A 57,671-nucleotide genomic window follows, 5' to 3' on the forward strand; every position below is an offset into this window, starting at 1 on the left:
TCCCGTCAAACTTTTTTGAACGGTGAACAGTAGTGATGTCTGTCTGTTTAGGCGTTAGCTGTTGCTGCAAGGGATCTCCCTCCTCTAAAAAATCCGGTATTTGGCGAAACGGTAGGCCAGGAAATACGAGCTGGAAATTAAGGTAAGCGATATGATCGATTTAAAGAAGCCGACGGCAGTCGCTACGCCGTATTGTGCGTCGAGCAGACCGATCCGGTAGACGAAGGTATCCAGGATATCCCCGCTCTCATAGACCTGTGGACTGTACAGATTGAAGACCTGATCAAAGCCCGCGTTCAGCAGTTGACCCAGACTGAGTACCGACAGCAGGACGATGACCATGCGTATGCCCGGAATGGTAATATGCCAGGTCTTGTGCCAGCGGTTCGCACCGTCAATGGTAGCTGCTTCATATAACCCGGGATCAATGCCCGTAATAGCCGCCAGATATACAATCGTGCCGTAACCGAAGTTCTTCCACACATCCGAAGCAATCAGCGTGAAGGGGAACCAGTCATTGTCGCCGAGGAAGAATATCTTGGAGACACCGAACCATCCGAGGAATTCATTCACAATCCCGCCCGATGGAGACAGAATATCAATCAAGATGCCGCCAAGCACGACCCAGGACAAGAAATACGGCAGATAGATCGCTGTCTGTACGGAACGCTTGATTACATTACTGGCCAGCTCGTTCAGCAGAATCGAGAATACCAGCGGAATAATCAGGCCCAGAATCAGCTTGAGACTCGAAATAAACAGCGTATTCCACAGCACCTGTGTGAAGCTTGGCAGGTTCATCACATATTCGAAGTTATCGAGGCCCACCCATTTTTGATCCCCGAACAAGCCCTTGGCAGGGATGAATTTCTGGAATGCAATCATGACACCGGCCATGGGGACGTAGGAGAACAGAATGATCATCACCAGTCCCGGCAAAAGCATCAAATGAAGCGGCAGTTCTTTTCGCAGTTTTGTTCTCATCGTTATCCTCCACATCTGCAGGCAAGAATGGAATGGAGGAAGAAAAGGTCGTTTTCTTCCTCCAGGGGCGCTTTATTTCTTAGTCGCTGCGTACCATTCGTTGACCTCTTGCGTAATTTGATCCCCGCCCAGCTTCTTCCAGTCCTTCACGAACTGGTCGAACTTATCGATAGGGTCACCCAGAATGATTTTGACAAACATTTCATTCTGCTGCTTCTCAAGCGTTGTCTTGCGCTCGACCATAGTCGGAGTCGGAGCGCCGACGAATTTCTCCTGCAGGAACTGGTCATTCTTGATATACTGGTCAGCTATGCCCATGGAGCCCTGCTCTCCATAGATCCGCTCCCAGCCCCACAGGGAGAAGCCCTCCGTTGAACCTGAAGCATAGGACTCCAGCTTCTCCTGGATCGTCTTGGCTTCACCCTTCAGTGTAGAGAAGTCACCAGCCTTGCGGGCAGCATCAATCTCACGGAACGCATCTACATTCTTCGTGACCGGATACGGCGTAACCGGAGACAGCTGCCAGACACTTTCCGCTTCCGGCGGTGCATAGTACTTATCGAATTCGGCCGTCTCGCCCCAGTTCTTCTCGACATGCAGGTTGAACAATTTGATCACCGCTTCCGGATGGGCAGCGCCCTTCTTGACTGCGAAGAAGCGGGTTGTGCTGAACTTCAGCGGCACCTTCGGCGTGTCGCCCGATTCCGAGACAATCGGGAAGGCCTGCCACTGCGCCTTGGGATCATTGTCACGGTTGAGCTGCAGCGGCCAGATGGAATTCCACTGCTCGCCGTATTCCATCCCGATCTTGCCGGCCGAGATCAGCTCGGAGACCTTGCCTCCATCCTTGACACCGAACTCCTGGTCAAGCTGGCCCTTCTTGGCCATATCCTGCAGCACCTGGAGCGCTTTCTTCACTTCCGGCTGAATGCTGCCGTAGACCAGCTTGCCGGTTCCATCATCCAGCCAGATGTTCGGATAGGCATTATACCCGGCCATGAAGCCTTCCAGTCCCATGGCCCCGCCCCACAGATCCTTGGTGATGCCAAGGCCATAGGTGTCCTTCTTGCCGTTACCGTCAGGGTCCTTATCAGCGAACGCTTCAGAGATCGCCAGGACATCCGCCATCGTCTTCGGCGGCTGCATACCGAGTTTCTCCAGCCAGTCTGTCCGAATCCAGATATACATCGAGCGTTCAATGGAGGATTCCAGGCTCGGGATAGCCATCAGCTTGCCGTCGAAGGTCGCAGCATCGAATACACTTGTGCCTTCTCCCGACAGCACCTTCTTGGTGAACGGGGAAGCATACTTTCCATATAACGCCGTCATATCCTCAAGCTGGTCCGAATCGGCCAACTGCTTGAGCTGGGTGGCGTTGACCGGCGTTACATCCGGCAGATCCCCGGAGGCCAGGGTGACATTGATTTTCTGCAAATATTGATCCGAGGTCTGGCTGCCCTTCACAATCCAGTTATATTTGATCTTGATGCCGAGCTGATCCTCATACAGCTTGGTCCAGCGGTTGTTATCAATCGTCTCATCCTTCAATACGCCAAGCACGTTATTCTCTACCACATCGCTCAGATCTCTGACGAACGATAGCTCAATCGGAGGATCGTATTTGCCGAGCGGACTCTCATCAACAGCTGCGCTTGGCTTCGGATCATTACCGGCTGCCGCTTCCTTGCCTCCGTTACCGGATTCCAGCTTGCCCGAGCAAGCGGACAACAGCAGTGCAGACAACAACAGGATGGAAGTACTCTTCAGTAGGCTCTGACCTTTTCTTGTACCTGTGTTCATAGTCAACCCCCAGTTCAATTATTGTGGTCTTTATTTGGTTACGCTTTCATTATGGGGGAGGCACCTATTTATTGACAACGCTCACATTTTTACTTCACTTATCCGGCATTGACAAAAACACAAAAAAACCATGCTATAATTAAGCATGTTTGCCGGGAGGAGGATGGAAATGGCCCTTATTCACTATGTCGAGTGCAATACAACACACGCTTCGAATTTCGTTGTAGATGTTCCAGCCGGTGCGCATTGGCTCCTGGTCATTACCAAGACTCCGGCGCTATTCTGGGTGCATGGCGGACTCAAGCAATACCCTGCGCACAGCGTAGTTCTCTACCAGCCGCAGCAGAAGGTCTATTATCAGGCCTGCACCGGCCAGTTCATCAATGACTGGATTCGTTTTGAATCAAGTGAGCCTTATGTTACGGAATCACCGCTTCCCTTGGGCATTCCCTTTGCGCTTAGCGACCCTGACTATTGCCAAAAGCTGCTTGAGTTGCTGGCCAGCGAGCATCATATGGGCGGGGACTGTAAAGCCTCTTCCATCGATCTGCTCCTGCGCGCACTGTTCAACAAGCTGTGGGAATCCTATTTCCAGGACAATATTACTCCGCAATATTACAAGCTGCTGAAGCTGCGCACGTCCATTCAGACCAATCCCGGGGAGTACTGGACCGTAGCCAGAATGGCCGGTGTGCTGGAGATCAGTTCAGGCTATCTTCAGAATATCTACAAAAAAACCTTCGGACTCTCCTGTATGGAGGATGTCATTAACAGCCGCATCCGCATGGCCAAGGAATACCTCATCCACAGTACAGAGAGCATCGCTGATATCGCAGCACGGTGCGGCTATCCGAATGTGGAGCATTTCTGCCGGCAATTCAAGCAAGTGACCGGGTATACACCGCGAAATTACCAGCGGCAGGCCAAGGCCGGGGCTTCGCCGCCGTAACTCCAGAGCCTATCGGGACTTCCAGCCGTTGCCCCCGGTTTGATAACCAGTAAGGGCAACGTTCAGAATTTCAGTTCTGCCGGTCCTCCATGGGAATTACGCCGAAGAATGATTTATAGGCTTGCGTGAAATGCGAAAAATTGGCATAGCCTACTTTGGCCGCAACCATGCTGATGGGCAGGGCTGTGTTCCGTAGCAGCGTTCGCGCCGTGTTCATTTTCTCGGTGATGATGAAGCTCTTCAGGGAGACATTCATTACACTCTTAAACAGCCGCGAGACGTAATTGGGTGTCAGATGGACAGCATCGGCAATATCCGTCCTCCGGATATCAATCTCTATGTTGCTGCGGATATACTGGATGATCGTATCTACCAGCCGCTGCGCATCCTGCTTGGATACGGCCACACTCTGGAAATATTCCATCACATATTGAATCAGCTTCTCCATGTCCGCTACACTGGAATAGGAATGAAGCGACTTGTCCAGCCATTCGCTGCCTTCAAAGATATCATTGACGGAGATGTCCATATACCCTGTCATATGGGAGAGCAGCTGCATGAAGTTCTGGTAGAAGCGCTTCAGGCGTTCCGCATTCAGAGCCCCTTCCTCCGACCTTTGTCTAAGAAAGGACAGCACGTGACTCAGGATCTGCTCAGGCGATCCCTTGCCGAGGAATTGATTCCACAGATGTATATCCTCAGCATGGCTTGCATTCTGCGGTAGCATCTGATCCTGATTCCATATGAATACGTCATCCAGGAACGTAACATTGTCTTCCTTCATTTTGTGGAGCTCTGTGAACCGCTTGCCCAGCATATCGATAGACAGGGAGGAGCCGGAATAACAGGCAATCCTGCATTTGAAATACTTTTGCATGAACTCTCTCAAGCTGTCCAGCTGCTGCTTAAGAATCCAGGTACTGACCAGTTCGTTCTCGCGGGAGAAAATGATACATAAGAAGCATTGCCCCTCCACGGGAATCAGCAGAATCTGCTGCCTGTAAGCGTCAAAGTGCTCCGTAATAATATTCGACAAGGCATAGGATAAGGTAGGGGTATCCCATACACTATAGGAATCACGGTCGCTGATCATATCGATTAACGTCAAGTACACCTTACTGCTCTCGTTAATCGGAATATTGAAGCTTCTCATATCTGCCAGGAAATGCTCCACATGGGTAGAATTCTCTGTGAACCATTCTTTCAGCAGAACCTGCAGAATACGCTCACTGTTATTGAACAGCAGCTTCCCGTAGGAGGAGTATTTCTCGGTCTCGCGTTTGCCCTTAATTTTGCGGACCGCCTGGATGATGGACTGCTCAATATCCTCATATTTGGCCGGCTGAAGAATGTAGTCATGCCCGCCCAGCTGAACCGCTTCCTTCGCATACTCGAAATCCGCATGAGAGGTCAGGAACAGGCAGATGAGCTCATATTGCTTCTCCTGCACCCATCTTAGGAGGTCAAGACCGCTTTCCCCGGGCATCTCAATATCGCTGAGCAGAATATCGACAATCTGGCTTTTAAGAATCTCCTTCGCTTCCAGGGCATTGAATGCCTTCAGCACCTGTTCCACCCCGATGGATTTCCAGTTAATCCCTGAATAGATACCCTCCACAATATTGATCTGATCATCCACAATCAGCACAATCATCTAGACCACCCCATTGTTCGTCTCAGGCTCCGCCTGGGATTCGGGCTCGGAATACGGAATGAATATATCCACACATGCGCCGTTGGAGTTGGAGAAAGACAGAATCGCCTTGCCCTTATATTGAATATAAAAGCGGCGCTTCACATTGCTGATTCCCACATGCTGCGAGTCTTCCCCGGTCTGCTCCGAATTCAGGCGGTTCAGCTCCTCCTCCGGGAAGCCCTTCCCGTTGTCCAGAATGGTGATGTTGACATAGTTCATTGCGTCATTCTTCAGCAGCCTGACCTTCACATGGATAATCAAGGACTTGTTCTGGTACATCCCGAATTTCATGGAATTCTCAACAAACGTCAGGATCGTGATCGGGGGGATGGGGAAATCCCGGAGCTCGTCCACCACATCCGCCGAGAAATAAATCGGTATGGACTGCGTCATCCGTTGCAGCTCCACATACGTCTCTGTATTACGCATTTCATCCGCCAGGGAGACAAAATAGGGAGATTCCTGAAACATATGCCGCAGATACCCTGACAGCAGAAGGATCATCTCCTGGATCTGCTTATAGTCTCCGTTCTGGGCCAGGGCATACAGGTTGTTCAGGCAATTCAGATAAAAATGCGGGCGGATCTGGATTCTCAGATACTGCATGGTGGCAAGCTGGGCTTCCAGCATCTGTTCATAGGTCTTGATGTTCAGCGACTTGATCTCCTGGAGCATCTCATTAAAGGTCTCGCTCATCTGCTCAAATTCCAGAATCGGCGACTGATTGCTCATGGTTACGTCAAAATTACCGTCTTTGATACTGTTCATCGTATGGACCATGCCCTTAAACGGAGAGAAAAAGGAACGGTTGAGCAGATAATAACCTAGAGGTACAAGGAGCAGACACAGGATCGAGGAGAACAGCAGCGATAACTGCTTGGAGTCCATATTGGCCCAGATGCTCCGCAGCGCCACCAGATACACCATCTTCACCCCGCTCACCCCGAAGTCGCTCTGAATGAACAGGTACTTCTTCTCTCCTACCTTCGTTGTATCATAAGGCTTGCCGCTGCTATTCGTTGTCAATACGTGCGCTGAAGGATCTAAATCGGGATCGGCCGTCAACAAACGCATGTCCCCGGAAGCAAACAGCAACGCATTGGCATTCGCCGAACCGTCGACATTCAGTAACTGGGCGGCTCTGTTCAAGTGGATGATGGACACGAAGTAAGCCTGCTTGTATTCAAATACCCGGACCAGATAGGATTCAGCATTCAGCTCGCGCACAAACCACCCGGCAGGCGTGAAATCCCCTTGCTGCATCATCCCCTGCACTTCTTCTGTCAGCTTTGGGCGGTTCATCGTTTCGGTTTTAAGTTGAAATTCGTTCCACATCAGTCCGTTAGGGGCAGAATATAGAAAAAAACCGGTAACGATATCATACATGGACATGACATTTTTGCTTTTCTCCAGGATCTCATTGGCGGACAGGAAGGCGTCTAATTTCCCCACTTTATAGCCCAGGACCTTGAAATTCGTATCGTTCGCTACCGTTGTTGACATGAAGGCATGGATATTGGACAGATTCTTCTCGAAGGACGAGGAGTAGACACGGAGCTTGCTCTTGTTCTCCTGCAATATATTGGCGTTCACCACCGTATTTGCCGTATACAGATTGTATAAAAGCAGGCAAATCAGAAAGGGAACGATCAGTAGCAGCAGGATCAGCAGGGTCTGTTTTTTATATGAAATTCGTGCTCTCGCTCTCATAAGCATCCGGCTCTCCTCGGGGGATATCTATACCAACTTGAACACTCTGTACAGGAGCGGCTGCACCTCAACCTCAAATACGGATTCATTCGGTCTCCCGTAAAAGACCGGCAGTACGTCTCCGGTTCTTACATCCACCAATTTGCGTCCATTCCCGGATACGTGCACCTTAACCTTCTCCTCGCCGTCCGCAAAAGACTCCAAAATAAACGTATCATTATCATACAGGAAGACGGAAATCTTCCCTCCGCACTCTAGATAAATCTTCAAATCGCCCATCAAATGCTGGCGCATGATCGTCAGTACTTCTGCCGGATACTGATACAGCTCGACATAGTCATCCGGTACGGTCAGAACATAGACGGTTCCGTTGCCGTATTTATTTCTTAACAGCACAGGAGCCCAGTGGTTTTCTTTCTTAAGCGCGACCAGACAATCCCCGGCGTTGCTCATATACTCAATGACCGGCAACAGCACGCTGCTTCCGCTCCAGTAAGAGCCGCTGAAGGCTGAGCCTTCGGAGACAAATTCATTGGAGCAGGCTTTTCTGCCGGTATATCTTGCCGAGGTAAGCTCTTCGATACCCTTGCCCTGCATCTCCCGCAGGAACCCCGAGGTGATACAGACATCCGATCCGTTCAGCAGGTGATTACTCAGCTTATTCATGATGTCAGGATCTTGGGCGCCGCTTGCCGAGATGAAGACGAGGCCGGGGCTGTCCGGGAATTGGGGTGCAGGCTCCAGAGCGAATCCGGCCATGCCCAGATGATCGTACAGGTGATCCTCGCCCCGGGCATGAAACGGCTCATACGCCGATAAGCCCACAGGATTGCCGGCTGCACCAAGCACCTGATCCAGGCGGCCCAGCTCATGACCGAGTGCAGGAATCTGAACGGTGTCGATCAGCCAGCTGTAGCAGAACAAGGTCAGCTCTCTCCCCTTGGCGAACAGCGTGAGATAGGCTTGTTCGAGGAAATAGGAAATATGCGGCGTGCTTCCCAGCGAATCGATCCACCCTCCTGCATTATGCCCGGGCTTCAGCTTCTCCAGCCAGCGCATGAGCGAATAGCTGCCATATCGCGGAAGGCTCTGCGCGGAATGGTTGGAATCCCTCGTCTCCGTGCCGGTATAGATCTCATCGAATATCCCGGCCTGCGTCTCAGGGTTATACCCCGTCTCCTGATAGGCTTCATACCAGTCCGGGAATTTGATGATCATGTTCACCTTAGGATTGACCGCTTTGGCGGCGCGCATAACTACATTCTCCGATACATCCGTCATCAATTGCAAGCGGAAATCCGCCCAGCTCCGGTCCCCCTTGGCCTTAATGCAGGACGGGCAGGTACAGTTCGTGAAGAAGAAATCATCAATAATTACCTCATCGAACACGCTCGCCGAGAATCTGACCATGTCCTCCAGCTTAAGCAGCTCTTCCTCATTGGTGTAGCACAGCGTTGTGCAAGACCGCTTATAGCCTTCTTCAACCGGCTCGGCCTGGCTTCCAAAAATCGTGCCCCCGCTGCCGAAAACCCCGGTTTCATTCCGTAGCGGCTTGCTCAGTGTCGTCTTCATCAGCGTGGTTGTAATCGCGCCGGAGACCGCAATTCCTTTGCCAAGGAAGAACTGCTTCATGGCTTCAAGCTGCTCTCTGGACATGTCCATATCGTCCCTGTGGGTCTCCAGATAGACCTTGGAGCAGTTCAAATGCTTCTCAAAAAAATCAAAACCGCGTCTAAGGCTCTCTACAGAATCAAAATTGGAAATACATCTCGTCGTAAAATATAAGGCTACCTTAAAATTTGAATAGTCCGGCATTGAAATTCTTCCCCCTTATCCTTTAACTGCACCGACAACGATCCCTTTGACAAAATACCTCTGGAAAAACGGATAGACCACCAGTACAGGAAGCAGGCCTATTACCGCAATGGCCATTTTGATTGCAGTTGTCGGAAAGTTCATCGCCATGTTAACCTGCAGCTTATTGCCCAGTCCGCTCATCATGAAGAGTGTGTCGAGCAGCATTTTGTTGAGCAGCACCTGTAAGCTGTACAAGCTTGTGTCGCTGATATAATAAAGTCCGTTCAGCCAGTCATTCCAGTACCCGAGTCCGATAAACAGGACCAGTGTTGTAATAATCGGCAGGGACATGGGCAGTACAATTCTCCACAGAATCCGGATCTCACCGGCTCCGTCAATCTTGGCCGCTTCCGTCACGGCATCCGGAATGTTCGTCGTGAAATAGCTGCGCATCATAATGACGTTGAACGCGTTCATCAGCAAATTGGGAAAGATCAGCGCATACATCGTATTTTTGACATGGAAGACCTGTGTCCACATAATGTAGCTCGGAATTAATCCGCCGGAGAACAGCAGGGTGAAGAAAATGAAAAAGGAAAATAGATTCTTCCCCGGAAGATCCCTGCGCGACAGCGGATAAGCGAACATGGTGGTAATGAGCAGGCTGAGCGCTGTCCCGGCTACCGTGACGATAATGGAGATCAGATAGGCCCGAGCCACATCGCTGGAATTGGTGAATATATACTGATAAGCGGTGAAATCAAGATGGCTGGTGAAGAATGAATACCCGTCCTGAATCAGGCTGGTCTCATTGGTAATGGACGATACGATCAGCAGCAGGAAGGGAATGATACATAATATGGATATTGCAGCCAGGCATAAGTGTACAAACACCCGGAAGCCCTTGTTGGTTTGAACCATCTGCATTCCCTGCTTTCTATGAATGTTCTAGAATAATGCACTGTCGGGATCTCTTTTCTTGACAATATAATTAGCCAGCAGAATCAGGACAAATCCGACCATAGACTGGTACGCACCGGCAGCCGAGGACATTCCGATATTCTGGGTCTGCATAAGTCCGCGGTAGACATAGGTATCAATGGTATTGGTTACATTCATCAGCGCCCCGCTGTTCATGGGCACCTGATAGAAGAGCCCGAAGTCCGAGTAAAAGATTCGTCCAATCGCCATCAGCGTGAGAATGATAATTGTCGGTTTCAGCGTGGGCAGGGTGATATGGCGGATGCTCTTCCACTTGCCTGCACCATCGATTGCCGCTGACTCATAGAAGCCGCTGTCGATCCCGACCAAGGTGGCATAATAGATAATCGTATTGAAGCCGAAATACTTCCAGACATTCACTATTACCAGAATAGTTGGCCAATACTCGGGTCTGGTATACCATGAGACAGCATCTATCCCAAGCGGCTTCAGGAGTGAATTGTTGATAAATCCGGTTTCGGCACTTAAGAAGCCATAGACCAGATAACCCACAATAACGATCGAGATCAGATAAGGCAGCAAAATGGTGGTCTGGTATATATTTTTGGCGACCTTTGACGTCACCTCATTCAACAGAATCGCTACCCCTACGGACATCAGAGTTCCAATGACAATGAATAACAGATTATAACCGAGCGTATTGCGTGTAATCAGCCAGGCATCCTGGGTCTTGAATAAGAACTCGAAATTCTTAAGCCCGATGAAATCGCTGCCCCAGATCCCCTTCTGGTAATTGAACTGCTTGAAGGCAACAATGATTCCGCTCATGGGAATATAATTGTTGATGATGATATAAATCGTGCCGGGAAGCAGCAGCAGATACAGGGGCAGATACTGTTTAAATTTCCAGCGGCTCATTTTTTTCACGCGACTCATTGGCTTCCTCCCCTCTCCCTGCCCCGGCGGCCGGAACCCGCTCTTGCTGTCCTGACCGCCGGACCGGGGGAGCGTTCTTATGGCTAACTAGCTGTTATTTCTTCTGGGCGAGCCAGGCATCAAGCTGGGCCTGCTTCTCCGCGATAATCGTGTCGATGCCGGCGCTCTTCAGCTCCTTCTCGAAACGGGGGAGCACTTCGTCAGGGTTCAAATCTCCGCAATCCAGTGCATTAACAAACTTCGAGAGCACATTATTCACTGCAGCAATCTCCGGCAGTACCTTCGTGTTGTTCCAGACAAACCCTTTGGCCACGGACTTGATGGCTTCTTCGTTGAACTTCAGTGTATCCTCCCACACGGTAGGGGAATCGGATGCCCACACATGAGAGATCAGCTCATTCGGCCAAGCCCACGGATCAACGTTGTAGGTCTTGTTACCGGCATCCATGCCCTCTGGGTAATCGATAAGCCCTTTGGATTCGTCTTTTACTACATAATTCTTGCCTTCCACGCCATAGATCAGGATATTTGCCAATTCAGGGTTAGTGTACATTTCATTCAACACCTGCACCGCTCTTTCCGGCTTCTCGCTGTTATGGGGAACGTACCACAGGTTGTTAATATTATTGGTTGTAGAGTACGGGGAGACCAGTTCAATGACCGTCATTGGCTTGCCCGTACTTCTCTCAATCTCAGCCTCGACGCCGGGCTTGGTGTTGGTGATGGACGAGAAGGCCTTCCCGGCCTTAATCAGACTAACCGCGCTCTCCGAGTTGGTTGAACCGTTGGGAAGCAGCAGCCCTTCCTGCTGCCATTGATAACGGCGCGCTACAATCTCCTTGTAGGTATCCGAGGTATACCAGTTCACCACTGTCGTGCTGTCTTTGGTGGAATCCTCCAGTACCCCGGGGTCTCCTCCCAAATCATCCTTGTAGGATATATAGTATCCCATCGTTCCGGCATCCGAGACGAGCGGGTACATGTTTGGGTATTTCTGCTTGGCCGCCTTGAGGAGCTCCTCATAATCCTCTTCAGTCTTGATCGAAGCAGGATCGGTGCCCAGCGCCTCCAGATACTCTGTCGGGATGGCATAGCCATAACCGGAGGCCAGCTCCTTATTATTGCGGACCGCATAGATCTGCCCGTCCACGGAAGTCGAATCCCAATCGGACTGCGGTATTTGCTCCAGCATATCCTTGCCGTATTCCTTGAGCAGATCATTCAGCGCCACCACCTGACCGCTGTTGGAGGCGTTCGGAACGGTCAGCCCCAGGCTTGGCATCAGGTCAAATTTCTCCCCGGAGGACAGCATCAGATTTCTTTGTTGATTAAAGGAACTGAAGCCGTACCGGACCAGCTCAATGGTGGTGTTAAACTTCGCTTCTGTAATTTTGCTTGCTTCTGCAGCAACCGCCTTCACCGCTTCATCATCCGCATCGTCCACCATAATTATTTTGACTACATAAGGCTCCTGGGAGGATTCCGATGCCGCAGGGGCAGCAGGTGATGCTTCCGGGCTTGCCGCTTCTTTACTGCAGCCGCTCATTAGGGCAGACAGTACAACTACCGAGCTTGCCAGTAACATTGTCTTTTTTTTGATCTTCATGGTTCTTGCCCCCTCTTGATTATTACTACAAATTTATTGTATCCGCTTTCATTGCGGTAAGATATCAGTTTTGATGCTTCTCATTATCAATTTTGTTTCATGATTTTATACCAAATACAAAGCAGCGATTCTCCAATAACGGGAGAACCGCTGCTCTTTTTGTCTTTTATGTTGTTGGAAGAATAGCTACTGATTAGAAGCCGAGGCTTCATCACTCTTCACACAATCGATCGCCACCACAATCGCGATGATGATCGCCTCCAGCTCCTCCTTCCATACTTGCACACTATAGCTGTCGCCCCAGGTGAACCACTTCTTGCTCACTTCCCCGACGACCGCCCCGCGCTGCAAGACCTGGAAATCCATATCCCACCAGTTCCCGTGCACCTCAATATCCGCCGAATCTATCGAATAACGCGCCTTGAAGAACGACAGCTCCTTCTTAATGGTGAGCACCTCACGGCCATCCGCTTCCACGAAGAACTTGGGCAGGAAGCTGAACACCTTCTTCGTAATCTGTGCAACTTCCCTTCCGCCTGCATTCATAATCGAGAACGTCTTCGGAATCCGCATGAAGCTGCCCTCTACGTAATACACATCCTGCTCCCGCTCATCCTTCACCGTGAACTTCTCGCCTATGCTGAATACCTTTTGCTTGATGTAGAGTTGTTTCATGGTGTGTCCTCCGCTATCGTAGTTTGGTAAACATGTTCCACATTCCCCAGACCGATACTCTATTCATTTTGGAGATCGCCTCCACAATCGGAATGTCCATGGGGCAAACTTCCTGGCAGGCAAGAGATTTGGAACAGCCATCATATACTCTTTGGGTATATTGTTTTTTATAGGCTTTGTCCTCACTTAATAAGGTCAGATTAGTCATCGACATCGCGGAGGACATTCCAGTAAATAACTCACCCAGGCTGTAATTGGGGCAGACCTCCAGACAACTGCCGCACATCAGGCATTGGGACACTTCATATTGCAGCGTTAAATTGGCGGTTCTAACCTTTGCCGGTTCTTCCAGCCATAGCTTCATGTCCTTCATCACTTCGAACATTTGACTCCGGTCCACTGCCAAATCGCTTATGACCGGGAATTTACTTAGGGGATGAATCGTAATTTCATTGTTCTCTTGTACCAGATCATCGCAAAATAATTGGCAGGACAGTACCGGCTTCTCGTTCACCACCATTGCACACGCTCCGCACAGCCCCTGTTCACAGCTGCAGTCAAAGCGGATCGGCCGTTCTCCCTCGTCCTTTTCCAGCATTTCACTATTCAAATTATTAATTAGAGTCCCTATGGATACATGTAATTCACCCGAGTATTCAAAGCTCTGCCAGTAGGCTTCCTTCGCCCCATTTTCCTGCCGCTTGATATTAATCCTGATACTCATAGTACTGCCTCTTTTCTTAATTAAACTCAATGCAGATACTATTATTCAGAAATACTGCATTCGTAGATTTCTTGAATTGTGTATCATTCTTTTCACTATAATCGATTCTCTGATGTGCTCCCCGGCTCTCTTTTCTGGCCAATGCCGACTCGACCATTCCCCTTGCCAATAAAATATTGGCTGATAATGTTTTGTATTCATAAAAATGATGATGATACCAGGACTCTGCGGTGTCGTTGTTCATTGCCTCCAGCCTTTTTTTGGCTTCCAGCAGCTGTCTCTCTTTTCTATATATACCCATGGCGCCATACATAAGCTCTGATAATTCTTGTTTGATCTGAACATAGCCTTTTATAGAAGTATTCGCCCTCTTCTCCCAACGCTGCAGCTCCTGATTTGCTGTCTCCAGCTGCTGTTCACCTATTTTTTCTGCGGCAGCTTTATCCATTGGGCTGACCATTAGAGAGCTTTCAGCTGCAACCCATCCTCCACAAATCGCGCCTAATAACGAATTTCCGCCCAGTCTGTTGGCCCCGTGATATTGAGCGGAGCATTCTCCTGCGGCAAAAAGTCTCGCTAGATTCGTGGTGTGATCCTTATCCGTCTTGATTCCCCCCATAAAGTAATGAATCCCTGGAGCCACTGGAATGGGTTCCTTATATGGGTTAACGTTTAAGAATTTCGAACAGATGCTGACAACTTCGTCTAACTGTACATCAATTATTTCCGGGGACAGATGAGAGACATCCAAATAAACCTCCTGGCTCCCGTTAATGCCCAGCTTCATCTCATTGCACACTTTATAGATACTCTGGCTCACCACATCACGCGGCATTAAAGCCCCATATCCCGGAAACCATTCCTCCATGAAGTACCAGGGCTGCCCCTCTTTGATGACGTACAATCTTCCTCCGACGCCACGTGCAGCCTCCGTAATCAGCATACGTTTGGAAGGGGTATGTACTGTCGTAGGATGATATTGAATCATCTCCAGATTCGAAAATTCGACTCCTTGTTCAAGCAGCATTCCCGCAGCATAGCCATCATTTAATCTGGAGCCGGTAGTTTTTCCGAAAACGCCATTCGGCCCTCCGACGGCCATAATCACAGCATCGGCAACCAGGATTTGCAATTCGTTCGTGTTTTCGTGCAACAGAACAGCACCCGCACATTCCTTACCCTCTATTAATAGGGAGTGGAATCTCCAACCCGTCAGCCGCTTGATTTGGCCAGCAGCTTCATATTTCCGGCATTTAGCTATGATAGCTGTGGCAATTTGTTTACCGGTACGCGCACCGGCGTAGGCAGTACGTTTCTTTTTTTGTCCGCCGAAATTCCGTAGATCCACTCTGCCCTTCTCATCCCGGGTGAAATTCACACCGATTTCTTCAAGCCAGCGGATGATCTCCGGAGCCCTCTGTACCAGATTAGCCACGGCTTCAGGGTCATTAAGATCACTGCCTCCCCGCATAGTATCCGCAAAATGCTCATCTACCGAATCATCTTCATGCTTGGTATTCAAGGCAGCATTAATTCCGCCCATGGCCATTACAGACTGTGCTCTCTCTGAATACGCCGGTGACACCAAGGTAACAGCTGCTCCTTCTTCCACAAGCTTCAGCGCTGCCGTCATTCCGGCCAGGCCACTGCCCATTACTAGTATATTCTTCATCCGAATGCTGACACTCCTCTCTCTCCCTCAGACAACAAGGTTCACCCGGCTGTCTATGCTGCCCAGAACATAATTTGGGAACCCATATACATCACCAGCACCAAGGCTAAGAAGACATAGGTCCCTCTGATGAAGAGCGGGTAATTCTCCCGTTTTTTAATGACTCCCATGGATATAAAGAGCTTGGGCACGCTGATGGCCATATGCAGACCTACAGTTAAGAGAAACAAAAACTCTGCTGAAACATAAATAATATTAAACACAGTCCCGTCTATCCTTTTACTTAATTCAATCACCAGGATATGCACCAATAAAAATATCCCTGTGAAAATACCTGTTGCGGACTGGATTACAGTGCCCATATTGAGCTGCGGATATTGCTTGGCTTGTTTATCCCTTTGGCGATTTTTCACCATCAGGAAGATAGCGGAAAGCATATGGACGGACATGACAATGGACAGAATGCCGCCAATGGTCATATGAATATATCCATACGGCATGATTCCTGCGTAATAGATACAGGCCACTATAAGATGTATCAAAAAAAACAAAGTGCTTAATGCTCCGGAAATCGCAACTATTTTCTTCATGCCAGGAACTCCTTACCAGATTTTATCCATTAACTTTCACTCTTAATGTAGGCTACAAGGTCATGAAGTGATATTTTTTCCATATGGATATGATCAGGTGTGCTTATGCAAACGGCAAGCCTGTAATTATCCTGTAGCAAGTAACGGTGAAAATAAACTGTATGGTCTTCTTGGGAGCAGAGCTGTACGGATTCTCCATTAATCATGAAATAAAATGAGTTCAGCGGCTTACTCAGCCCGACTCCCAAAAACTTAATATAACTTTCTTTTAACGTCCAAAAATCATACAGCGAATGAGCCTGCTCTCTTATTTCCCGAGAAATGATATCCTCATATTCTTTGACATGGAAGAAGCGTGTAGCAATATCCAGGTCAATGTCCCGAATTTCTTCAATATCTATTCCAATATCCTCAGTATCCAATCCGCAGACTACATACTTTCCAGAATGAGATATATTGTAAAATATCTCATTCTGATCCTTTACATAAGGTTTTCCGTATGAATTTTTGTCAAATTCAATGTCTGGCATCGCAGCTCCAGTTTTCTTTGTGATCATGAATCTGGCCAGCACTTCCCCGTACAAGGTTCTTTTTCGATCTGCCTCAAATCTGAATTTGTGTATGGCTTCCCTTTTGTCTGAGGCACATATGCCCAGTAACGTCTGATAATCTTCAGCACGTATGGGGTCTTCGATATTCATATAATAGAGTTCTGCCATAGTTATATTCCTATCCTTGTCTAGTTGAATTAGTTGCCACTTAGGAAAGACTTCTGAATTTCTTTTCCCGCTTGCTGGTTATGATTACCGACACGGCTAGAATCACCGCTGCCATTCCGCCAAGTAAAAACGCGTTTCCAGCTATATCTCCCAAGGTTAATCCTTGCTGTAAATCCAGAATACTTCCCATAGCCCATCTTGCCGGTGAAATATAGGAAATGGCATTGATTAATTTAGGAAACAGCTCCACCTGAATAAAGCAGCCGCCCAGGATAACAATCAGCAGGTTCGCAAAATTGGAAATCATTGAAGCCGCATCCGCCTCTTCCGTAATGGAAACATAGAATGTCCCCAAGGAGACCGCCACCAACGCCGTCAGGAAGAGAATCAGAAACAGCACACCAGGCTCCACGCCAATGGAGGTATTCGTGAAATATTCCATGCTCAGGACTGCGGCCAGGATTTGAAAGGCGACGATGACCAGATTGCAGAGTACATTAGACAGATAATACATCCATACTTTGGCCGGAGAGAGGAAGATCCTGGCGTAAATATTGCGCTCCCTATCCGTATTGATTACATTCGCTATAGCTGATGAATTGAAGAAAATGAACAGGATCAAAAATCCGACAAAGATATTGGAATTGTTGTATTCCGTATACAAATCGTTAAGAGAGGTTTTCTCCACAAACTCAGAGCTGGCGATATAATTGCCTACCGCATTCTCGAATACAGCAGCATCCCCCCCAGAAATCTTGCCCAAGTTACGTAAATTCAACAAATGATTCTTGAGGATGGCCTGTAGCAGGGTATAGACGTTCTGCTCTTCATTTCCTTTCACTACTAGCTTCTCGATCGAATTATTTAACAATCCATTCTGGAATCCGCTGCGGATGACCAAAGCCGCATTGATTTTATTACTTTGAAAATTAGCCTCCACTTCATTCTCATCCATATAGAAGACCTTAATGCCCTCAAGACCGCCGACAATTTGGGTTACGGCTTCTGAGGCCCGGCTATGATCCCCATCCGCAATGCCTACGTTAACAAAGGTTGTGGAATAGCTGACCAGCTTACTGGCAATAATCAGGACGATGATCGGAGTAATGGTCATTAACAGAAAAGAAATCGGTTTATGCATTATCGAAATTCTTAAGTTATTTTTTATTAATGCATAAAATGTTCTCATGCTCTTAATTCCTCCTTCTTTTCTTTAGCAACCACAATAAAGAGACAGATGAATATTAAAAGGATAAATATGGAAGAGCTTACCCAGATAACTTGACTATCCTGCGCGTAGACACTTTTGAAAATGCCGACATTCACCCATCTTAACGGGGAGACCAGCAGGATCTTGCCGAAAACACCGCCCATATCATAAGGGAAGGGGGTATACGATCCCCCAAGAAAGGAGAAAATCGGCAGGATAATCACAGACAGAATCACATCCACTTTGCCGCGGGCTTTTAATAACTGGGCCAATAACATGCCTAGCGCCACATTGAATATGGCAAATAAAACGATATACAAGTACATGAGCACAGAATAATTGCCCCAGTTTACTCCCAAGTATGTGATAGAAAAGATAAAGGCTGGAATGAACACCGCTAAGGCAAAAATGGAATACGCAGCCAACGAAGCGAAATAATACTTTACCCTGCTAAGTCCTGTAAGTAAAATTCTCTCTTTGATTTTGGTTCTTTTATCCGTAAACAGATCCCCAATGGGAATCAGCATCATATACATCACCATAAGCGTTAATTCCACCACTCCATAATAATCATAGGAGCTCATGGCACTTTTGGAGGGAATCAGCTCTACAGGCACTTCATACGTGGCATTATCCGCGCCAATCAGTTCAATCGCTTTTTCCCCGTCTATTTTATAGGCTTCCTTAACCGTCTGAATGCTGCTGGCCACACTGCGGAATAAGGCTACCACTCTCGCTGTATTTAACGGCTCCGATTCATTTCCGTAGACCAGGATCTTCTCCTTATCCAGGTGCACGAATACTTTTTTGTTCACCCGTGCCTCTTTTTTGCCTTCTTTCTCTGAGTCGGTGTAGCCCATTTTGATCCCGTAATCTTTTTCGATGGATACAGAAGCTGTGGTTAAGGCATCAATAACCTCGGCTGCCATTCCTTCCGATTGATTGAGCAACGCAACGTCAACCTTGGTCAGATTTGATTTATCGGAGAAAGCACTCGTTAGAATCGAACCGATCAGAATCATTAAAAAGATAGGGAATATCATCAAGAATAATAACCACTTTGGATTTCTGATTTGATTTTTAATGATTTTCTTTATGATCTGAAACATATGATCTTCCTTTCCTCTAGACTCTATGGTCAGTCGCGTAATTTGCGCCCTGTCAATGTCAGGAATACGGTTTCCAACGTAACATCTGTGGTGCCGATACTTCTGATTTTCACATTTTTGCTGTTTACGTATGCAATAATTGCATTCAAATTATCATTTTCTTTTAACGACTCCACCTGGATCAGGTTGTCATTGATTTCCACATTAACCACGCCATCAATATGGGAGATTGCTTCCTTATCCAGTTCAAGAGCATCATCAACGGTTAACTGCAGAGATTTCTTATCACTGATCAGATCTGTTAATTCTTTCTTTGTACCCGAAGCAATGACCTGGCCTTTGTCAATAATGGCTATGCGATTACAGATCGCTTCAACTTCCTCCATATAATGTGTTGTGTAGACAATCGTCACGCCTTTCTCATTTAACCGCTGGACAGACTTCAGGATGTGGTTTCTGGACTGCGGATCAATCCCGACCGTTGGCTCATCCATAATAAGAATCTGCGGTTGATGGACCAAAGCAGTAGCAATATTCAATCGTCTTAACATCCCGCCCGAGAATGTCTTCGCTTTTTTACGTTTGACATCGGACAGGCCGGTGAATTCCAAGGCTTCATCAATTCCATTCTCCAATTCTTTCCCCTTCAGTCCATACAGCTCACCGAAGAACTTAACGTTCTCATACGCAGTGAAATTATCATACAGGGCAATGTTTTGCGGGACAAAGCCAAGCTTTCTTTTCTCATCCTCCACCTTATTTCCGAATAGCCTGATGTTCCCCGATGTCGCATGCAGCAGGCCGCATACCAGATTAATCGTGGTACTCTTGCCGGCTCCATTCGGGCCTAACAGACCAAATACCTCACCTTTTTCAATGGACAGATTGAGTCCGTTTACTGCTGTATAGTCACCAAACTTTTTGACCAAATTATCGATTTGAATCACATTCATCTTTCATCCTCCACTCTCTATGAGTTTGATCCGTAAGCTTATTGCCTATATCCATTAATTTATTGCGCAGATGGAACAGAAGCATATTGGGATTATCCATAAAATAAAAATGGTTCCCCTGAAAGAGGGTGAGTGCATATTTTTGGGTGGTGTATTTCTTCCATCCCTCTAGTTCTTTCTTAGTAGCAATGCTATCGCGGTTCCCGCCATAGATATCAAATGACACCGGGACAGCTTGCGCATTCTCAGGATTATACGTTTCACACATTTTCATATCTTTTCTAAAGGTAGGCAGGATTAACTCCAGAAACTCTCTGTTTTCACTGAAAGCGTCCGGGATTCCGCCAAGACCGATGATTGTATCCATAAATTCAGCATTGCTCTTCAGATATAATTTGTCATTTCCGTCTTCGGTCAGACTCTCCGTGAACTTGTTCATATAGTTGGGTGCTTTCATGCTTGATATAATTACATATTCCGGTAAGTTAAGCCCCTGCTTATATATTTTTTGCGTCAGCTCATAGGAGACCAGCCCTCCCATGCTATGCCCGAACAACACGTAGGGCACATCCGTGTACTCTTTCATTTCCTGGAGCAATAGATCTGTAAGTATATCCACATTATCAATGGCCGGTTCCGTTATTCTGGCCCCTCTGCCCGGCAGCCTGACCAAGCAGGTCTCCACATCTCGCGGCATCTGCTCTTCCCAGTGCAGGAAGGTTGACACATCCCCGCCCGCAGGAGGGAACAAAAACAAGCGTAATCTGATTTCGGACTTTTCGGCGTTTCTTTTGAAAAAAAACCATGGTTTAACCTCTTGTTTCATGTTACCCTCCACTATTCTCATTAAGCTGCAAAATTCAGATAGGTGTTAAGGGTATGGAATACCCCAAAGGTAATGGCGATCCCCACTCCCAAATGATCCCCCAGCCATTTCTCTGCTAAAGCGAAATACACGGACGGGAAGACGGACATCCCCATGAATACGAAAAAAGTCCCGCTGATCAAGGTATAGTCCATCCCGCCCGCAAAATAACGAATCCATAAAGCGTAATAGAGCAGTAAAAATACGGCCATTCCAACCACATACCTGCTTTGCAATGACGGGGAGCTTTTATTTACGCGGAAAATTAATACAAGCATAAGTAACACTTGGCTAACACGTTCAATATAACTAATCATTTCAACCTTGTTGTTAAAGGCCGCCCCGGTTCCGGCAGTTCCGTTTATCGCAAATGCGTAAAATAGCAGATTAGGAAGCAATACCAACAAAAGAATAATAAGGCCCTTGAGAGAAAAGCCGAGCCTGTTTTTAGTTAGGACGGGTTGCATGCGTTTATGCCGCACTCTTTTTTTGCTCCAGCAAGGCAGTCATGCTTTTTTCGAACTGCGCTTGATTCTTTCGCATATCAAAGAACATCCAGATGTGATACACAGCCCCCATAATACCGCCGAGGAGAGCCGTAATCTGCATCACCGTCATCTGACCGCCATCGAAATAAATGATTGTGTCTGTCATGGCAAAAACCATGGTGATGATCAAATCCAGTCCGACGATAATGCCCAAGATGTTGAGCTTGGAGGAGAAAACCTGATTTCTTTTGGCCAACAGCGAAGTTACCAGATACCATAATCCAAAGCCGCCAAACATCCAGATAAAGTCAGGGTCGAGCGGGAAAGCTGCTACTTCCAAGGCTACCCGGTACATTTCATTGCCTGTGGAATACAAAGTCATAACCTTCATAATAAAAATTTCTCTCATCCACTCCAAGGACAGCAAGCCGGCGCCGCCATAACCAACAATGGTTACCCATTTGTAAAAGCCTTCCCATTCATAGCTTTTGGATCTCAATGTTGAAACTGCTGCCGATATCCAGTAGATGGACAAGAAGCCGATCGCTACGAAGATATATCTCCATAAATGCGGAATAAACGGATGGGCGGCAATTTGCTCATAGAATTCCGTTCCTCTGTATTTCTCCGCCGGATCAATAGGCATCAGAATACCTATTCCCACGTAGAGCAAGCCTATGAGGAGAGAGACCCACATCCCGCTAGTGTACAGGCTCATTTTTTTTGCTGTCATTACATCCAATCTTTCCTTCATCATTGTTCCTCCTATAAAATCATATAATGTAAACTTTTCAGATCATCCACTTGCCCTCAGGGTGTTAACTCAAAATACTTTGTCTTCACAAAGTAATCCAAATACCGGTTGAACACCTCCTCTCCTACCTCTGGGCAAGTGATGGTGGTTTCACTCAAGCCTTTGGTAACATTGGTAGTGTCATACGTAATTTCCACATCCCATTCACCCATATCTTCCGGAATGAACGGCAGCATAGCCTCGGTGGTATTCAGGTTAGGATTCTCGGCAACTCTGTCCACCAATTCATCCTTCCACTGCTCATAGGGCATTTTTTCAACTTTGAACCCGTACGAATTCATCCAGGTATACACTTGGTTTAGTGTGTTCATTTTACTGGCGACAATATGGAAGTTTTTGTTGCTTGATCCCGCTTGGATGGACAATGCTACAATAGATTTGCTGACATAATCCACTGGAATAAATTCTATATTCACATTCTCCTCGAACAATACCCCTGCCTCTACACAGCTTTTGATCATAAGCCACATGATATCTCTGGTTTGACATGCCCCTGTGGTACTGGAGCCGGATATTCTGCCGACGCGGTAGATACTTAACGGAATGCCTCTCTCTTTGGCCAGAGCCATTATTCTCTCGCCAACCCACTTGCTTTGCTGATATCCCAGTACAAGCACCTCATGATCGGACGGAATGGTATCCTCGTATGCGATATAGCCGTTTTCGTGTGAGAGCGTAGAGAATACATAGTGAGTTGACACGTAATGTACCTGCTTTAACTTATGAGTGGATGCCAGACGTAAAATCTCCTGAACTCCCTGTACGTTTACATCTTTAATCTTGTTATACGGCTCCAGGAAATTAGTGATAGCGCCCGCATGATAGATGGAATCGATTCGGACTGCCAATTCGTTGAAATCCTGCAGCTGTTGTCCGAGCAAAGGTCTGGCAAGATCGCCCGTGCAGACTTCTATTCTGCTTCTGTAAGCTTCGTCCCATAAATTGTACATTTCCATATTAGCCACAACTCTGTCGTAGCCGCTCTGCACACTGTCCGCACGGACCAGCAGCACCATATGATAATCTGTCATAGCGATAAGCTCCTGCAGCAGAAATGCCCCCAGGAATCCCGTCACACCGGTCAAAAGGACGTTATGGATCCGGGTATGATCCCACGCTTGAAGCTCCTTTGCTCCGGTAATTTCCTCGTCCAGCCACACCTCATTTTTCAAGAATTCCCGGGTCTTATAGCGGAAATTACTTACGGCGGATTCATTAATATCCTGTTTATTTTGCTCGCTTTTGACCGCTTCAATATACATCGCCATTTGCTCAATGGACGAACTGTCGAAGAATATCCGCACCGGCAGCATCATATCAAAGGCATTCTTGAACTTTACAATGAGCTGGGCCGCCATGATGGAGGTTCCGCCAAGTTCGAAAAAGTTATCCAAAACTCCTACTTTGTCAACGTTAAGAATATCTGCCCACAGGCCGGCAATTTTTTGCTCCGTTTCCGTTCTCGGCTGCAGATATTCAACCTTAACGCCTGTTCTTGTTTTCATTTTCGAATCCGCAATCGCCCTCATTATTTCTTCAATAGACTTTGTATGACTAACCAGATCGTTCATTTGATCTTTTTCGGCTTCATCCAGCTTATTCCATCTGTTGAAAATGAACTGGTAGGGGTCGAAGCTGCGGTCTGCCTTGTGCGGTTTGTCTGGCATATCCGGTTCTTGGTCTGCTTTGTTAGGGTGGAGTGCTTCATTCGCATAATCCTCGAGCTTTTCACAAGAAATTGTCAGGGCTTCACCTGTGTGAACACGCTTCAAGTCGGTGCGGGTAATCCTGGCCAGAAATTGAGCCGCACTCTCATTCCTGCCGCTGGATTGATAGTGGAACACTATAGAGTCACACTGGTGTTCTCTAATTCTATTGGCTAATTCCTTCATTAAATGATATTCAACATTTTTACCGAGCACCCGGCAATTTAAGAGCAGAGCGTCAACCTTGAAGCTCTTCTTATCAACTGTCCCAATGATGGTACCGGCCATGCCGTAATCTCCAAATCTGTCTTGTACCTTTACGGAATAAATCAATTGATTATCCCCGTTAAGCGCTCCGATGATTTCCTCCTGTGTCCATAGTAATCCTGTCAGGTTGAAATCTTTGGTATTATGGAGGATATGCTCGATCTGTTCGGCCTGCTGCTCATTGATTTCCCGTAGAGTGACTTCCAGCTGGATGGATTGAAGGAATTCCTCCAGACTGTATTCCTCTGTGCTGTCTGCCAAGACATCTTCGCCATTGCTGTAACGGGAAGCTTCAGCGGATATATAATCCAGAATCCCCGAGGCCTCTACGCTCTGCATCCAAAGTGTAGAATCCTCCGGCAGCAGCAGCTGGCGTATTCCGTTTAGGTACAGCTCTTTCGTATCCAGTACAATGAATTGATCCAGTGAAACGCCATGTTCTCTATGTATTTGCAGGATTGCTTCTGTTATCGTTTCACACACACAGCTCATATACTTACATTCTTGCTTGGTGAGGATGAGATCTTCCCTGTCCAATATGGCATTCAATTGTTCTGGAGCGGATCTTGAACACAGCATGATTTCATTGCCCCAGCTTACAAGTTCCTGCAGATAGCGCTGAAATAAAAGGTAGGAATCATCCGTAACCACTCTTTGCTCATCCAATTCATGAAGAACTGCGTCTCCTGCTTGTTCCTCTTGCTCACACAATAGGACATCCGCATCAAAGACAAGGATATTGCGCTTATTGCTCAGATCCAGCTTGATGATTCGGCTAATCTGTCTTGCAGCCTCTTTGTAGATGCTATTCACATAAGGAGCTTTGGCAAAAGCATACATGCCCATGTGATAGCTCTGATCTGCGCCGTATCTGCGGATCAGTTCTTCCCCGTCTGCCAGGTATATGCCTTCAACGAATCTAAGCTTATCCATCATAAACTTTCGCAGCATCATGGACGTTTCCATTGCACCGTACACAATTTGCAGGTCACCGACTCCCAGCGGTCTGTTCTCATAGACAGGGGGGAGCATAAAAATCAGCTTGCAGCGGAGTGCCGCCTTGGCCTGCAGAACCGCTTCGATCAACATCGACAGATCAGCCTTGCATGAATTAAAGCTCTCTTTCCGATAGAAATCTTTCCGGCCTATAATATCTTCCAACCGGGTCCAGATGACTAAATAATCCGGTTTCTTCTGAAATAATAAGCTGTCCGGGTCCATGCACTGGGATATGATCTGATTATAAGGTCCGGTTTCAATTTTGGACTGAAGCCCGAGTTCCTTGATATCTTCTTCAAGATAGTCTTCCAGTAAATCAGCAGTGAAGCTGGACAATACATAAATATTGTGCGGCATGTCACTCACTCCATCCTCCTCCTTCACTCTCCACTTCCGGGCTCACACCTTACACATTGATCTCAAAATGTTCAATCTTGCTCTTCAGCCGCGCCAAAAATTCGACCGCATAGAATCCGTTCACTACACGATGATCGTACGCCAGGCCAAGATTGATATAGCTTCTTTCTGCCACCGTCCCTTCTTTCAGGACCAATTCCTTCATTACCGCACCCACGGAGATCATCCCGGTCTGGCCCGGCAGAATGATGGGAATGACGCTGACAACATCGGCGCTTGTATTCAGACTAATCGTTATCGTTCCGTTCATCAGATCCGCTTCGGCAAAACTGCTTCTTAAGGCTTTATATTTATATTCCATCATTATTTCTGCAGTATGCTCAATACTTCCAGCGTGTTCAGCTTTAATTACCGGAATGTAGAGACCTGTCCCCACATCTATGGTCACACCGACGTTGACTTCATCAGCAGGAATAAATGTATTTTCATCCTTCATCTTTCCGTACATTAACGGGAATTCATCCTTGATCGATACCAGCAGCACCGGTAATACTTCTCCAAACCCCACAATGACCTCAAGCTGCTCACCGATTTCCCGCATTCCGGTTAGAGCTTCATCACAATATACTTTCATTAATAAAAATGCGTTTGGAATATTCGTATGCGATTCGGCTACTGTTTTAGAGACCTGTTTTTGATTCTTACTCAAGAGAATCCGGGCCTCATCCCCATTCATTCTTTGCTTCAGCAGCTCCTCCAAATCACTTAATTTAATCAATTTCTTATTTAAGGATGACAGCTCCTGCTGCGAAAATTGGTGCAATGCGGCAAACGCTTCTGCCTGATTGGAGAGTTTGTAATTGGCCGTGCTTTCTGCTGCGGCACTGCCCACGGATAATTCCTTGTATGTATTCATTTCTTGGAGGGTCTCAAAAATAAAGGCAATAACCTCGCCGGTCTTCACATCGGTTTGTTCTTTAGCCGCAGGATAAAAATAGCCGTCTGCTTCACATTCGACATCAATAGCTGCCTTGGAGGTCTCCAGGGTGGTAATCAGATCGCCGGAATGAATGAATTCGCCTTCACCGCAATAATAGTTCTGGATCAAGCAGCTGTTATCATTCGCATTTAACTGTGGAACAACAATTTGTCTCATACCCGCCTCCGTTACCCTTCTTTAGCGATTTTCATCAGCTTCAGTACACTTTCATAAATGTCCTGTTCCCCTACCAGTACCTGGCTTTCATAATGCTTGGATGCGGGAATAATGCTGTCAGAAGAACTCAAGAGCTCAATGGCTCCATCCTTCTGCTTATTGAGATATGGATATAATTTGACCGCTATTCCTTCGCCCCAGGTATGCCCGCTGGTCCCCTCTTCCACAATGAGAATCTTGCCGGCTGTAACCGCATCTTCAATAATGGCCTCGATTCCGCAGGGATACAGCTTGGAAGGTACCGCTACCTTAACTTCAATTTCATCCGCCATAATCAGCTTTTCAGCCACTTTCATGCACATGGAAGCCAAGCCTCCGGGGCAAAGAATAAGAACATCCGGTACACTGTTTTCTTCTATACTGGCGACTGCCCAGTTCTCATGGTCACCTTTAAAGGAATAGTTGAAGAGTTCATCGATTACGCCATTTTCATACCTGTACTGGGAATATATTATTTTTTCTTCAAAAAAAATACAAGGATTTTTCTCACTCAACATCCGGTTAAACACATAATAATTATCATGAAAAGGAGACAGCTCATACACGCTTAGATTAGGGATGCCCATGAAGTATTTTTGCATGCTTTGGCTGTGTGTGGGTCCGTACCCCCTGTAACCGCCATTCGCACATCGGACAATCATGCTGAGATCCAGCTTGTCCCCGTACATGGTTACGGACTTGGACGCAAAATTGAGCAGAGGGTCAAATGCCAGTGTAGTGAAATCCGAAAACATCATATCCACGATCGGTTTGTGGCCCATGATTGCCATTCCGCTTGCCATGTTGACAAATCCCTCTTCACTTATCGGCGTGCCAATCACTCTGTCCGGAAAATCATCAGATAATCCCTTGTTGATTTTGAAGGCACCCCCATAAGGCTCACGTACATCTTCCCCGATTACAACGACTGCCTCGTCCTCACACATCAGTTGATGAATGGCATGTCTCAAATTCTCATTTATTTTTTCTTTTTTCATAGTCCGCCCATTCGGCTCCCTCTCTGTGTATGACAAGCTCCTGCAGCGTTTGCATTTGATTCCGGACAGCTTCTTCAAGCTTATCTACCCTTGCCTTATCGCTGGCTTTCATTTGGTTGTACCAGTAATTCTCCCGGACTCTTTCAAGCTCACCAGCACTTCTAGTATCATCGCCTTTACTGTGGGACGCGACCCGATCTGTTATAAATTCAATGACCAGGGGTTTGGATTCCTTGCGGACACGGTGTATAGCGTCACCAGTTTGTTCTCTTATTTCATTCACAGCTTTGCTCCGGATGCACAGATAATCAAGATCGAACCCCCGTACCCGGCCTTCTATGCTTCCCGACATGCTATAGCTTTGCTGGGTTGATATCGCTATTCCATTGTTCTCTACAACGATGACCATCGGGAGATTCCATATGCCGGCAAAGTTCAAGCTTTCGTACACACAGCCCCTGCCAAAGGTTCCGTCTCCAATATAGACAAATACCAGATTATCCTGTTGCTTGTATTTATAACTCCAGGCGATGCCTGTTCCTACCGCTATGCCTTCGGCCTGAACCCCTGTAGAAATAAACCGGTCTCTGCGGATATGCTGGCTTCCTCCGATTCCATTGCATACGGCGCCTTGTTTGCCCATGACCTCTGCCAGCAAGCCCTGGGCATCCCCATATCTGGCAATGTAATGCCCATGCCCCCGGTGATTGCTGATCACAAAGTCTTCTGCTTCAATGAACGGATTCAAGGCTACCGGGATATATTCTTGTCCCATACAGGTATGAGTGGTCCCTGTGACATGTCCGCTTGAAAAAAGCCCGAGGACCGATAGCTCATATTGACGGATCAACAGCATTCTTTCCAGATCATGATCACTAGTGCTTCCCGCCAGAAGCGCCTGCCCGGCAATGGCATTATTCAAAGATTTCATTGCTTACTCCTTTGCTCTTTAAGACCTCTATAAAGGCGGCAAGATTTTTCAGGCTTTTTACTTCTTTGAAGGTGAACTTGATCTTATAGGTATCTTCAATGGTTGTGATTAACTTGATGTGCTTCAGGCTTGTCCATTCCGGAGCATTCTGCGGTGACAAATCTTCATGAATCGTTTCTTTGTCCGGTATGACCAGAATATCTGCAACAATATCTTTTAATGTCATAACCTCTGCCTCCTCCCATCATTCAGCCAGTTGACTGCAGTGCTGTATTGAAAATACTCATGACCAGTTCTGTACCCATCGCCGTGTAATACTCTCTTAAATAAGGAACATGACCCTCTTCATCACCAAGACCGTCGTTATACTCGCTAAGCTTATATTTCACAGCGATTTCGTCTCCATGAAGTACAGATATATTCCCGTTTTTCGCACATTCCACAGCTATTTTTTGCTCCGACTGTTGAATGAGCCGCTTTGTTTCATTCACCTGATTGACTTTATCCGATGCCGGACAAAGGTATAGGATGACCTTAGACTGATGCTTGTTCACAAAGCTACTGGCATATTGGATGAACCGGTTCGTATTGTCCGTCAGCACAGCTTCAAGCCTAGCATCCTTAGCATCCATGCCTTGAATCCAGTCCTCCAAACGGAGTAACAGGATGCCGATGCCCTGACTGCTTCTGCATAACAGTCCCGTATCATCAATCAATTGCTGGAACACCTGGCTATACGGTGCGAATTGCAGCTTGTAGCTGATCTGGAACTTGTCCAGCCAGAATTCCATCGGCTCTCCTACAGGCTCGGATTCGAAGGAGGAGACGACCGTCATCACTACTTTCTTACGCGATAGAGAGGAGACGAATTCCCCGATGGTCCGGTCTGGATTCTCAGTAATCAACTGGATTAATAGTTTGAAATCCTCAATCATCTGCAGAATGGTATCCTGGGCGAACAGATCCGTATTGTACTCAAACCCTGCAGATATTCCATTCTTCAGAATGGTTGCGTACAAGGACAAATCGAATTGTGCCGTTTCTACCGATACTGGGAGTACTTCAACCTCAATTCCCGGAATACTAACACTCAGCATCGACTCCTCGGTCTGAACATACAGCACCTGGAACACTGGTGAATGCTGCATCTGACGTTCAATGTCAAGGCCCGTAACCACTTGTTCAAACGGAATCTCCGCATGATTAAAGGCTTCCATGCAATGGCCTCTAACCTGGGTGAATAACTCTGCAAAGGTCATGCTGCTGGCTATTTCACTTTGGATCACTACCGTATTAATGAATAGGCCGATTAATTTCTCCAATTCAAGCTGGTTTCTGTTGGCAACCGGTGTTCCAATACAGAGCTTATTATCCAGACTGTAGCCATGCATCAGAAGGGTTAGCGCGGACATCATCATATGGTACATCGAGCCATTCATTTGCACACATCTGTCGCTCATTGCCTTCACTGCTTCTGTTTCAATGAAAAAGTATTCCGTCCTTCCCCGATAAGTCTGTGTGCTGCCCCTTCTATAATCGTAGGGTAAATGAATGGCCTTTGGTGCATCTTTAAGCTTGCCAATCCAATACTCCAGCTGATCATCCAGTTGGCCGCCTTCAATTCTTTTACGCTGCCATTCCGAATAATCGACATATTGTACCTGCAGCAATGAACGGGTAACTTGTCCGTGAAGCCTGTCCCGATAGGCCCCGGCAATTTCATTCATGATTACACCAAAGGACCAGCCGTCACAGATAATATGATGAAGGGAAAGGGTCAATACGATTTCTTCTTCAGACAATATCAACACATAGAACCGCCATAAAGGGCCTACAGTCAAATCAAAGGGCCGTCTTGCGATTTCGCTGTTCATCTCCTTGATCTTGGCAGCTCTCAAAGAAGTGTCGGATTCTTCCAAATGAATAATATCCAGCTGGAACCTTTCATACGGTTTGATAATCTGTGACGGGATATAATCTATCGTGTTGAACACTGTCCTAAGACTTTCATGCTTCTCAACGACTGCATTGAGCACATCTTCCAGAATATCAAGTCTTATATCGCCTTTGAGCCGATAGGACTGCGGGACATTAAATACGCCACCGTTCATGAACTGCTCCATAAACCATTGTCTTTGCTGTGAAAAGGACTGGCTGAACGCATTCGAGGTTCTGGCGACCCGCTCAATATCCCTTTTTTTGCTGTCTCTGGACTTTGTAATTAGTCCTGCGAGCTGTTCCCTTGATAAGGATTTGATTTTATCCTTCTTAGTCTCCATATAAGTACTCCTTACTTATCTTTTCAAAAGCTCCTTAAGGCGCTTCCTCTTTACCTTCATGGCTTCCTTCTCTGTCTCCATCACTTCACTTGCAGAAGCGACTTCGGCATAGCTGCTCGTTGTCTCCTCCAGATATTCACATAGGCTGCGGATGGTTGGGTATTTGAACATATCCACCACTGTAATATTCGTATCAAAGCTCTCCTTGATCTTGTAATAGACCTGAACCACAAGCAGCGAATGGCCGCCAATATCAAAAAAATTATCATTGACGCCAATGTTCCGGGCATTCAGGACGGCTTCCCATATTCGCTTGACCTTAGCTTCGTTGTCATTCGCTGCTTCTACAAATTCATTCATTACGCTTCTTCTTAACCTTCCAGGCTCCGGAAGCATCTTCTTATTCAGCTTGCCATTTGGCAATAACGGCATCTCAGGCAAGACAATAAAGAACGATGGAATCATATAATCCTGCAACTGACTTCTGATATGTTCTCTGATGACAGGAATGTACTTGTGGTTATCTTTCCACTCCAAAGGATTGGTGAAGTATACACTTTGGTCCTCATTGTAGCGGATGAAATTCGGCACTTCATAATCATAGGCACAGGTGTCCGCTCCATATCTATTCTTATGGAACAAGATCAGTTGATAATCTCCGCTCTCGCCATGACCATTCCACAAAGCGCGAAGCCGGTAATTTCCGCCATCCTGCACGAGCAAATCATATAAGCTTGGAGCATACAGTTGAAGGTCCTTAACGTCTTCTCTCAGCTCACGGACAGTTGCAGCTTGTATCGCATCGTCATTCAGCAGCGACTCAACCTTGTTCTCATGAACCAGCTTATCGAACTGGACATCATGGATTACAATAACGTCATCCTGCCGCCCGGTGAGTATATCCTGGAGCCCCTGCTCTGATTGTATATTCCGCCAGCTGAGCTGAACGATATTCTCCAGTTGCTCCGCTTCTTTCGTCCGGATCACTACCTGATAGCGGAATTTACTCATCTCATTCTCGAACTTTGTTACTTTAGGCAGAATGGAGACATGCTCTACCTGCTCCAGGGAATCCTTAAGACTCAAGAAATATTTGGAGTCTACCAGCAGCTCATTCTCCGCTGTAATGGAATTCTTAATCCGGTCGTTTAATTCTTGCACGGTAGTGTCCGCAGGAGCCTTATACCATTCCACTGAAGTATGATAGCTCTTCAGCAGCGGCAGAGAACGTACATCACCGATAAAAAGGGTTCCCTCTTTATTCAGCATGCCTAAAAGAGTAGTAATCACCTCATTCAGGTACGCTCCGCTCGGGAAGTACTGAATGACAGAGTTGATAATAATGGTGTCGAACGTCTCATTCTGCAGCTCGCCAAGCTCATCAGCCGATTTCTGATATAGTCTGACATTCATGGAGCTGTCCAAATTCCGTTCGATATAATCGAGGCCTATCCTCGATAGATCAATACCCACGTACTCTTCGCATAACGGGGCGATTTTGAACAGAATCATCCCTGTACCGCAACCGACCTCCAGTACTCTCCGCGGCTTAAAGCTCTTAATCAGATCTACGGAATCGGTAAGCCACTCTTCCATTTCCGGGATCCCAAGCTTCTCCCCGGTGTAGCTACTGTTCCAGCTGATTGTATTTAGGCTGAAATCTTGAATCGTTTCCTCTTTGTTGTACGCATTATCGAATATCGACTCCCACTGGGTGACCTGTTCCTTACTCTCCTCCATGACGTCCTGTTCCCTATAATTCACATCACGGACAATGTAGGACACGATTCTTACATCATTTCCATCCTCTAGGTTAATGACTACGTTATCCTTAACGGAAGGGTGTGACTGAATCACCTTTTCGATTTCCCCTAATTCAATGCGCAGTCCTCTTACTTTGACCTGATTATCAGCGCGTCCTATGAAGTTGATGTTGCCGTCCGGCAGCAATTTGACAATGTCACCGGTCCGGTACATCCGTGCACCCACATATTTACTGAACGGATTCGGAATGAATTTCTCGGCTGTCAGGTCGTCCCGTTTGTAGTATCCTCTGGCCAGATTCACACCGGAAATGAATAGCTCTCCGCTCACATTGTAGGGAACGGGATTCATGTACTCGTCCAGTACATACAGCTGTACATTGGAAATGGGCTTGCCGATCGGCACTATCTCTTTATCCAGCTGCTCGCTGCAATCGTAGTAAGATACTTCAACGGAGGCTTCGGTAGGGCCATACAAGTTGTATAGACCTGCATCGAAGGTCTGGAAGAACTGTTCCTTTAACCGGTACGGCAATGCCTCCCCGCTGCAGAACACTTTTCTCAGGCTGCTTCCTGCCTGCTTGGCTCCGGGATGCTCCAGGAACAGCTTCAGGATCGAAGGAACAAAATGAGAGATGGTAATCTGTTCATCCCTGATCAGCTGAGCGAGATACTCCACGTCCTTATGCCCTTCAGGCTTGGCTATAACCAGACATGCGCCTACCGTCAGCGCCCAAAAAATCTCACTGCAGGATACATCGAAGCTGAAGGGCGTCTTCTGCACCTGCCGATCTCCCGGCTGCATCCCAAATTCTTTTTGGCCCCATACAATACGGTTTCGGATGCCGCTGTGAATATTAATCGTTCCCTTAGGCTTTCCTGTCGAACCTGAGGTATAAATCATGTACGCCGCGTGGGTACCTTCAACCTTTACTCCCGGATTACCGGTACTCATCGGCAGGAACAGTTCCTTGTCCCGCAAATCCACCTTACGGATTCCCGCAAGCGCATCGGTCTCGTCCATGCAGGTCAGCACCAGCTTAACCTCAGAATCCTGAAGCATATAATCTACCCGGTCCCGGGGATAGGTTGGATCAATAGGGATATAGGCCGCGCCTGCTTTTAGAATTCCATAGACGGCTACCATCATTTCAATGGACCGGTCTGCATACACACCAACGAAATCTTCATAGCCTATTCCCTGCGCAATCAGATAATGGGCGACTTGATTCACCCGCATATTAAATTCCAGATACGTAAGCATGTCTCCCTGGAATTTCAGCGCCGGTGCATCCGGTCTTAAAAGCGCCTGTTCTTCAAATAATTCATGGATATATAATTCATTCTCAAATGTATAATCCGTCTTATTGTGCTCATAGAGGATTTCATTGATTTCTTCTTTATCCATGAAATTGAACTGCCTGATTTTTTGATAGGGATCTGCGCATAGGCCGTTGATGATGTTCTCCAGATGCCGCATCATCTTCCGTATGGTGCCTGTTTTATAGATATCCGTATTGTATTCACATAAGGTGTGCACTCCGTCTTCCAGCTCTCTCATAGAAATCCAGAAATCGAACATTGCTGATTTATTGTCTGTTTCCACTCTTGTAATCGCAAGATTCGGCAGCTTGAAATCTGGCAGTGCTTCATTTTGAAGGGAGAACATCACTTGGAACAACGGATTTCTGCTTAAATCGCGTTCCAGCTCCAATTCGTCCACCAGCATCTCGAATGGCATATCCTGAGCATCATAGGACTCCAGTGCACTTGTCTTTACCCGTTCAATCAATTCCAAGAAGGAAATATCTCCTGACAAATCATTGCGGAGCACCAAGGTGTTCACAAAAAATCCGATCGTATTCTCTGTTTCCATTCGCGTACGGTTGGCAATCGGGGTTCCAATAGCGATATCATCCTGTCCGGTATATCTTGCGAACAGGACATCGACCGCCGCCAGGTAAATCATAAAAGGTGTAGCGCCCGTAGCCTCTGCCAGATCATTCACCCGGTCCATCATGCTCTTTTTATAGACAAAGAAGTCCTTTTTCCCGTTAAAGGTCTGTACTTTCGGTCTGTCGTAATCCGACGGGATATCCAGGGTGGCAACATCCTGGAGCTTGTTCTTCCAATATGCGAACTGGTCTTCTTTAACCTTTCCGGTGAACCAGTTTCTCTGCCACTGGGTATAATCCGCATATTGCCATTCAATCTTGGGTAATTGGGCCGACTTTTGATTCACCAAGGCGTCATATAGCTGGACAAATTCATGTACAAAGACGCCCATAGACCAGCCGTCGGAAATAATATGGTGCATGGTGAGGAAAATAACATGCTCGTCTGCGGCCAATTTAAGCAGCTTACATCTGATTAATGGTCCGTTTTTGAAATCAAATTCCTGATGTACTTCTTCATCTGCCAGTTCGGTAATTACCTGCTCTCTTGCCTCTTCTTCCACATGCATTAGATTCTGCAGAGGGATACAGACGGCATCCACATCATGCAGAACCTGCATAATTTGCCCTTCAATGTTGTCGAAGGTCGTTCTGAGTCCTTCATGGCGCTTGACGATTTCTGTAACAGCCTGCTGCAGGCAGGGGACATTTAGCTCGCCTTTAAGCCTGATGGTCTCCAGAATATTGTAAAACGCGCTTTCTTCATCATATTGTTTTAAGAACCAAAGTCTTTGCTGGGCATAAGAAGCCGGTATGCCCTGTTTCTTCTCTTCATCAGATAATTTTGAAAGGGGACCTTCCCCCTTGGAATCCGTAACCTGGCGAACTCTCTCTTCCACAAGCTTAGCCAGCGCTCCAACGGTCGGATGATAGAATAAGTCATTGATGGCAAATTCGATCCCGTATTCTTTTTTAATTCTGGAGACGACCTGGGTTGCCTTTAAGGAATGTCCTCCAAGCTCAAAGAAGTTATCATTCATCCCTATTTTCCCGGCGGCTAATACTTCGGACCAAATGTTGCTTATGATTCTCTCAGCATCTGTAGACGCTTCTACATATGGCTCTGCTTGTTCCTCTTCGATCACTTCGCCATCCCTATTGACCGTGAGCATCTTCAGCGTGCTTACCGCGCCATAATCATCTAGGACCTTGGCGTTCTCAAGCTGGAGAAGAGCCTCTGTATCTTCCTGCCTGTAGACAGCAAGATATTCTTTGGCATACACTTTCTCATCGATTCTGTGGCTGATATGCACATTATTCTCGTCAATTCCTACATAGACCATGTCGTCACCTAGGTTCAGCAGGGCTTCAAAGAATAACAGGCCATCCTGCTCACTGATCACATGCTGCCCGATGGATTCACTGAGATTGTTAATGGATTGCAGGCTGCCCGCAGTCATTCCGATCTTATCCCACATCGTCCAAGAGATACATTTCACTGCATACCCTAATTGGCCGGCTGCATACTTACAGAACATTTCCAGGAAGCTGTTTCCTGCCGCATAAGCACTGAAGGTCGCACTTCCGAGCAGCGAGGTCACCGAAGAGAAAGTGATCAGCATCGCCTCTTTTCTGCTTTTCAAGAGTTCAAACAAATTTAGCACGCCATAGACCTTCGCATTGAATTCTTCGGTAAAAGTCTGCTGTCCGATTTCCGTAATCAGGTATGAATCCCGGTTGTCAAAATGCCGTTGGTAGCTTGAATTCCCGGCAAGATGGATAATTCCATCAATCTGAATTCCCTTCGATTGCTCATAATCTTCAACCGCCTGAACGATGGAATCCAGCACACACACATCCGCCTGCCGGTAACTGATGGAAGTTCCTAGTGCAACTAATTGGTTGTAATGTTGAACTCTGCTATCATTATCCTCAAGAGTCCCCAGATCGCTTCTTCCCAGGATCAGAAGATTCGCTTGATAGTTTTCAATGAGCTGACTGCAGATTTTTGCGCCGATGCCCCCAAGGCCCCCGGTTACCACATAATTTCCGCCTTGTTTGATCCTTGTCTTGGGTTCTGCTTTCCGTAAAGGCACATTCCGGAGCTTCCAGGTTAATCTCCTGCCGTCACGGTAACTGATTTCCTTCACGGCAGTCTCTCCGTGCATAATCTCAGCGCGTAATAAGCGGGCATCCTGCTTGATATCCCTTCCTTCCAAATCGATCAGCAGCGATCGTAAACCCGTATTCTCCGTATCCAGAGTAGCCATGAAGCCGATTAATGCGGCATTATCATAACGGGTTTCCAGGCCGCCTGCATCCTGGAACACATTGCTGCTACCCACATACAGACTTGTAGAAGCGCATAGGTCATTGTTCGCCAATACCTGCAGTAAGTGGATTAGACTAAAGACACCGAGTTGGTTACTGCTTGAGATATCTGTATCTCCGCTAGCGTTGATTTGATAAGTGGGAAGATAGATCATATGATCAGCCTTCCACCCGATTTGCTTAAAATAGTCAAACAGCTCTTTGCAGCCCTCATAACGGGTATAATCACAGCCATAATGATTCCGGTCATATACCTGGAAGCAGTCCTCTTGCTTGACCGATGTGACCCTGGTCTCATCCAGGCCCATACATTCTATGAATTCACCCGCCAATCCGTGGCGGTCCTCAAACACCAGGATATTGACGCAGGGTACGGTGCCCTCTTCAAGCTTAAAGCTCAACGGCTTCCATACTTTCTTGAATATCCATGGCTTTACGGTGTTCTTATTTCTGACGATTTCGAGTTTTTTCAGGACAGCATCGTATTTGCCGGCAAGCAGGGAATCTCTTAACAGAATCCGCTGAATTTTACCAATTCCTGTCTTTGGAATCTCTTTTTTAGCCAGAGGGATAATGTATTCAATAACAAGCCCGATTTTTGAAGTGATGACCTTTTGCATCTCTTTGATGATTCCTTTGAGCCTCACGGCATCCATAGATACCGGATGGAAGAATATCGCTAATTCTTCCTCTTGTGAACCGCTTGCTTTGACTGATACCGCAGCCGTATAAGATACTTCAACCCCGTCAATCTCCTCAAGGATGGCCTCAATTTCCGAATTATTATAGTTGACACCATTGATGATAATGATGTCTTTGGCCCTGCCTGTAATGGTAAGTCCCCGGTCGGTTATAATCCCCAGATCCCCCGTATCGAACCAGCCGTCTGAAGTAAAGGCTTCGGCGTTTGCTTTGGGGTTATTGTAATATCCCGGTGTAATACACACCCCGGCCATCTGAAAGCGTCCCTCTGTATAGAGAGGCACTAATTCATTCTGAGCATCGACAATACGGATGCTGTTCCCTGGAAGAGGTCTGCCTACACTTACACTGCTATCCTCCTGCTTCACTACATCTTGACCGAAATCCGTGGAATATATGGAACCCGCACAAGTCTCGGACATCCCGAAGCACGGCATCATTGCCGACTTATCCAGATGATATGGCTTAAGGATTTCATTAAACTTCAGTGCGGTCCGCGCCACCACCACTTCTCCGCCGTTGGTTATAAATCGCAGGGCAGACAGGTCAATATTCAGTTCTTTGATTCCACCCTCAAGGCTGTTAATCAAATTAAAGGCGAAGTTGGGTGCCCAGGTATTCGTAGCTCTGAAATCACTCATCAGCGTAAGCCAACGGAGCGGAGCTTCCAGAATATAATTAACAGGTGCCAGAATCTCCTGGCAATGCAGATAGATGTCTCTTACATTACACATTACAATTCCGCCCACATGGTCCATAGGCATCCAGTTAAAGGTCACTTCTTCTGGACCAAACCCGTTATTTTGGCAGGCGGCAATGGTGCGTCTCAAAATATTTCTGTGGGTCTGCATAACTCCTTTCGGCATTCCTGTGCTTCCCGAGGTAAGCAGCAGCAGCGCTACATCATCCGGCTTCACCTCGTAGGTGATTTCTAGTTCCCGGCTGTTCATCAATTGTTCAGCGGAATAGACGGTGAACTCTTCTTCGCCGCCAAGAACTCCGGGAACACTGCGAATACTTTCAGCCAGAGCTTCATCCGTCACAATCACAGGCTGTTCAAGCATTTTCCAAGCATTCAACAGTTTGCGGATCACTGCATTATCTTCTTTATAAGAAGCAGCTACCGTAGCCGGAATTCCGATAAAGCCGCCTAACATACAAGCCCAGAAGGTATTTACATAATTCCGGTTGTTATCCATCTGATAGATGACCTTGTCCCCAGGCTGCAATCCTCTTTCGATAAGACCGCAGCAGATAGCCTTGGCTTCACCGTAGACCTGCTTATAGTTAGCAAATTCAATGCTGCCATCATAATTAACGAACCGGATGCCATAATCCTCAGGAGCTTGATCGGCAGCCCGTTTGATGTAATAACCCAGATCAAAGACGGTATTCTCAGGAATGATCACTTCTTCTCCAACAATGAGTGATAGCTGTGTGTCAGCGCCGCTCTCTTCCTTGCAGGCTTCAACCACTTCAACGTTATCCGTTTTGCCGGAGCTCTTCTTCTTAATAAAAGAAAAATGCTCGGCCAAATCGGAGATATGCACGTTATCCCGGCTGATTCTTACGGCCTTGCGCACGAACTTCACAGGAGAATCACTCATAGCGCTCTGCTCATCCGGGATCACTAAGTTGCTCCAGCGCTGAATGAGGTTGTCATTAATAATTTCCAGTTCGAGCAGATCATTGATTTTGACAACGCCATCTCTGTAATAAGGAATGTTTGACACAGGAACGAACTCTGTTGCTGCCAGACAATCCTTCTTATTTAAGTCAAGCAAGATGCACAATCTGTCGGCGATTGCACTTCTTATGGCTCCGGTTCGCTCTTCATCGAATGCCGCTTGTTCCACTACAGCATCCGTCACCGGCTCCACATAATAGACAACAAGCTTGGATTCACCCTTCCTGTTATAACGGTGAAGCATCTTCACGTCTTCTACTAATGATTCCGCTCTTAGGGCACGCTCCAGCACAGGCAAATCACGTTTGATTCCGCCAATTACCATGCTGGTGCTTAAGGTCTCATTAATCATTAACGTTCCATCTGCATAATAACGGCCCATATACCCGGAAGCGGTCTGATCCGGCGTACATACACTGCCTTCGAATCCGTCCGGAAGCGGGTGCCCATATGTATCAACAATCAGAACGCGCGGTATAGCGGAAGCTGATATCTGAGGGATAGGCTGGTTATGCAAGTTCACAACGGCGGATACTGCCTTCCCTGCTTTGAAATCTGTATTCTGCTCAGATGGAAGCAGTTGAATCGTGCAGATAGCTTCATTTATTTTAAGGACCATTTCATCCAAAATCGTTATGAAGCTCCTTTGAAATTCTTCAATGATCCTGTCGCTGAAATAAGCGGAATTATAGATCGTCTCCATAAGGATTCCGTGATCCGGCTTAACCACCCAGGCCAGCGGATAATTGATTTCTTCTCTTAATTGCAGCTCTGTTATCGAGAACTCTGTGATATCCTTATAAGCCTGCGCGTTGGCATAATTCTCATATACAAAAATACTCTGGAATAATTGAGGCAGATTATGAGCGCTGCTGATCTCAGCCAACGACATATATTCATGGGGACTGCGGCTGATTTGATCCTGTGTGAGGTTCTCCAGGCACTCCAGCAAGGTAAGGTTACCGTCTAACCGAACACGAACCGGAATGGTATTGATAAAGATGCCTACCGTTTGATCGATACCTTTTAATTCCGCAGGTCTTCCCGACACAGTTGTCCCATAGACAACATCTTCTTTTCCACTGTATCTACTCAGCAGAATGGCAAAGGCAAGATTATACAGTTGATAGGAGCTGAACCCATTACTTTTAGTGATCTGCTCGATAGAATGATGTATATCCTCTGAAAGCCGTAAGGAGAGTTTACGGGTCTCCCCCTTCTGCTCTTCCACTGCAGGTTCAGTATAGAGAGGCAAAGCTTCCTCAAAGCCCTTCAGCTTGTCTTTCCAGTACTGTCTGGAGACCTCGGCATCCTGTTTATGCAACCAATGGATATAGTCCTTAAATGATGCGGATTTATGCTTCGCCGGTGCTTCCCCTGTCATGAACGCTTTATAATTCCCGAACATTTCCTCCAGTACCAGAGGCAGTGACCAGCCATCCATGATGATGTGGTGAAAGCTCCAGACAAAATAATAGCTGTCTTCAGTAATCTGAATTAGAGCAAACCTCATCAGCGGAGCCTTGTCCAGTTCAAAACCCATCATTCGATCATTTTCAAGAAACGTGCTATAATCATGCCCGATTTCTTCAAGCGGCAGATTGCTCCAGTCATACTGAATGTAGTTGCATTCGCATTGCTTCAGAACTACCTGAACAGGTTTTTTCACACCTTCCCAGACAAAGGCGGTTCTTAGAGCGGAATGATCGTTAATGACCTTCTGCCAGGAATCCCAAAAATATTCGAAATTAATCTGCCCGTGTAATTTGCACGAGAATTGCTCCAAATACATGCTGCTGCTTTCACTTTTCAAGCTGTGGAACAGCATGCCTTCCTGCATGGTGGATAATCCATAGATATCTGCAACGTTCCTCTTGTTCATGTATTCTCCTCTTTCTTGTCCCTGAGTGACCTTAATTGAACTTTGCCAAGATGAAATCTAAATCTTCCATATCCACATCGTCAAAATCTGCAGCGGAAACTCCATCATCCTCAGATTCAATACAGTAGCTGATCATCCCCCTAAGCGTATCCGTGAAAGCATTGGCCTGCTGCACGATGTTCTCCCCGGAATGGATATTCGGGTTATATCCCCACTCGAAGATTAAGCGGTCTTGCTGGATATACCCGTTGACTTCAAGCAGACTGACTCTTGTATTCTTCAATCCCCTGGTATACAGCGGTTCTCCGGTAATCAGCCGGAAGTGTTCATGCTGCGGGTTCTTGTTATCCAAATGCCCCATGTAATTAAAAACAATATCCATAGCTTCACGGGGGTAATCACTAAGCAAGAACTCGAACTTACGCTTCTGCACGGCAGCTAATCTGTCTTTCACTTTTTTTAACGTAGCTCCAGTAGTTGAAATATCATCTGCGGAGAAGTAAAAAGGATACAGGTTGGTAAACCAGCCTACCGTTCTTGACAGATCCACCTGATCCGCAAGCGTATCTCTTCCGTGACTTTCCAGATATAAGGTATGGTCTGCCCCATCCCATTCATGCAGCATCGTTTCCAGGGCGGCAATCATGACCTCAATCGGCTGAATGCTGTAATGCTTAGGCACTTCAATCATTAGCTTGGCGGTATCTTCTTCCGATAAGGAGAACAGGCAGTGCTCTGCTTCTCCTTCAAGATTGTCTATGCTGGAGCAGCCTCTTTTGGTTTTTCTTGAATGAGCCGCAATTTCTTTGGTCCATTCCTTTTTTTTGCTCACTGCTTCATGGCTGCCGGCGTATGCTGCTGCTGCGTTGCTCCATCTTATGAAGGATGAGGTTTTCTGCGGAAGCTTGACTTCCCGCTTGTCTATTAAGGCTTGATAGCCATTCAATACATCCTCAGCGATGAACCTGAAGGACACCGCGTCGCATACCAGATGATGCGCTGTCAATACCAGTCTGCTGCTTGACCATGTATCGGACACAATAAGCAGCCCTTTAAACACTTCTCCCGCTTGCAAATTAAGAGATTGCTGAAAAGCCGTCAATTCCTGCTGCATCCGCTGTTCATAGTCATCACAAGCTGGAATCTCTACTGTCTTCAAGCGTTCGCTGTAGGCAAACGGCAGGATATCCGCATATCTTGTAGGCTTGCCGGGAAGTACACGGGTCCTTAACAAATCATGCTGCCGGCACACTTCATTGAGCGCTTCATTCAATCGCCCAGCATCTACAGTCTGCTTCAATTCAAAGCTTACAGACTGATTCCAATGGTTATTTTCCGGGAAATTATTGGTGAAGAACCACTGCTGGATAGGTGTCAACAGGTACGAACCTGTAACCTCTCCCTGATCACAGCAGATTTGTTCAACTGCCGCAGCCTTTAAGGCCATTTGTTCAATACATTTATCATCGTAAAAAGACTTTAATTCGAGCTTAATTCCTGCCTCTGCCGCCTTAGCAATAACCTGCATGCTGATAATGGAGTCTCCGCCAATTTCGAAGAAATGATCATGGATACTAACCCGCTCAACTCCTAAGAGCTCACACCAGATTCGTTCCAGCGTTCTTTCAATCTCTGTGGTCGGTTCAGCAAAATCGTTCTCCGCTTCCATAGGCTGGCCTAAGGACGCTAATCTGCTGTTATCCGGCTTACCATTCATATTAAGCGGAATGGCCTCAAGCGTATAAAATGCTGATGGGATCATATACGAAGGTAATCCATCGTTCAAAAAGCTTCTGATTTCTGTCAGAGTCACTGCTGCATCCACAACTAAATAAGCTGCCAGATAAAGATTGCTCTTGTGGTCAATCTCCGGGATAACAACCGCCTCAATCACTCTGTTATGAGAAGAGAGCTTATTCTCAATCTCTCCGATTTCGATCCGGTGTCCCCTGATCTTGACCTGATTATCTATTCTTCCGGTAAAAGCAATATTTCCGTCGTCCAGCCAGCTTGCGTAATCCCCCGTCCGGTACAATTTACCGGGACCATAAGGATTATCAATGAATTTCTCCGCTGTCAGTTCCGGCCTGTTCAGATACCCCCGGGCAATGCCTACTCCTGCTATACATAATTCTCCAATAATTCCTTTTCCACATAAGGAAGTATAATTCATAATATAGATTTGCATATTGGCAATTGGCTTGCCAATCGGTATTCTATCCGGGATTGGTGCAGTCCTTTCGTATTGCCAGTCCGACGCACAGACCGTAGTCTCGGTAGGTCCATACGCATTGAAATATTCAATCGGCTCTGGCAAATTCTCCACCAGATTGACGCTTGCTGCTGATCCCGCTGTGATCAACAGACGGATTCCGATGGGTCTATCCGCTATTACATTCCAGTATGGCGGAGGCAAGGTGGCAACGGTTACGTTATGCCTTTTCAGCTCCAGTTCCAGCAGATTCACATCCAGCGCTACTTCTTTGGTAATGATGCATAGTCTTGCACCGGTGAGAATTCCCATAATCATTTCCCAGACAGAGGCATCAAAAACAAGATTGGCAAATTGCAGGATCGTATCATCCGTGGTCACTTTGTATTTATCCAAAAAATAATCTCTCAAGTTAACAATACCGCTGTGTTCCACCATAACGCCTTTGGGCTGACCTGTAGTTCCCGAGGTATAGATTACATAAGCCAGATTATCCGGATTACTGTGGTCCGTAAGATTGTCCGTGGACTCGGTATCGATATGCTTGTCACCCATTGAAATCTGCTCAATGCCTGCATAATCCTGATGGATGCCGGAAGTTATCATATACCGGACATTGCTGTCTTCCAGAATATACTCCATCCGCTCCCGGGGATAAGCCGAATCCACCGGCATATAAGCTCCGCCAGCCTTGGTTACCCCCAGTATGGCAATGATGGCCTCAATGGATTTATCCAGCATAATGGCAACCAGACTCTCGCAGCCCACACCGTATTTCCGCAGATGATGTGCCAGTTGATTGCTGCGGTTATTCAGTTCTCTGTAGGTAATCCTCTCATTGCCGCATACTACGGCTACTGCCTCTTCCCGGAGCGCCGCCTGGGTCTCGAATAACTGCTTGATGGTCTGTGGCTTATAGTCCGTAACCTTTTCGTTAAAAGAGTAGAGTATCTCATCCTTTTCTTCTTCCGGGATCATTTCAATATTTTTTATAGGCTGATTGTCATATTCAGCAATGAATTGCAGAATATTCAGATAATAATCCTTAATCTTTTCAATCCGCTCCCGGGAGAATTTATCCGATTTATACTCAAACCAGGCGCTTAACCCATCCTTTTCATCATTGACTTCCAGCGCCAGATCAACCTTGGCCGTTTTTAAATCCAGTTCTTCGAACTCTATGTAGAAATCCTTTGTTGTAATATCCTTTAACGCATTGGTCTCATAACTGAACACCACCTGATAGATCGGGGTGGACAGCAAATCTCTTTCTACCTTCAAGTCCTCTACTATAAAATCAAACGGCAAATCCTGATGCTTCAAGGCCTGCATCACCTGGGCATTCTCCGCCTGGATATAATCGAATAATGGTTGCTCTTCACCAATATTACTGCGGATCGGCAGCATGTTCAGGAAGCACCCGATGATGCTCTGGCATTCCTCTTCATTTCTGCCGGTAACCGGGACCCCGACAATAATATCGTTTTGGTGTACATACTTATGCAGCATGATTTTGAGTGCGCTCATTAACAATACAAACAGTGTAACCCCGTGTTTTTTTGCAGCAGCTTCCAGTTTTACTTTCATCTCCTTGCGGATTGAAAAAGCTACCCGTTCGCCATGATAGGTAAGCCCATGACCGGCCGTGTAATCCGTTGGAAGCATACAGCTCATGCTGCTGCCCGACAATTGTTCCCTCCAGAACTTAAGCTGATGATCGAACTCGCCTTTGGCAATCCGTTCATTGATGTGAGCTACGTAGTCATAATATTGTACAGCGGGTTCCTGTACAGGTGCCACGCTTGCGCCCGCATAGGCTTCATACAGTTGAAGCAATTCCCTAATAAAAATGCCGCTTGAATAGCCGTCCGATACAATATGATGCCAAACAATTTGTCCAATCCATTCGGTCTCACTAAGCTTGTAACAGATCAGGCGAATAAGCTTGCCCTCAGCTAACCTGAACGGCTGTATTCCTTCCGTGTACATCCTTTGCCTGATGTCGTCAGGCGATGTTTCCATCCCTGCCTGGGAGCAATCATACATTCTGAAGACCGGCTCTTCGGTATCTTCGCTGAGCTCAACCTCAAGCTGTCCTTGTCCTCCCTTGAATTTGGAACGCAGCACCTCCTGCTGCTTAACCACCGTTCTGAAGGCCTTGTGCAAAAGCTCCACTTGAAGTTTCCCATGGAATTTCACATAACCCGAAACATTATACGTAATCGATTCATTGAAGAGTTGTTCGACATACCAAATTTTCTTTTGCATATAGTTGGAAGGCAACACTGTCAACTCCGGTGCTCTCTTGCTGACCCTATGCAGCCCTTTGTCTTGCAGGATGATCTGTCTTTTCTTTTTTCTTTGTTCCTCCAAGAGACTCTCCAGCAGCAGTCTCTTGGCGTCCGACAAGGCATTCACTCTGTTTTTCACGCTTCCGCTTTCGTTGTTCTGCATCTCTCCACACCTCTAACTGTCCATATTTAGACTGCATCCAAATCGAGGCTTTCTGACAACTCTTCCAATACAAGGTCAGCTACATTCTTGACAGTCGGTGCTTCGATAAACAGTTTCAACTGCAATTCAATCCCATAGAGCTCCTTAATTCTCAGGACGACTTGTGTGATCATCAGAGAATGTCCGCCAAGCTCAAAGAAGTTATCGTTGATTCCAATCGGCGTGATCCCCATAATCTCCTGGAGGATTTCCACTATACTCTCTTCAATCGCATTGTCAGGCTGTTCATATTCCACCGAGATATCCGGCCGGTTATACTCTATCGTGTCCGCTTCTACAGCACTGTCTGCTGAGAGCTCCCTATCCCAGCCGTTGCTTCCAGCCGCTTCATAAGCCTTCTGCTTGCCAGCTTCAATCCAATGTCTCTTCCTTTCAAAAGGATACGTCGGCAAAGGGATTCTGAATAAGCTTTCATCTTCGTAATATTTTGCAAAATCAATGGTTAGTCCGCTGATCCAGGCCTTCTTTACGAACTCCGCCAGAAATTTATTATCATTCATCGTATTTTTAACGCCGCGGACCGTTTGGAACAATAGGCACTCCGCGTAGTCTTTCAAATTATCCTGCATAAAGACAGAGAGCGTTTTTCCCGGACCCACTTCGATGAAGTATTTATAATTTTTCTGTGCCAAATGAAGTCCAGCATCTTTAAATCTGACAGTGCCCAGCATATGCTGTATCCAATAGTCTGCACTCATCGCCTCTTCCGGCTTCAGCCACTCTCCCGTGACATTGGACATGATCGGGATCATCGGCTTGTTGAACGTCACCGTCTGGAGCACCTTCAGCATGTCCTCCACTGCCCCCTGCATCATATAGGAATGAAAAGCATGGGAGGTGTGAAGAATTCTGTACTCCCGATCCTCTGTAATCTGTTCGACCACTTCCTGCAGCGCTGCGCTATCCCCGGCCAATACCACCCGGTTCTCGGAATTAATCAAGGCCAGTGAGACCTTCCCGTTAATATAGGCCTGCGCTTCCTGCTCGTTCATATTCACATACAGCATTTCGCCCGCCGGCAGACTTTGGATGATCCGGCCCCGCATGACCATTAATCTAAGACCATCCTCGAGTGAGAATACCCCGGCAAGACAAGCGGCTACGTACTCTCCAACACTATGCCCCAGCAGAGCTTTGGGAGTAATTCCCCAATGCATCAAAGTCTTGGCCAAGCAGTACTCAACGGCAAATAGAGCAACCTGTGTATTCCGGGTTTCTGTGAGTGTCTCCTCACCCTTAGCATCCGCTTGATCTGCAAAGATAAGCTGTCTTAAATCATAGTTCAACTGCTTCTGAAGGATTTCGAAGCACTTATCCAGCTCATGCCGGAATATAGGCTTCGTATCGTACAGTTGTTTTGTCATATTCACATACTGCACGCCTTGTCCCGGGAACAGGAACACAATTTCCTTTTCGTTCTCATTTGGAGATTTCACGGCAGGAAGGCTGCCGCCCAATTTATGAATCAGCTCTTCTCTGCTGTTACAGACCAGACCGCCTCGATAGGGCAGTCTCTTTCTTCCGATATTCATCGTATACAGGATATTCCGGTAATCAATGTCTTCATTATTTTGCACAAAATCCAGCAATTGTCCGGCCACCTCTTCATAGGCGGTCTTTGTCTTTGCGGATAGCAGCAGCAATTGAAATTCCTCATTACTCTCGACTTTGCGGGTGTCGATCGCTTCTTCCAGGACTACATGAACATTGGTCCCGCCAATGCCAAACGAGCTGACGCCTGCTCTTCTTACCCCGCAGTCCGGGTTCCAGTCTCTGAGGCGGGTATTGACATAGAAAGGCGAGTTCTGCAAATCAATGTTAGGATTCGTTTCTTTATAGTTGATGCAGGGTACAAGCTTCTGCTTCTGGAGCATCAGACTGGTTTTGATTAACCCGGCCGTACCTGCTGCAGAATCCAAATGTCCGATATTGGCTTTCACTGCACCCAGGGCGCAGAAATTCAGCTTGTCCGTGGCTTCCGAGAAGGCTTCTGTAAGTGCTTGTACCTCTATGGGGTCCCCCATGGGAGTCGCTGTTCCATGAGTCTCAATATAAGTAATCGTTTCTTCATCTATCTCACTTAGGATCTGGGCGCTCTTAATCGCATTGCGTTCGCCTTCAATGCTTGGTGCCGAATAACCCACCTTTGCCGAACCGTCATTATTAAAGGCGGCTCCCTTAATGACAGCGATGATATGATCGCGGTCGTTCACAGCATCTTCCAATCTTTTCAGCAGCACGGTTCCTACTCCGCTGCCGCTTAATGAACCGCTGCAATCTTTATCAAACGGCCGGCAATGTCCGTCCTCCGCTAGAACCTCTCCTTTGATGTAGAGATAACCGCTATCCTGAGGAAGCGACAGGGAGCTCCCTCCGGCAATGGCCATATCGCATTGATAGTTCAGCAGAGCCTGACAGCCCAGAACTACGGCGGTCAGGGAAGTGGAACATGCAGTCTGCACGTTCACGCTCGGTCCCTTCAGATTCAGCTTGTAGGAAATCATGGTCGAAGCATAATGAACATCGTTCCCAATCCATATTTGTCTGATCTCGGGAGTGGAATCCAGATCCATACTGGACATAATATTCTTCAATAAATACTTGCTGGTTCCCGTTCCGACGAATACGCCCACCTTCCCTGCATACTGGTCCGATTGGTATCCGGCACTTTCCATCAGCCGCCATGAGCTCTCAAGCAGAATTCTTTGCTGCGGGTCCATCAGTGCCGCTTCCCTGGGCGTGAAGCCAAAGAACGCCGCATCAAATTGCTCAATATTATTTATTTTGAAGCCGCACTTCCTGTACTCGGGATTGCTGAGCAGTTCTTCCGGTACCCCCGCTGCCCGAAGCTCCTCATCGGTGAAGAAGGTAAGCGACTCCGTCCCGTTGCACAGATTCTCCCAATACTGCATTACGTCATCTGCTCCCGGAACCTGGCAGTCCATTCCGATAATGGCAATATCGAGGTCTCTAAGATCATCATTCTGAGCGGATATTTCCATGCTTCTGTATCCTCCTTTCCGTTTTTATTTAGATAATAGAAGTGCAGCCTCTTCTTCTGTCAGATTCTCTAACTGGTCCAATAATGCTTCCAGGTCTGCTTCGGATTCGTCTTCAATAATTAAGTCGTTAATGTCATTGAAGTGTTTTCCGGCCAAGTCAGCAATGCTGATTCCGCCCAGAAGGTCAACAATGGAAATGTTAATACTGCATTTCTTATTTATTTTATTTCTGATCTCTGCAGCGATAATGGAGTCCACTCCAACCGAACTGATCGGCTCATCAAGCACAAGTGCTTCCTTCTTGGCATGAATGGTCTCTGCGATGATCTCAGCGAAGAAATCCATGATAACTGCACTTTTTTCTTCCATGCCGGAGGCTTTGGCCAGAATGCTGAATAAGTCCGTCTCCTGCGCGTCCCCTGCGGTATCTTCGCTTTGCTCGGCGAGGTGATTGTACAATGCAGGCTTGCCCGGATAATTATTAAGCGCAAGCGGCCAGTCCGCTTCACCGATTACCGCATGGCATAGCTGTTGTCCGAACACTCTTTCCAGGGCCTGCATGCCATTCACTGCGTAGATCGGGTTCATGCCTCTTTGATATTTATAATGATCAATCAAATTCTTTTCTTTAACCATCCCCACACCCCATGGTCCCCAGCCCAGACTCAAGGCAGATTTGCCTTTACTGCGGCGGTAGCAGGCCAGTGAATCCATAAAGGAATTCGCTGCGGCATAATTCACTTGTCCAACCGCCGTTACAACCGAGCCGGTGGATGAATACATGATGAAAAAGTCCAGTTCAACCTCTTCAAGATATTTATGCAATAACCAGGCGCCTTTAACTTTGGTGTCATAGACCTCATCGAACTCATGTTGCTCCATCTGCATCATTAATTTGTCTTTGACTACACCGGCAATATGGACTACACCGCCGACCGGCATGGTTTCTTCATGAATCAATCTATGCGTAAGCTCCCCGACTGCTGCTTCATTAGCGATGTCCAGCGCGGCTACTTCAACGGTACAGCCTTTCCGTTCAAGCTCATTGATAAATTGCACCTGGCTGTACAGCTTATGGGATGAAGCCATCACTTTTCTTTCTTTTTTACCAGGGAACGGAGTACGTCCCACCAATACAAAATGTCTGGCTCCCTTCTCGTACATCCAATTCACAGTGATTTGCCCGAGTGAGCCCATGGCACCTGTGACCAGATAAATCTTATTGTCCGCCATAGTTACCGGGATGTTCCCGTCCAGATCGTAGATATGCTCCAGTCTGGCAACATAACGGACACCGTTTCTATACGCCAGCTGATCTTCACGTGTATAGTTCTCCAGATCATTGATCAAAAGATCGACAGAGGCGGGGTGATGATCGATATCCATACTTGCTCCCCAGCTTCCAATGCACTCGGAGTGGCTGATTACTCTGCACATACCGATAGCCGCTCCCTGCAGGACATCAACTGGCTCCTTGCCGTCAACACTGACTGCCCCTTGGGTAACTGCCCAAGTACGATATTTCACGGAGTGCTCATTCAAAGTATTCATAACATGGCGGATACTGTTGACAGCCTTCTGCTTGGAAGCCTCAATAGCATCCGTGTCCATCTGATCATGACTTGTAATGTCCATACCCCACAGGTGGATAATGCCGTATTCCTGCTCTTGATCCATGTGCTGAATCAGCTTGATATAATCCGCTTGATTATTGCTGACAATAACACTGCCTGCATCCTGGTTGCCGGGATTCTGATAATCCGCGTAGAACCGTTTGCAGTTATAGCCTCTGCCGCTTAGGTTCCCGGCAATCCTGTCACCCATGCCGGAAGCATCACACAGCACAACCCAGTTCGTATACGAATGTCGGGCCGCGATCAGCTGCTCATCGTTCTCTACCTCCTGAGCCTTCCATTCAATGCCATAGAACCATTCTTTCAGATTCTTCTCGCTAAGCACGGCAGCTTCCGGACTTTTCTCTACGGATCTGGCCACAAAGTTGTCTACAATGACAACAATGTTGCCTTGCTCATCATAGATTTCAATATCTCCGGCAATGAACTCCTTACCCGATTCCTTCACTATAGAACGGACCCGCAATGGACCGGACGTGTTACCGTATACGACGACTGAGTCCACCGTATCCGGCAGCTTAATATCAACTTGTCCGTGATCTCTCAGCTCATCAAATTGATTAACGAGCAGCGACTGAAAGGCAGCATCAAGAATAACCGGATGCAGAATATTATCCATGTCCTGGATGCCTAACTCCTCCAGCATGCAGATCTCGGCCAGGACTTCATTATGATTAATCCATACCTTCTTAAGCCCCTGGAACATAGGGCCGTAGGTGAAATTCATTTTCTCCAGCAGCCCGTAGCATTCCGCCTGATTCAGAATTTCCTTGGCACTGTGCTTAAGAGCCTCCAGATCGGCTGTCCGGTTGACACTCCAGGTCTGTTTTCTGACAAATTCCCCGCGGAAATTCTCGGTAGTTCTGGATACATCGCCATCTGCCAGGCTTCCGATCTTCACCACACCATGCTGCGGATCATAGTTAATAGACATGTGACCGGCATTGTTCTCATCAAGGAACAGCGCTCTTTTAAAGTGAATATGATATAAACCATACACCTCATCAATGCTTAATTTGCTATAATCACGGAGCATTTGGAACGCGGCTTCAATGAAATGGGCACCGGCCAGCAGTACACTGCCATTTACACAATGGTCTGAGACGAACGGCATCATATAATCATTGATTTCCGCTTCCCATGACGGAACCACACTGTTCTTGCGGTATCCGATAAAAGGATGCTCTTTCTGTCCAAGGCGTCTCTTCATATGCTCTGAGGATTCCTTCCAGAACCTCTCATGCTCCCATTGATAATGCGGCAGCTTCACATACTTGAAGGTTCCTCTGTAGATCCGGGACCAGTCAATTTCATAGCCTGCACAGAATAGCTCAGACAAGGTTCTAACCATTCTTGGTATTTCCGGATCATTTCTGCGGAGGGAGGGCGAGATCAGAACTTCTATATCCTTCTCACTCGCAAGCTCACTGACTGAATTCGCCAGTACCGGATGAGGGCCAATCTCAACAAAACAGGAATAGCCTTCCTCCAAAATCTGTTCCATGGCCTTGGCAAAGTACACGGAACCGGATACATTCAGCCACCAGTATTCATTATCCAGCTCCGGCCCTTCCGCCAGCTGGCCATTTCCGGTGGTATACGTTCTGATTTTGGTTGGTTGCGGATGAATATCGCGCAGGGCTTCCAGCAGCTCCGATTTAATCTCATTCATAAACACACTATGATAAGGTACCGTTACTCTTAAGAACTTGTTAAAAACACCGTCAACTTCAAGCTTGCTGCTGATCTCTGTAAGACAGGCCATATCTCCGGACAGAGTTACGCTTGTGTTGCTGTTGATTGCCGCAATGGATACTTTGTCGTTATTATCAGCAATCAGCTCCTTGGCCTGTTCTTCATTCAAGCCAACCGCAAGCATACCGCCTTTACCCGTCAGCCGCTGCTGGAGCATACTGCGGTAATACGAAATCCGGACCGCATCTTCAAAACTGTAGACACCGGCAGCATACAATCCTGCCACTTCACCCACACTGTGTCCGATAATCAGATCCGGGACGACCCCCATGCTCTTCCACATCTCAACCAAGGCCACCTGCACCGTAAAATTCAACGGCTGGGAGACTTCGGTGAACTGCATGCTGGATTGTTCCTCATGAATCAGGAATTCATCCATCAATGACCAGGACAAGTATCGGGAGAACTCAGCGTGGCACTTCTCGACCGTATTGCGGAATACCGTATTCACATGATAGAGCTCGCGTCCCATCGCGTACCATTGAGGACCCATGCCGGTGAAAATAAACACCAGTCTCTTGTCTTTACCTTCATTGCCCACAACCACATTCTGCGGCAAAGTATCCTCCTGATAATCTGTCAGACCCTGAATGATCTCCTGTATATTCCCTCCGAATAACACAAGGGATTTCGGGAATTTCTCACGTTTGGTAAGTGCGGAATAACAAATATCCGGTAAGCTTTCGGCGGTTTGATTCAAAAATTCAGTGTATTCTGCGGCAAGAGCCTTTAAGGATTGTTCTGTTTTTGCGGAGATGGTTAATACTTGAGGCAGTTCTTCGTTGACTGTTCCATCGTACTTTCTGTCACCCGTTATTCCCTGTAAAATCACGTGCGCATTGGTTCCGCCAAATCCGAACGAATTGACACCGACGATGGCAGCTTTACCATCCTGCGGCCAGCTTTCATTGGTTAAGGGAATTCTTAGCCTCAGCTTATCCAGATCAAGCTCAGGATTAAGCTCTTTCATGCCGATATGCGGCACAATCTGTCTATGATCAAGAATGCACGCCGCCTTGATTACCGATGCTACGCCGGAGGCTGCCTCCAGATGACCGATGTTCGGTTTGACCGAGGCCATGATACATCTGTTATCTTCAGTCCTGTGCTCTCCAAAGAACTCACCGACCGCATTGACTTCAATGGGATCACCCAGTGCTGTTCCGGTTCCATGCAATTCGACATACTGAACTTCATCGGAGGCAATCCCTGCTCTCGCATATACATCCTGCAGCAGCATCTTTTGTGATTCGCCGTTAGGTACCGTAATACCATTCGTTTTTCCGTCCTGGTTCACAAGGCTCTCTCTGATCACGGCATACACATAGTCGCCGTCTTCGAGCGCTTTTTCCAGACTTTTAAGAACAAGGATTCCGCCCCCTTCTCCCCTGACATAACCGTTCGCAGCAGCGTCGAAGGTCTTGCAGCTTCCGTCCACCGACAAGAATCCGCCTTTGGATTCGGCTATGAAATATTCCGGGGCATAGATCAGTTCCATGCCGCCTGCCAAGGCCAGCTCGCATTCACCGTTGTGCAAACTTTTGCAGGCTTCATGAACAGAAACCACGGAGGACGAGCAGGCTGTGTCTATGGATAGAGAGGGACCCATTAAATTGTATATGTACGAGATTCTATTCGATAACATCGTCATCATGCTTCCTACTGCAGCATGGGTTCCAATTTGTGCAGCGTCAGCAAATTGCAGAATTTTATAATCGAGCGTAAATCCGCCGATAAACACACCGGTGCGGGAACCGCTCAGATTGCCGGGCTTAATTCCTGCGTCTTCTAGAGCCTCCCAGACAATCTCCAGCATTTGCCTCTGTTGCGGATCGATTTGATCTGCCTCTCTGGCATTAATCCCAAAGAACTTTGCATCAAATTGATCAAACTTATCGATAAATCCTCCGCGCCTGGCGTGGCTTTTTCCTTTTACCTGTTTGTTAGGATGATAATATTCTTCAATACTCCATCTGTCCTCGGGAACATCCGTAATCGTATCCTTGCCTGACTTCAAGATGTCCCAGAACTGTTCTACATTATTTGCGCTTCCCGGGAACCTGCAGCCCATCCCCACAATCGCCACTAGCTTGTCCGTCTGCTTATTCATACCTCTCGCTCCTTTTACTATGCTTATCATTCACAACTGTAAATCACAAAAAAATTCCATTGACTAACTATGTATTATTTTGCATAAATATGCATTTTACAACGGATTGGTAGACTTCAGAGTAGTGATAATTAACTATTACCATTAAAGGGGATGAATAGGTATAAAGTAGGGAGAATTAGTATAGGAGGTAATATTTACATTTAACAAGATAAAAATAGCATATATCCCAAAATTAAAATGTGACTTTCTTCACCAAAAAAAGGCTCACCTTAAGGTGAGCAGCATAACCATATCGATGGTCGCATTGTTAATCAATTCACGAATAATCGCCTCGCGGTAGAGACCTTTTGCCTATAGCTCTCCAATCATTTGCAGCTCTATTTGCTTCATACGGTACAAGTAGCCCTGTTGCTCCATTAGCTCCGCATATGAACCTGTTTCAATGACCCTGCCCTGCTCCATGACGATAATCCTGTCCATGCTTTCCAGGCCGGTAAGCCGGTGGCAAATGAGCAGTAAGGTATCTCCGGCGGACTGTTCGTAGAGATGGGTTAACACGCGCTCTTCCGTTACATAATCCAATGAGGAGGTCGGTTCATCCAGCAGCCATAGCCGTCCTTTGCGGAGCATGACCCTCGCCAACGCCAGACGCTGCTTCTCACCGTCGGACAGGTTCTCTCCTTTTTCAAATACGGCATCGGTTAATGCCACATCCGGCAGTTGGGCCTTAGCGAGAGCTTCTAACAATACTTCGTCAGATGCTTCTTCTCCATTCAGCAGCAGGTTGTCACGGACTGTTCCACGGAAAAAATGACCTTGCTGTAAGACGACATTCGAGGCTTCCCAAATGCCTGACTCATCCAGCTCTTGTACCGGAATGCCGTTCAAACGTATGTCCCCGGAAACAGGCGTGCGCAGCTTGAGCAGCAGCTCGATCAGCGTTGATTTGCCGGACCCGCTCGGTCCGACCACTGCCGTTCTGGAACCTGCCGGTAGCTGCAGCGACACCTCTATCAGTGCAGGCCGCCACTCGTCATCATATTGGAACGTAACACCGGACAGCTCCACCGGCACAGCCGCTCCTTCAGGCAGGGAGCGGTCCGGCTGCACAGGTAAATCAGTGGCAGTCAATACGGTTTCAGTCAGCCTTTTGGCCGCATGCTCACTGTCTTGCTTATAGGCTGGCAAAGTGGCCATGGCTCCAGCTTCTTCAAACACCGTCTGTGCGGCCATCACAAGCATCGCTAAAAACACGCCAGCCAGCGCACCCTCCATAATTAGATAGGCCCCAAGCGTCAGTACACCCCAGGAAATAAAAAAGGTTACAAAGGTGTGCATCGCCTGTCCGCGCAGCAGATGACCTGCTGCACGCTGCTGATCTGCTGTCAGTGCTGCCGAAGCCGCCTGGAGCTGCTGCTCCCGCTGCGGCAATTGCCCGTACACCTTCAGATCGCGGAAGCCGTACAATACCTCGGTGACTTCCGTTGACAGCAGCGCCCGCTGCTTACGGACGCGGCCGTGTATCGCCCGCTGGCCCACCAATACGATTCCCGGTACAACCACTGCTGTCAGCAGCATCCCTATTACGAACAAGCAGGCCATCCAGAATGAATAAGAGGCACTGAACACCATGGTTGCCAGAAAGACCGTGATGACTATCACCGGCGGATAAGCGACACGCAAAAAATAATTCTGCAGGCTCTCTACATCGCCGACAATCCGCGCCAGCAGATCTCCGCTGCGGTTCTTGTTCAAGATACCGGGCGTTAACGGGATCAGCCTGGCAAAAAAGCCTGTGCGCAAACGGCTAAGCATGGAAAAGGTTGCTCTGTGCGAATACAGGCGTTCCCCGTAACGGCTTGCCGCCCGGAGCAGACCCAGCAGCTTGACCAGCGCGGTAAGAACGATCAAGGTATAGAGCGGCGGCATAAAGACCGTCTGTGAAATCAGATACCCGCTTGCGGAGAACAGGGCCACACCGGCAGCGCCGGCAATAAACCCTCCCAGAATCGACAGGAGTATATCCTTCCGCTCTGCTATCATGGCCTTGGACAAAATCGCCAGCTCGTTCATGCTGATCCTCCTTTTCGCTGAATATTAACCATCTCGGCATATTGAGGCACACGTTCAAGGAGCTCGTCGTGAGGTCCTGCCGCCGCTAATACGCCATGGTCCATAAACAAAATGTGATCCGCTTGCCGGATCGTATACAACCGGTGTGCGACTGTGATCATCGTTGCCTTTCGAGCCAGCGCGGTTATGGAGCTTTGCAGGATTTGTTCGGTCTGCAAGTCGAGGCCCACCGTAGGCTCATCGAACAGGATCAGAGCCGGACGTTTCAAAAAGGCCCGCGCTAAAGCAAGACGCTGCTTTTCCCCTCCCGACAGTCCCCTGCCGCCTTCCCCGACGTAAGTGTCCAAACCCTGCTCCAGCCCGGCAACAAGCGTTGAAAGTCCCGCTTCCTCTGCGGCCTGCCTAATTTCTTCCCTGAAGACCTTACGCCCGGCACCGATGGCGATATTCTCAGCAAATGTGCCGGCAAAAATATAGGGGTGCTGCGTAATATAGCTGACCTGCTCAAACCATGAGTCTTCCTCCCACTCCGACAGCGGGCTTCCGTTCACCAGCACTGTCCCGGATACCGGCTTCAGCAGTCCGGCAATGAGATGGAGCAAGGTTGTTTTGCCCGAACCGCTGTGGCCGACAATCGCAACATGCTCTCCCGGTCCTATGGAGACGGGTCCGGCCTTAAGCTCAAATGAACCGGGTGCATATTGGAAATGAACATTCTTCAGCTCTATGGATGGCGGCATCCGCAGCAGCTTGGCTGAGGACTCTTGGCTCCCTTCCGGCTGTGTGCCGGTGCCGCCGCCCATTTCCGCAAGCATCTGCTCCACCTTACGGACTGCCCCCATACTGGTCCGCCCGCTGTGAAAAGCGGTGCCTGTATTCTTGAGCAGGTTAAAAAACTCGGGAACAAGCAGCAGCACAAGAAAGGCCGTGTGGAACGGCATCGATTTGAATACGAGCAGTTGAATAGCCAATTCAAGGGCAACAATCCCGATGCTCAGCATGACGATGGTTTCCAGCATAAAAGTATTCGTAAAGGCAACCTTCAAAATATCCATGGTCGCGTCACGGTAACCCAGGCTGCTGCGCTCAATCTGCTGCTGCTGGCGGCGGGATTGTCCAAATATTTTCAACGTCACG

At 47.3% G+C, this 57,671-nt stretch carries 33 protein-coding genes (2 of these 33 cut by a window edge); 1 reads left to right on the top strand and 32 read right to left on the bottom strand.

The annotated features are described in order from the left end of the window. The 3 genes from MKY64_RS15250 to MKY64_RS15260 all read right to left on the bottom strand — a co-directional run. On the bottom strand, positions 1-37 hold the 5' portion of the coding sequence (locus MKY64_RS15250) for a carbohydrate ABC transporter permease (protein WP_051478002.1). It extends 851 nt beyond the left edge of the window; 37 of the gene's 888 nt are visible here — the first part of the coding sequence; its start codon is at positions 35-37; its stop codon lies off the left edge, out of view. A gap of 47 nt (positions 38-84) precedes the next feature. Beyond that, entirely contained in the window at positions 85-984 is a 900-nt protein-coding gene (locus MKY64_RS15255) for an ABC transporter permease (RefSeq protein ID WP_036724972.1), read from the bottom strand. A gap of 72 nt (positions 985-1,056) precedes the next feature. Next, complete coding sequence (locus MKY64_RS15260) at positions 1,057-2,784, bottom strand: extracellular solute-binding protein (protein ID WP_340953994.1); 1,728 nt, start codon at positions 2,782-2,784, stop codon at positions 1,057-1,059. Positions 2,785-2,953: 169 nt separating this feature from the next. Here MKY64_RS15260 and MKY64_RS15265 point away from each other — a divergent pair, with 169 nt between their 5' ends. Continuing rightward, positions 2,954-3,733, top strand: coding sequence for a helix-turn-helix domain-containing protein (locus tag MKY64_RS15265; protein ID WP_340953996.1), 780 nt, complete (start codon positions 2,954-2,956; stop codon positions 3,731-3,733). Positions 3,734-3,803: 70 nt separating this feature from the next. On the opposite strand, the gene MKY64_RS15270 is transcribed toward MKY64_RS15265, so the two are convergent. The 29 genes from MKY64_RS15270 to cydD all read right to left on the bottom strand — a co-directional run. Continuing rightward, positions 3,804-5,387, bottom strand: coding sequence for a response regulator transcription factor (locus MKY64_RS15270; protein WP_340953998.1), 1,584 nt, complete (start codon positions 5,385-5,387; stop codon positions 3,804-3,806). Beyond that, positions 5,388-7,139 (bottom strand): sensor histidine kinase, encoded by a 1,752-nt coding sequence (locus tag MKY64_RS15275; RefSeq protein WP_340954001.1) that lies wholly within the window; start codon positions 7,137-7,139, stop codon positions 5,388-5,390. It abuts the gene before it with no gap. Between the two features lie 27 nt (positions 7,140-7,166). Beyond that, on the bottom strand, positions 7,167-8,954 hold the full coding sequence (locus MKY64_RS15280) for a permease (RefSeq protein WP_340954004.1): 1,788 nt from the start codon (positions 8,952-8,954) through the stop codon (positions 7,167-7,169). Between the two features lie 15 nt (positions 8,955-8,969). Continuing rightward, positions 8,970-9,857, bottom strand: coding sequence for a carbohydrate ABC transporter permease (locus MKY64_RS15285; protein WP_036724982.1), 888 nt, complete (start codon positions 9,855-9,857; stop codon positions 8,970-8,972). Between the two features lie 27 nt (positions 9,858-9,884). Next, on the bottom strand, positions 9,885-10,814 hold the full coding sequence (locus tag MKY64_RS15290; protein WP_036724983.1) for an ABC transporter permease: 930 nt from the start codon (positions 10,812-10,814) through the stop codon (positions 9,885-9,887). A gap of 94 nt (positions 10,815-10,908) precedes the next feature. Further along, entirely contained in the window at positions 10,909-12,420 is a 1,512-nt protein-coding gene (locus MKY64_RS15295) for an ABC transporter substrate-binding protein (RefSeq protein WP_340954007.1), read from the bottom strand. 186 nt (positions 12,421-12,606) lie between these two features. Continuing rightward, the gene (locus MKY64_RS15300; protein ID WP_340954010.1) at positions 12,607-13,095 is read right to left on the bottom strand and encodes an LURP-one-related/scramblase family protein; all 489 of its coding nucleotides are present in this window, start codon (positions 13,093-13,095) and stop codon (positions 12,607-12,609) included. A 13-nt stretch (positions 13,096-13,108) separates the two neighbouring features. Then, positions 13,109-13,819 (bottom strand): succinate dehydrogenase/fumarate reductase iron-sulfur subunit, encoded by a 711-nt coding sequence (locus MKY64_RS15305; protein ID WP_036724987.1) that lies wholly within the window; start codon positions 13,817-13,819, stop codon positions 13,109-13,111. A gap of 16 nt (positions 13,820-13,835) precedes the next feature. Beyond that, a complete protein-coding gene (locus tag MKY64_RS15310; protein ID WP_445671702.1) occupies positions 13,836-15,491 on the bottom strand; it encodes an FAD-dependent oxidoreductase in 1,656 nt (551 codons plus the stop codon). A 53-nt stretch (positions 15,492-15,544) separates the two neighbouring features. After that, positions 15,545-16,081, bottom strand: a complete 537-nt coding sequence (locus MKY64_RS15315; RefSeq protein ID WP_209878062.1) for a hypothetical protein — start codon at positions 16,079-16,081, stop codon at positions 15,545-15,547. 29 nt (positions 16,082-16,110) lie between these two features. Continuing rightward, positions 16,111-16,800, bottom strand: coding sequence for a 4'-phosphopantetheinyl transferase family protein (locus MKY64_RS15320; RefSeq protein ID WP_340954017.1), 690 nt, complete (start codon positions 16,798-16,800; stop codon positions 16,111-16,113). 40 nt (positions 16,801-16,840) lie between these two features. Continuing rightward, positions 16,841-17,989, bottom strand: a complete 1,149-nt coding sequence (locus MKY64_RS15325) for an ABC transporter permease (RefSeq protein ID WP_036724991.1) — start codon at positions 17,987-17,989, stop codon at positions 16,841-16,843. After that, positions 17,986-19,119, bottom strand: coding sequence for an ABC transporter permease (locus MKY64_RS15330; RefSeq protein ID WP_339255504.1), 1,134 nt, complete (start codon positions 19,117-19,119; stop codon positions 17,986-17,988). The genes MKY64_RS15325 and MKY64_RS15330 overlap by 4 nt, the downstream gene beginning before the upstream one ends. A gap of 29 nt (positions 19,120-19,148) precedes the next feature. Continuing rightward, entirely contained in the window at positions 19,149-20,072 is a 924-nt protein-coding gene (locus tag MKY64_RS15335; protein ID WP_036724993.1) for an ABC transporter ATP-binding protein, read from the bottom strand. Continuing rightward, entirely contained in the window at positions 20,050-20,898 is an 849-nt protein-coding gene (locus MKY64_RS15340; RefSeq protein ID WP_340954019.1) for a thioesterase II family protein, read from the bottom strand. Before MKY64_RS15340 ends, MKY64_RS15335 begins: the two co-directional genes overlap by 23 nt. A gap of 20 nt (positions 20,899-20,918) precedes the next feature. Continuing rightward, entirely contained in the window at positions 20,919-21,419 is a 501-nt protein-coding gene (locus tag MKY64_RS15345) for a hypothetical protein (protein ID WP_340954020.1), read from the bottom strand. Beyond that, entirely contained in the window at positions 21,409-22,182 is a 774-nt protein-coding gene (locus tag MKY64_RS15350; RefSeq protein WP_340954022.1) for a hypothetical protein, read from the bottom strand. The genes MKY64_RS15345 and MKY64_RS15350 overlap by 11 nt, the downstream gene beginning before the upstream one ends. A 53-nt stretch (positions 22,183-22,235) precedes the next feature. Beyond that, positions 22,236-25,568 carry a thioester reductase domain-containing protein gene (locus MKY64_RS15355; protein ID WP_340958086.1) on the bottom strand — a complete coding sequence of 1,111 codons (3,333 nt, stop codon included), beginning with the start codon at positions 25,566-25,568 and terminating at the stop codon, positions 22,236-22,238. 49 nt (positions 25,569-25,617) lie between these two features. Next, the gene (locus tag MKY64_RS15360; protein WP_340954024.1) at positions 25,618-26,724 is read right to left on the bottom strand and encodes a 2-oxo acid dehydrogenase subunit E2; all 1,107 of its coding nucleotides are present in this window, start codon (positions 26,722-26,724) and stop codon (positions 25,618-25,620) included. An 11-nt stretch (positions 26,725-26,735) separates the two neighbouring features. Continuing rightward, positions 26,736-27,761 carry an alpha-ketoacid dehydrogenase subunit beta gene (locus tag MKY64_RS15365; protein ID WP_340954025.1) on the bottom strand — a complete coding sequence of 342 codons (1,026 nt, stop codon included), beginning with the start codon at positions 27,759-27,761 and terminating at the stop codon, positions 26,736-26,738. Beyond that, the gene (locus tag MKY64_RS15370; protein ID WP_340954028.1) at positions 27,739-28,692 is read right to left on the bottom strand and encodes a thiamine pyrophosphate-dependent dehydrogenase E1 component subunit alpha; all 954 of its coding nucleotides are present in this window, start codon (positions 28,690-28,692) and stop codon (positions 27,739-27,741) included. Before MKY64_RS15370 ends, MKY64_RS15365 begins: the two co-directional genes overlap by 23 nt. Further along, positions 28,676-28,918 carry an acyl carrier protein gene (locus tag MKY64_RS15375; protein WP_340954030.1) on the bottom strand — a complete coding sequence of 81 codons (243 nt, stop codon included), beginning with the start codon at positions 28,916-28,918 and terminating at the stop codon, positions 28,676-28,678. Before MKY64_RS15375 ends, MKY64_RS15370 begins: the two co-directional genes overlap by 17 nt. A gap of 22 nt (positions 28,919-28,940) precedes the next feature. Then, on the bottom strand, positions 28,941-30,971 hold the full coding sequence (locus tag MKY64_RS15380; RefSeq protein WP_340954032.1) for a condensation domain-containing protein: 2,031 nt from the start codon (positions 30,969-30,971) through the stop codon (positions 28,941-28,943). Between the two features lie 15 nt (positions 30,972-30,986). Beyond that, positions 30,987-41,231, bottom strand: coding sequence for an amino acid adenylation domain-containing protein (locus MKY64_RS15385; protein WP_340954034.1), 10,245 nt, complete (start codon positions 41,229-41,231; stop codon positions 30,987-30,989). A gap of 31 nt (positions 41,232-41,262) precedes the next feature. Further along, entirely contained in the window at positions 41,263-45,897 is a 4,635-nt protein-coding gene (locus MKY64_RS15390) for an amino acid adenylation domain-containing protein (RefSeq protein ID WP_340954036.1), read from the bottom strand. A gap of 26 nt (positions 45,898-45,923) precedes the next feature. After that, complete coding sequence (locus tag MKY64_RS15395; protein ID WP_340954038.1) at positions 45,924-48,959, bottom strand: type I polyketide synthase; 3,036 nt, start codon at positions 48,957-48,959, stop codon at positions 45,924-45,926. Between the two features lie 24 nt (positions 48,960-48,983). Beyond that, positions 48,984-54,458 (bottom strand): type I polyketide synthase, encoded by a 5,475-nt coding sequence (locus tag MKY64_RS15400; protein ID WP_340954040.1) that lies wholly within the window; start codon positions 54,456-54,458, stop codon positions 48,984-48,986. Between the two features lie 354 nt (positions 54,459-54,812). Beyond that, the gene (gene cydC, locus MKY64_RS15405) at positions 54,813-56,534 is read right to left on the bottom strand and encodes a thiol reductant ABC exporter subunit CydC (protein ID WP_340954042.1); all 1,722 of its coding nucleotides are present in this window, start codon (positions 56,532-56,534) and stop codon (positions 54,813-54,815) included. Then, on the bottom strand, positions 56,531-57,671 hold the 3' portion of the coding sequence (gene cydD / locus MKY64_RS15410) for a thiol reductant ABC exporter subunit CydD (protein WP_340954044.1). Its footprint extends 620 nt past the window's final position; the window shows 1,141 of its 1,761 coding nt (coding positions 621-1,761); its start codon lies beyond the right edge, outside the window; it ends in the stop codon at positions 56,531-56,533. The genes cydC and cydD overlap by 4 nt, the downstream gene beginning before the upstream one ends.

This window comes from Paenibacillus sp. FSL R7-0210, from assembly GCF_038009085.1.
In the GTDB taxonomy this organism is placed as follows: Bacteria; Bacillota; Bacilli; order Paenibacillales; family Paenibacillaceae; genus Paenibacillus_AQ; species Paenibacillus_AQ silagei.

Excerpts from the sequence above, each read along its gene's own strand:
- MKY64_RS15325 (WP_036724991.1), bottom strand. The coding sequence starts at position 17,989 with ATGAGAACATTTTATGCATTAATAAAAAATAACTTAAGAATTTCGATA.
- MKY64_RS15320 (WP_340954017.1), bottom strand. The coding sequence starts at position 16,800 with ATGGCAGAACTCTATTATATGAATATCGAAGACCCCATACGTGCTGAA.
- MKY64_RS15285 (WP_036724982.1), bottom strand. The coding sequence starts at position 9,857 with ATGGTTCAAACCAACAAGGGCTTCCGGGTGTTTGTACACTTATGCCTG.
- MKY64_RS15350 (WP_340954022.1), bottom strand. The coding sequence starts at position 22,182 with ATGATGAAGGAAAGATTGGATGTAATGACAGCAAAAAAAATGAGCCTG.
- MKY64_RS15340 (WP_340954019.1), bottom strand. The coding sequence starts at position 20,898 with ATGAAACAAGAGGTTAAACCATGGTTTTTTTTCAAAAGAAACGCCGAA.
- MKY64_RS15395 (WP_340954038.1), bottom strand. The coding sequence starts at position 48,959 with ATGGAAATATCCGCTCAGAATGATGATCTTAGAGACCTCGATATTGCC.
- MKY64_RS15370 (WP_340954028.1), bottom strand. The coding sequence starts at position 28,692 with ATGAAATCTTTGAATAATGCCATTGCCGGGCAGGCGCTTCTGGCGGGA.
- MKY64_RS15305 (WP_036724987.1), bottom strand. The coding sequence starts at position 13,819 with ATGAGTATCAGGATTAATATCAAGCGGCAGGAAAATGGGGCGAAGGAA.
- MKY64_RS15300 (WP_340954010.1), bottom strand. The coding sequence starts at position 13,095 with ATGAAACAACTCTACATCAAGCAAAAGGTATTCAGCATAGGCGAGAAG.
- cydC (WP_340954042.1), bottom strand. The coding sequence starts at position 56,534 with ATGAACGAGCTGGCGATTTTGTCCAAGGCCATGATAGCAGAGCGGAAG.
- MKY64_RS15315 (WP_209878062.1), bottom strand. The coding sequence starts at position 16,081 with ATGAAGAAAATAGTTGCGATTTCCGGAGCATTAAGCACTTTGTTTTTT.
- MKY64_RS15385 (WP_340954034.1), bottom strand. The coding sequence starts at position 41,231 with ATGAACAAGAGGAACGTTGCAGATATCTATGGATTATCCACCATGCAG.
- MKY64_RS15355 (WP_340958086.1), bottom strand. The coding sequence starts at position 25,568 with ATGCCGCACAATATTTATGTATTGTCCAGCTTCACTGCTGATTTACTG.
- MKY64_RS15380 (WP_340954032.1), bottom strand. The coding sequence starts at position 30,971 with ATGGAGACTAAGAAGGATAAAATCAAATCCTTATCAAGGGAACAGCTC.
- MKY64_RS15255 (WP_036724972.1), bottom strand. The coding sequence starts at position 984 with ATGAGAACAAAACTGCGAAAAGAACTGCCGCTTCATTTGATGCTTTTG.
- MKY64_RS15260 (WP_340953994.1), bottom strand. The coding sequence starts at position 2,784 with ATGAACACAGGTACAAGAAAAGGTCAGAGCCTACTGAAGAGTACTTCC.
- MKY64_RS15265 (WP_340953996.1), top strand. The coding sequence starts at position 2,954 with ATGGCCCTTATTCACTATGTCGAGTGCAATACAACACACGCTTCGAAT.
- MKY64_RS15365 (WP_340954025.1), bottom strand. The coding sequence starts at position 27,761 with ATGAAAAAAGAAAAAATAAATGAGAATTTGAGACATGCCATTCATCAA.
- MKY64_RS15375 (WP_340954030.1), bottom strand. The coding sequence starts at position 28,918 with ATGACATTAAAAGATATTGTTGCAGATATTCTGGTCATACCGGACAAA.
- MKY64_RS15275 (WP_340954001.1), bottom strand. The coding sequence starts at position 7,139 with ATGAGAGCGAGAGCACGAATTTCATATAAAAAACAGACCCTGCTGATC.
- MKY64_RS15280 (WP_340954004.1), bottom strand. The coding sequence starts at position 8,954 with ATGCCGGACTATTCAAATTTTAAGGTAGCCTTATATTTTACGACGAGA.
- MKY64_RS15390 (WP_340954036.1), bottom strand. The coding sequence starts at position 45,897 with ATGCAGAACAACGAAAGCGGAAGCGTGAAAAACAGAGTGAATGCCTTG.
- MKY64_RS15295 (WP_340954007.1), bottom strand. The coding sequence starts at position 12,420 with ATGAAGATCAAAAAAAAGACAATGTTACTGGCAAGCTCGGTAGTTGTA.
- MKY64_RS15310 (WP_445671702.1), bottom strand. The coding sequence starts at position 15,491 with ATGAAGAATATACTAGTAATGGGCAGTGGCCTGGCCGGAATGACGGCA.
- MKY64_RS15360 (WP_340954024.1), bottom strand. The coding sequence starts at position 26,724 with ATGAGACAAATTGTTGTTCCACAGTTAAATGCGAATGATAACAGCTGC.
- MKY64_RS15290 (WP_036724983.1), bottom strand. The coding sequence starts at position 10,814 with ATGAGTCGCGTGAAAAAAATGAGCCGCTGGAAATTTAAACAGTATCTG.
- MKY64_RS15330 (WP_339255504.1), bottom strand. The coding sequence starts at position 19,119 with ATGTTTCAGATCATAAAGAAAATCATTAAAAATCAAATCAGAAATCCA.
- MKY64_RS15400 (WP_340954040.1), bottom strand. The coding sequence starts at position 54,458 with ATGAATAAGCAGACGGACAAGCTAGTGGCGATTGTGGGGATGGGCTGC.
- MKY64_RS15270 (WP_340953998.1), bottom strand. The coding sequence starts at position 5,387 with ATGATTGTGCTGATTGTGGATGATCAGATCAATATTGTGGAGGGTATC.
- MKY64_RS15335 (WP_036724993.1), bottom strand. The coding sequence starts at position 20,072 with ATGAATGTGATTCAAATCGATAATTTGGTCAAAAAGTTTGGTGACTAT.